Below are 57671 nucleotides of genomic sequence, written 5' to 3'. Positions count from 1 at the left end.
AATGTAGAGATTCCGATTTTATTCATCACTTTAAGAATTCCTTTACCCACTGCCTTATTATAATTTTCAATGGCTTCTTGTGTGGTAAACTCCGTAATGTCCTGTTCCTCAATTTGCTCTCCTATAATTTCGTTGACCAAATATGGGTTTATGGCACTTGCGCCAAATCCGAACAATAAGGCAAAATGGTGTACTTCCCTAGGTTCTGCAGATTCTATAATGATGCTCAATTTGGAACGTTTTCCCATTTTCTGAAGACCACTATTCACATATGCACACGCCAATAATGCCGGTATAGGTGCATTTTCCTTGTTTACGTTCCTATCGGAAAGGATTATGATATTAGTGCCTTCATCCACTGCTTTTGAAGCTTGTTGTAGGATAGAGGCCAAAGCATCTTCCAAGCCATTGTGTCCTTTTTGTATGCTATAAAGAATAGGAATAGAGGTTACTTTATAATCCGGACTGGCATCATAGTTTTTTATTTTATCCAAATCCTCTTTTGAAATCACGGGATTTTGGATTTTTAATTTTCTACAGTGAAGCTCTGAGAATTCAAAAATATTTTGGTCACTACCCAATGTAAGACTAATATCCGTTATCAATTCTTCCCGAATACCGTCCAATGGAGGATTTGTTACTTGGGCGAACAACTGTTTAAAGTAGTTGTAAATTAATTGTGGACGCTCCGATAGTACAGCAATAGGAGTGTCAGACCCCATAGAACCAATAGGCTCTTTGGCAGTTTTGCCCATAGGAAGAATAATAGTATTGATATCCTCCAAAGTATAACCGAACACAGACTTTCTTTTCTCTAGAGGAGCCTCTCCCAAAAATAACGGACAATCATTATATGGAATATCCTTTAAGTGCACCAAATTGGAATCCAACCATTTTTTATACGTATGTTTTTTGGCAATATTTTCCTTGATTTCTTCATCGTTTACAATCCTTCCTTCGGCCATATCTACCAAGAACATTTTACCGGGTTCCAAACGACCATGGAATTCTACATTTTCAGGTGCAATTTCTACCACCCCCGTTTCGGAGGACATAACCACGTAATCATCTTTGGTCACGGAATATCTTGATGGACGCAAACCGTTACGGTCTAAAACGGCACCAATATAGTTGCCATCGGTAAAGGGTATCGAGGCAGGCCCGTCCCAAGGTTCCATCATGCAGGAATGGTACTCGTAGAAGGCTTTTTTGGCCGCTGACATTTCATCGTTCTTTTCCCACGCTTCCGGAACTAAGATCATCATGACTTCTGGAAGGGAACGTCCCGTCATCAACAATAGTTCTACTACCATATCCATAGTAGCGGAATCCGATTTGCCTGGCAAAATAACAGGAAGAACGTTTTTTATCTCCTCCCCGAATAAATCGCTCTCCAACAATTCTTCCCTAGAATGCATTCTGGAAACATTGCCCCTAAGGGTGTTAATCTCACCATTATGGCACATATATCTAAAGGGTTGGGCCAAGTCCCAAGTGGGAAAGGTGTTCGTTGAGAAACGCTGGTGTACCAATGCCAACCGGGTAACCACCCGAGAATCCAGTAAATCTGTATAATATAAACTGATGTCATGTGGCATCAGTAATCCTTTGAAAATGATGATTTTTGTAGAAAGGCTAGGTACGTAGAAGAACTGGCTTTCGGATAATTTGGAATTAATGATAGCATGTTCCGTTACTTTTCTAGCGATGAACAATTTCAGGTTAAAATCAAAATAAGATTGTACCCCATTTTCTTTTCCAATGAAAATTTGTTTTACGAAGGGTTCTGTTTCTGCCGCAATCCTACCCGGTATGGATGGATTTACCGGAACGTTTCTCCAACCTAAAAGTTTTAACCCTTGTTTTTTGATATTCTCTTCAAATACTGAAATACAGAAATCCCGTTGGTTTTCCTTTTTTGGAAAAAAAACATTACCTACGGCGTAGTTGCCAGCTTCTGGTAATGTAAAATCACATACATCCTTAAAAAAGTCATGGGGTATATCGATCAGAATACCTGCGCCATCACCTGTTTTACCATCCGAGCTTACGGCACCACGATGTTCTAAGCGATCCAAAATTTCTAAGGCCTTATGAATAATATCGTTAGATTTCTTTCCTTTAAGGCTGCAAATAAATCCTGCTCCACAGTTATCATGTTCAAATTCCGGTAGGTACAACCCTTGTTTTTTCAACTTCATAAATTATCGTATTTATCCAAAAATATCATTTTAATTGAATAATATTCAGTTATTTAAGTATAATGATTAAGAATATTCAACACTTTTAAATTAATGTTAAAAATTGTTGAAATCAATAATTTGAATGGGCGCAAATTATCAGATTAATAAAAATAGGAAGGAAAATAATCTGATAGCGTTGATTTTATAGGGTGATTGCACTAAAAACAATTCTTGGTACATATATGCCCTATGGAATTTAGTGGAGAGAATATCTTAAGATGTTTTAAAAACAATAACACCCCTAGAAATTAGGGGTGTTATTTATGGATTTGATGAACCTAATCAAGAATGCTTCTGGAAATCACAATTTTTTGAATCTCTGAAGTACCTTCATAAATTTGCGTAATTTTTGCATCACGCATCAATCTTTCCACATGATATTCTTTTACAAAGCCGTTCCCACCATGAACTTGTACAGCTTCAACGGTAGTTTCCATGGCTATCTGAGATGCATAAAGTTTGGCCATGGCTCCGGATAAATCATAATCCTTCCCATTGTCCTTGTCCCAAGCAGCTTTATATACCATATGTCTTGCAGCTTCTATCTGTGTATGCATATCGGCCAATTTGAAAGCTATGGCCTGATGATTACAAATTTCCGTTCCGAATGCTTTTCTTTCTTGAGAATATTTTAATGCAAGTTCATATGCACCTGCTGCGATTCCTAAAGCTTGAGCGGCAATACCTATTCTACCTCCTGCCAAAGTTTTCATGGCGAATTTAAACCCAAAGCCGTCCTCACCGATTCTGTTCTCTTTGGGAACTTTTACATCATTGAATATAAGGGAGTGCGTATCACTGCCACGAATTCCCAATTTATTTTCTTTGGGCCCAATTTCAAACCCATCCATATTTTTATCGACGATCAGTGCATTTATACCACGGTGTTTTTTCTCTTTATCCGTTTGCGCAATAACGAAATAGAAATCTGCGGAATTCCCATTGGTGATCCAGTTTTTAGTGCCATTTAGAACATAATGGTCCCCTTTGTCAATAGCTGTGGTTTTTTGGGAAGTAGCATCACTGCCCGCTTCAGGTTCGGATAGGCAAAAAGCACCTATAATTTCGCCCGTTGCGAGTTTTGAAAGGTATTTTTCTTTTTGCGCCTCGGTTCCGAACGTTTCCAATCCCCAGCATACCAAAGAGTTATTTACGGAAACAATCACGGAAGAAGAAGCATCGATTTTGGAAAGTTCCTCCATCACCAAAACATATGAAACAGTGTCCAATCCGCTGCCGCCATATTTGGGGTCTACCATCATGCCCAAAAACCCAAGTTCTCCCATTTTGCGGACTTCTTCTTTAGGAAAAAGCTGTTTTTCATCTCTTTCTATAACCCCTGGGAGCAAATCGTTCTGAGCGAAATCCCTAGCGGCCTGTTGTATCAATTCTTGTTCTTCGGTCAATGAAAAATCCATCGCAATTGCTTAAAAGTTAGTCGAGTAAAGATAAGACGGAATATGTAAAAAACAATGTTGAATAAACTGTAAAGCTTGGTTCACAACATTACGGAATCAAGATATTTAGGGCCTGATTACATTTTGATTATGTTTACCGCAACTATAATGTTAAATCTGCTCAAAATTTGTCGCGATGATGAACAATTGATTCATTTTTGCTATTTTCTTAGGCGAATAATATCCATATGGACCGTTCATTTTTTACAATCTCGATTTTTCAGCATCAGCTCCGGTTTTTCTTTGTATTTCCTTTACTTTTTTATTGCCAAACGGATAGGAAAATCCTATCCTGAAAATCCGTGAAAATCCGGATTCAGAACTGTAATCTACTTCAAACTCATCGCCAAAAGCCTCTCTTGTGAGTGAACCTACGGAGGAATGGATATCAAACGACTCAAAAACGTCCGCCACGGAAAACTGCAGGCTACTTCCGTTTTTAAATTCTTTTTTTAGCCCCATGTTCAAGACACCAAAACCATTGACCTTGCTACTTCCATTAAAATGACGTGAAGTATACCATCCGGATAATTCCAAAGCGAAATTGCCCGGTAGTCGTACGGTCTGACTTCCATTGAAATTAAAATGGACGTAACTATGGGTAATCTGGTCATCGGTATGTAATAATTTGAATTTTCTAACGCCTAAAGTCCCATTAAAATTCATATTCCACCAATGGGTAAAACGGATTGGAATATTAGTCTGAACGTCCACATTTCGCTGAAATGCCAAATTGACCGGAGCAATAACGGCTACATTACTTTGTGCATTTCGGGTAACCTGAAAACGGGCAATAGGGTTGTCCTCATTGGAAGCCAATAACGAAACGCTAAACGATTTGTTGCTGTAGGTAAGGCTAATGTTATCGCTTACCGCAGGAAGTAGTTCCGGATTTCCACTGAACACGGAAGTAGGACTGTTGTAGATGAGAAATGATGCCAAGTCAGCATAGTTAGGCCGTGTAATCCGTTTGTTATACGCAAAATTTAGGGCCGTGGTATCAGAAAGGGTACGAGTTAAAAAAAACGAAGGGAAAAGTTTCCCAAAACTACGGTCCAATTGATCATTGCTAAAATCCTGGTCCCAATACTCATAACGTAGCCCAATTTGTGCTTTCAATTTTTCATTAAATATATAATCGGTAAGCGCGTAGATGGCTCCTATATTTTCCTTGTTTTCAATGGTGCTGATAAAACGGTCATCGGGGACAAAATCATCACCCTGTAAAATTTCTATTCGGGCGTCATTGACCGTTCTGGAGAGCGAGCCTTTTACACCTTCTTCTACAAATAAATTTTCATTAATGGTTTGTTTATAGTCCATCTTTACTACACCGACATTGATATCGGTTTCATTGAACCCTCTATTTCCACGACTGTAAATTTCATTTTCCGGTTGAAACGGGTCTCCGTTTTCATCAAAATAGGAGCTGCTTACCTGATTAGGTCTTTGGTTGTTATAATTGATGTAATCTGCTGTTATCGCAAAAGTGTGCTGTTCGGTTTTCTTTTCAAAATAGGTAGAAGCAGTAAGATTTTTTAAGTTTCCATTTTCATCCAAGCGAATCTGTGCTTCTAAAAATGGGTCGTTCGTAAAATTATAAAGCCCTATGTTTTGAACGGAAATGGTTGACAGTGAATTGTTATAAAGGATATTGGCTCCAATTGAGGATACTTTTGAAAGCTTGTAATCATAAGTGAGGTTTATATTATGGTTTCGGTTTATAGGTCGTCTTCTATTCGTAAAATCAATGGCTGTAGTTCCGTCCAGGGAGGGTATTTCCGTTGTTCCTACTCCCCTGAATCCATCAAAGGAATCATCATAGGAAAACGTATACGAACCGAACAACGTAGCCCGTTCTTTGCCATGATTGAGGGAAAGTCCGGAAGTCTGTTTAGGACCTTTGCCATATCCTGCGCTTACATTTATATTTCCGCGAATACCCAAGGTTTCGTTTTTGACCATAACAATATTGATGATTCCAGCGTTTCCATCTACATCGTATCGTGCTGAGGGATTGGTCAACAATTCTATTTTTTCTACGTTGTCGGCACTCATCCCGTTAAGAATGGTGATTAAATCTGCTGTTGGAATGCGTTGTGCCTTTCCATTGATCATAATGAGTGTTCCGCTTTTTCCGTTCATGGAAAAACTGTTGTTCCGTTGGTCCAAAATCACGCCCGGCGAACGCTCCAATAGTTGCAAAGCAGTACTTCCCTTGGTCAAAATACTCTGTTGTACATTAATGATATTACCTTCTTGGGTGCGCTCTATGAGTTTACGACGCCCTGTGACCTCTACACCTTGTAAAGTGGTTATTTCTTCTTGTAAAATTATTGTTGAAAAGTTCTTCTGAAAATCACTTCCAGAAATCGTAAACGGCTCGGAATCCCAAGTTTTAAAGGATAGTAGATCAATACGTATTTCATACGAACCTTCTTCCGAAAAGTTGATTACAAAGATGCCTTTTTCATTGGTGATAACGCCCGTTTGTAAAACAGAATCAGGTACACTGTGTAACATTACATTAGCATACGGAACAGGGTTGCCGTCTTCATCGACAACCGAACCGGACAACTGGCCGAAAAGAGTTTGCATACTGGTTAAAGAACATATTAAAAAGAGAACGTTTAATTTCATTGCTACGAATTTGAAGGTAAGTAGCAGCTATTAAAACTGTGATAAAAAATAGAATGACAAGAAGGTCGTTTTTCTTTACAAAGTGAAGAAACAGGACGTTCTTGGATTTATAGTGTTCCAAATAGTGCACTAAATGCATTTGGTCAATAAAAACCCACCGCATGTCAATTTGCAAAGAGTTCCGTTTGATAAAGAAAGACTGTCACCGTATCTTGTGATACGTTCCACATCAATTTTGGAAAAATCATGTCCACGAAAAGCTTAGCGCCTATTTTGGCCTTTTTAGAACGTTACAAAATGCATCATGTGCTTTTTTGGGCGGGATATCATTTTGCGTGGTGGACCTTATTTTCAGGGAGTATTGCCGAAGTTTTTCAGTCGATCACTGAGCCACACGGGATTGTCAAATACTTGGGATACGTGGTATACCAAGCTTTAGGGGTATATTTCTGTTTGTATGTGCTTATTCCAAAGTTTCTACAAAAAGGAAAATACCTTGTTTTCTTTCTATCCACCCTTTGTGTAATATTGTTGATGTCGGCAGCCATAACCGCTAACTATTTTATTGCGGCTTCCGTGGCCAATGCCAATGTATACGAACTGTTCCATATTTCACCACCCACACCTTATGCTATTTTCAAGTACAATGCCCTTTCTTCCTGTGTGGCGGCCACTACTTTGGGAATGAGTATAAAATTGACGAAAAACTGGGTAGATTCGCAAAAACAAAGACAGATATTGGAAAAGGAAAAGTTGGAGACCGAGCTAAAATTCCTTAAATCACAATTTAATCCGCACTTTTTGTTCAATACCATCAATTCTATTTTTGTGTTGATACACAAGAATCCGGATATGGCTTCGGAATCGTTGGCCAAATTTTCGGACTTGATGCGTTACCAACTATACGAGTGCAACGAACCGCAGATACCGGTAGAACGTGAGTTGGATTATTTGCGAAATTTTATCGAGTTGGGAAAATTACGTCTGGACGAGACCGTAAAAGTGGATGTTCAGTTGGATACTTCGGGATATTCCAGTAAAGCCATAGCCCCATTTATTTTAATGCCTTTTGTTGAAAACGCCTTTAAGCATGTGTCCCAAGGCAAGGAAGAAGAAAATTGGATGAAGATAGCGTTGAGCTTTTCTGAAACAGCAATCGTTTTTGAAGTGATAAATAGTATCGTATCTGCAGACTATCAAAAATCTGATACATATATTGAAAATAGCGGGATTGGCTTAAAGAATGTAAAACGGCGGTTAGATTTGCTATATCCCGACCGTTATGAACTGGAAATAGAGAAAACGGATGTAGCCTTTCGGGTGCTGCTGCAGCTTCAACTTACCGGTAAAGCAGTCCTGTCCGAGACACTCAAAACACCGATGATATCCTTTCAATCTTGAGAATAGGCACATGATATTAAAATGCGTAACGATAGATGATGAGCCCTTGGCGAGGGAATGTATAGCTAATTATGTCCGGGAAGTAGATTTTTTGGAATTGGTAGGCTCTGGCAACAATCCGTTGGAGTTTTCCAAAATTCAGGAGCAGCATCAGGTAGATTTGCTGTTTTTGGACATTCAGATGCCGCGTATGAACGGCATCGAGTTCTTGAAATCGTCCGTCAACACCCCCATGGTAGTTCTCACTACCGCTTTTCCCAACTACGCGCTTGAAGGTTTCGAGCTGGATGTGCTGGATTATCTATTGAAACCCGTAACCTTTAACCGTTTTTTCAAGGCTGTGAATAAAGTAAGGGAACAATATCTGTTGCTGAACCAAAAAACACAGGAAAAATTAGTTTTGCCCAATGATACCGCTGACTATATTTTTATAAAGTGTGATAATGCCTTTAAAAAGATTGAGTTGGAGAACATTCGTTTTGTCGAAGCAATGCAGAACTATGTGATTTTTCATACTACGGATGGAAAAAAACATGTAACCCTAATGCCCCTCAAAAGTGTGGAAGAAAAATTGAATCCGCAGGCTTTTCTGAAAGTGCACAAGTCGTTCATTGTTTGCATACCCAAGATAGATACTATCGAAAACGGTAAAATAGGAATAGGTGATACATGGATACCCTTGAGTCGTAATTACAGAGATGCGGTCAAGGAAAAAGTATTGAAAAATAAGCTTTGGCAGAAATAGTCCCTGTATTTACATCAAGCTAAAAAGGCTACTCCATCAAAATTTTCTATGTCATAAGATTGATTTCGTTCTAAAAATCGATTCTCAAAATAGCACCGGGTTTTCAATAATTCACTTTATTTCAATGAATAAGGATACGGGCAAAAATTAAATTAATTTAAACCGCTCTCGTAAGTTGAATACGACCACAATTTTAAATATATTTATGGAATTTGAATTTTACATTGAAATTGATAACAAGAAGATTTAGAACTAATCTTTTCATAAAACCAACTGAAAATGGAAACCTTAATCATAATTGTTTTTCTGGCAGGTTATTTGGCCATTACCTTAGAGCACAATCTTAAAATAGACAAGCTGATTCCGGCTTTGGCCATGATGGCGATTCTTTGGGCCATAATTGCCTTGACCCATATGGACGTTTTTGAGGTGAATGCGGAATTACGAGAGTTGGAGCCTACCCATATAGACGAAATTCTATTGCATCATTTGGGTAAAACCGCAGAAATATTGGTATTTCTATTAGGTGCCATGACAATTGTGGAAATTATAGATTATTTTGATGGTTTTGCTACGATCAAAGGATATATAAGGACCAGAAGCAAAAGAAAGTTATTATGGTTGTTTTCAATTTTGGCCTTTATTCTTTCGGCAATCATAGATAACCTCACCGCTACGATCGTTTTGATTACGATACTTCAAAAAGTTATCAATGATCGCAATACCAGGCTTTGGTTTGCCGGTATGATCATTATATCTGCAAATGCAGGTGGTGCATGGTCTCCGATAGGTGACGTTACGACTACGATGCTTTGGATAGCGGATAAGGTATCCGCAGGACAGTTGGTTATTCATGTACTTATACCTTCCATAGTGTGTATGGTCGTCCCTACCTTGATAGCAGGAAGGTTTAAAGCTTTTCAGGGTTTAATTGACGGTGAGCTCGATGAGGAGGCCCCAAAGTCAAAATATGGTTCTACCATGCTTTATTTGGGCTTGGGCGCTATAGTTTTTGTCCCTTTTTTCAAAACGATAACCCATCTTCCCCCATATGTGGGTATGATGTTGTCCTTGGCCGTTGTAGCTACTTTTGCAGAAATTTATAGTAACAAAAAATTCAATATTTCCAATGTAGGGGATGGTGAGCACAGTTCGGAAGGCCATCACAGTCCTGTTCACTCTTCTCTTTCCAAGATTGAATTGCCCAGTATTCTCTTCTTTTTGGGCATCTTGTTGGCGGTTGCCGCTTTGGAATCCTTGGGGATGCTGTTCCATTATGCCGAAAGTTTGAACGAAGCCATACCGAATACGGACATTGTAGTAATGCTCTTTGGGGTAGGTTCGGCAGTAATAGACAATGTACCTTTGGTAGCGGCCAGTATGGGAATGTTCGGAGAGCCGTTGGATAGTCCTTTATGGCACTTTATAGCATACTCCGCTGGAACGGGAGGTAGTATGCTTATTATCGGTTCGGCAGCAGGAGTTGTGGCTATGGGAATGGAAAAGATAGATTTCTTCTGGTATCTCAAAAAAATTGCTTGGTTGGCTCTTGTCGGTTTCGTATGTGGTGCCGTAGCCTTTATTTTATTAAGAGATTTTGTCCTTCACGGATAATTTAATCGATAAAATACCGTTATTAAGGCAAATTTGATAATCAAAGAATACTATGTTATTATTTCAAGATTTGGCCCAAGATCCGGAAACGGGAGAATTACTGTCCGAGGAGAAGACCTTATCCGTAATGGATTTAATTTTCAATGGCGGTACAGGAAGCGTGGTCATTATCACGGTACTTTTTTTAATGTTGGGCGTAGCGCTTTATATCTACTTTGAGCGTTTATTGGCTGTAAATGCGGCTTCCAAAATCGATAAGAACTTCATGAATCAGATTCGTGACCACGTAACTACGGGCAAGCTGGAAGCGGCCAAGATTTTGTGTGCGTCCACAGATTCCCCTGTGGCAAGATTAACGGAGAAGGGCATTTCCAGAATAGGAAAGCCGTTGGACGATATCAATACCGCAATTGAGAATGCGGGCACTTTGGAAGTGTATAAACTTGAAAAAAACGTAAGTGTTTTGGCAACTGTGGCAGGTGCGGCCCCAATGATCGGTTTCTTGGGAACCGTAATTGGTATGATTTTAGCTTTTCATGAAATGGCAAGTAGTGGAGGTCAAGCCGAAATGGGTTCATTGGCATCAGGTATTTATACGGCCATGACAACAACCGTAGCGGGTCTGATTGTTGGGATTATTGCCTATATGGGTTATAACCATTTGGTAAACCGTACGGATAAGGTAGTCCATAAAATGGAAGCCAATGCGGTAGAGTTTCTAGATCTTTTGAACGAACCGCTTTAATTCTTTGCTATGAAATTAAAAGGAAGGAATAAAGTGAGTCCGGACTTTAGTATGTCCTCTATGACGGATATCGTTTTTTTGTTATTGATATTCTTCATGTTAACGGCAAACTCACCAAATGCGCTGGATTTGTTGTTACCTAAGGCCAAAGGAAAATCCACCAATACACAGAACGTATCCGTAAGTATCGATAAGAACTTACAGTATTTTGTGAACAATCAGAGAATCAACGGAGAATACATTGAAATTGAATTAAAAAAAGCACTGGAAGGTCAAGAAAAACCTACTATTATTCTGAGGGCGGAAGAGAGCGTTGCTATCAAAGAAGCAGTAAACGTAATGGATATCGCCAACAGAAATAATTATAAGGTTATTTTGGCCGTGCGGCCTAACTAATGGCATTTTTAGATACGAGACACAAGAAAAAATCATTTACACTTACCACGCTGTTGTTAAGTGTTTTGTTGTTGGTATTATTTTACATAGGACTTACTTATATGGACCCGCCTATTGAAAATGGAATTTCCATAAATTTTGGAACTACGGACTTTGGGAGTGGTCGTATACAACCTAAAGAGAAAATAAAGTCCGAACCGTTGGATACACCTCCGGTGGAACCTGTTAAACAAGAGCAAATTCAGGAAGAAGTCGTTGAAGAAGAAGTAATCGAGGAAGTTCCTGAAAAACCTACCCCCAAAGAAGCCCCTGCTGAAAAGCTATTGACACAGGAAAATGAAGAGGCCATAAAACTGAAAAAATCGGAAGAAGCCAAGAAAAAAGCTGAGGATGCCGCAAAAGCGGAACAGAAAAGAAAAGAGGACGCCATTAGAGCCGAAAAAGCCAAAGCGGCCAAAATTGCGCAAGAAAAGAGAGCGGCCGAAGAAAAAGCGAGAAAGGAACAGGAAGCAAAAAAGAGAAAATTGGACGAGCTGATGGGCGGTCTCAATAAGTCCGATGGAACCGCTTCCGGGAGTGAAGGTGATGACGATAGGGCTGGTGACAAAGGAAGTCCGGAGGGAGACCCTTATGCCACAAGCTATTACGGAAGCCCCGGTTCTGGAGATGGTACAGGGGGTTACGGATTAAACGGACGCTCTTTGGTCAATAAAGGCAAAGTGGCCCAAGAATGCAACGAGTCCGGAAGGGTAGTCGTAAAAATTGTGGTAGATCGAAATGGAAAAGTAATAAGTGCTACTCCTGGAGTTCGCGGAACTACGAATACCAGTCCTTGTCTTTTAGAACCTGCCAAAAAAACGGCGTTTATGCATAAATGGAATTTGGATACCAATGCGCCGAGCCAGCAAGTCGGTTTTGTAGTAGTGAACTTTAAATTGGGAGAGTGACCTACGCGCAGACGCTAGATTGGATGTTTGCACAACTTCCGATGTATCAACAAAAGGGGAAAACTGCTTTTAACGGAAAGTTGAATGGCATTAAGGGTTTGACCCAACATTTAGGGAATCCCCACAAAAATTTCAAAAGTATACATGTGGCAGGAACCAACGGAAAGGGTTCCAGTAGCCATATGTTGGCTTCCATTCTTCAAGAAGCAGGCTATTGTGTTGGATTGTACACTTCTCCGCATTTGAAGGATTTTAGAGAGCGTATACGTCTCAATGGTAAACCGGTATCAAAAAAGTTTGTAATCGATTTTATTGCCGATAATAAATTATTCTTTGAGCAAAATAAGCTTTCCTTTTTTGAGATGACAGTAGGGATGGCTTTTTCCTTTTTTGAGGAAAAAAAAGTGGATATTGCTGTAATTGAAGTCGGTCTTGGAGGGCGTTTGGACTCTACGAATATTATTGTTCCAGAGGTTTCGCTGATTACCAATATCGGTATGGACCATATGGATATGTTGGGAGATACCTTGGAAAAAATCGCTTTTGAAAAAGCTGGGATAATTAAAGAAAACACACCCGTAGTCGTAAGCGAGTTTCAGTCTGAAATCGCTTCGGTTTTTAAGGAAGTTTCGGATGCTAAAAACGCCAAACTTATTTTTGCCGATAAAAAGGAACATCCACAATACGAAACTTCTTTGCTTGGAAATTATCAGCAGAAAAATATCAGAGGTGTAATTGAAACATTAAAGCTGTTAAAAAGGTTTCAAATCAATAAAGACCACATTACAAATGGACTTCAGAAAGTCCAAGAAAATACAGGGATTTTGGGACGGTGGCAAATATTAGGACATGACCCCAAAATTATATGTGATACAGCACACAATAAAGAGGGCCTTTCTTTGGTCTTAGATCAACTGGATACTGAGATTTTTGAGGTATTACACCTAGTGCTGGGGTTTGTAAAAGACAAGGATTTATCCAATATATTGCCTCTTTTACCTAAAAAAGCTGAATACTATTTCTGCAAACCTTCAATTCCCAGGGGTTTGGATGCTAATCTACTTGCGCAACAAGCAGAGAATCATACTCTAAAGAGTAGTATATACGATAGCGTAAAGGCTGCCTTGGCTGCAGCAAAAGAAAAAGCCCACAAAGATGATCTAATATTTGTTGGCGGCAGTAATTTTACCGTTGCGGAAGTCCTTTAAATTTTATCATTTTTTCTTTTGGAGTATACAAAACTATTCTATATTTGCACCCCGTTTAGGGCTCTTAGCTCAGTTGGTTCAGAGCATCCCGATTTATCGGGAAGGTCATTTAAATAACGCTCTTGGCTTTTTAGGTTTAGAGCATCCCGACTGTCGGGAGGGTCACTTTTGAATAGGGCGATTAGCTCAGTTGGTTCAGAGCACCTGCCTTACAAGCAGGGGGTCACTGGTTCGAATCCAGTATCGCCCACTTAAATCGGAAACCGCCTACCATGGCGGTTTTTTCGTTATGTGTTATTTCTACATTATTTATTCGAAGGATATCGATTCCTATTACACGGGCCATAGTTGTGAGGACCTGGTCGAGAGGATCCGCAAGCATAATTCAAATCACAGAGGCTATACCGGGAAAGCAGACGATTGGATTTTGCTGTTTTCGGAACGGTACGGCGATAAAAGTGCTGCCTACGCCCGTGAGCGGGAGGTGAAATCCTGGAAGAGCAGAAAGAGGATCGAACATTTGATATTTGGCTCGGATTAGCGGAAAGAGCATCCCGACCTGTCGGGAGGGTCACTGGTTCGAATCCAGTATCGCCCACTTAAATCGGAAACCGCCTACCACGGCGGTTTTTTTCGTTATGTGTTATTTCTACGCTATTTATTCGAAGGATATCGATTCCTATTACATGGGCCTTAGCTGTTCACTTCGAAATAAAAATAGCCGGTAGGGTTCAATAATTCTAATCCATGAGGATTCACATCAGAAAAGCTTCACAACAATATGACGCTTTCTGTATTTCTATCTCTATAAAACATATATTAATTTGATATTTCCGAATCAGTCAACCTAAGCTTCTTTTGAGGAAAAGAATAGGAATAGGGATGTTTAATTTTAACATAACAACTAAAAATATAGAGAATGCCTATCATTGGAAGTCTTATAAAAGGAATTATTGAGGTAACGGACAAGATTACTAAAACTGAAGACCCGATTGCCGAACAGGAGGAAGTTCTAAAATCCTTATTGGAAAAAGCTTCGGATACGGAATTTGGGAAAGCATATGATTTTAAATCGATTTTAGCATCGGGCAATCCACGACAACGTTATTCCGATAAAGTTCCTTATTTCGATTATAATAAAATCAACAAAGAATGGTGGAAAAGACTGCAAGAAGGGGAAGAGGATATTACGTGGCCCGGAAATCCAAATTATTTTGCGCTTAGCTCAGGGACTACAGGTAAAACCAGCAAAAGAATACCCGTAACCGATGATATGATCAATGCTATAAAACAGGCAGGTATCAAGCAAGTATTGGCATTGAGCAATTTTGACCTCCCTACGGACTTTTTTGAAAAAGGCATTCTAATGTTGGGGAGTTCTACGGATTTAATTGAAAACAATGACCATTTAGAAGGAGAAATCAGTGGTATAAGCGCCAGTAACATACCTTCTTGGTTCAGGGGATATTACAAACCTGGAAAAGAGATTGCAGAAATAGACGATTGGGATGAACGGGTCAAAAAAATTGTGGAAGAGGCTCCTAACTGGGACATTGGTGCACTGAGCGGAATACCGTCTTGGATAGAATTGATGCTAAAGGAGGTAATTAAAGGACATAATTTGAGTCATATTCATGAAATTTGGCCGAATTTGGAAGTATATACTTCTGGTGGAGTTGCTTTTGGACCTTATGAAAAAAGCTTCAATGCCCTTATGGGTAGGCCAATTACGGTTATAGATACTTATTTGGCATCCGAAGGTTTTATCGCTTTTCAAAGCAGACCGGAAACAGATGCCATGAAATTAGTGACCGATAACGGAATTTATTTTGAATTCGTTCCTTTTCATCCGGATTATATCAATCAAGATGGGTCATTGTCCCAAGATGCTCCGTCATTATCTATTTCCGAGGTACAAGAAAATGAGGATTACGTATTGATTATCAGTACTGTATCCGGCGCTTGGCGTTATATGATTGGGGATACAATTGAGTTTACGGATATTGAAAGAGCGGAGATACGGATTACTGGCCGTACAAAATTCTTTTTGAATACGGTTGGTTCTCAACTCTCGGTCAATAAAATGGATGATGCATTGCGACATTTAGAAGAAAAGTTCAATGCTAGAATATCCGAATACACGTTATGTGCAAAAAAGTACGATGATGGATTTTATCATACCTGGTATCTTGGATCGGATGCCAATATTCCAAATTCGGAGGTCGTACATGAATTGGATAATTTTTTAAAAGAGGCAAATAAAAATTATAAAGTAGCGCGTTCCAAAGCCTTAAAAGGAGTGAAAGTAAAAATGATAGACCCAGAAATTTTTTACGGTTGGAGCGATGAAAACAAAAAGAAAGGCGGGCAAGTAAAAATGGAGCGGGTCATGGGCGAAGAAAAATTTGAGGAATGGGAGCAGTTTGTAAATAGTCAGACCCTATCTTAAGCATTCGGTTTAATTATCACGTTCCTCCACCAAATGCATAATTTCTTCGGGCGATAAATATAATTCTTTAATGCGATCAACATATTTTTTTGAAAATCCTGCCTTGTTCAATATGAATTCTTTGGTGGCCAATATATATTTTTCCAACCCATGGATTACCGCAAAAGTATCCGCCCTGCGTTCCGCATCCTTTAAATAGTTTTTTGAAAATAGATAACGTACGCCAAAGGCCAATAAATTTAAACCGCTTCTATTTTTAAAATCCATGATATGGCCTAACTCATGTCCAAGCCAGCCAATCATGATCTCTGGGGGCATATTTTCCGTTCTGTAAAGGGTATCGGTAATTTTTACGTACTCGCTTATCAATATCTTATATTTTCTTTTTTCTTTGGACCTGAAAATACTTCCAAAAACGGGCTGCGCTTGCATGGTAGATTTTTTTATTTTTTTCTTGAATTTAAATTCAATAGCAGTTTGCTTCAACTCGGGATAATGAGATAGGGCAATGAGAGCTTCCTTTTTGATGGATTCTGGAATGATATGTTGTGCTGGCAAGGATGTCTGCATAAATATAAAAGTACATAAAGGGATTATTGTCCTACTTATAATCGTAAAATTCATTCCGTTACAATAAAGGACTAAAAAACTTGGCCAAGCCTTCAATAAATTTAGTTATGGGAGACCTGTTCTTGAACGCTACGTATTCCAACTGAATTTCTTTTTTACAATGCTTGTCAAACAAATCTTTTACATGGGAGGCAATGTCTTTATCATAAATGAGAGCATTGGTCTCAAAATTATGTTCAAAACTCCTATAATCAAAATTTCCTGAGCCTACGGAGACTATTTCTCCGTCAATGATGATGACCTTACTATGGGAAAAATCAGGTCTTAAGAAGATATTGACTCCGGCTTCCAATAAATCTTCAAATCTGGAAAACATACTATATTTCGCTAAACGGGAATCTGATTTCTCGGGTGTTAATAAATTGACTTCAATACCGCTTAAAGCTGCCACCCGTAATGCTTCAAGTATGGGTGTGCCCGGGATAAAGTAAGGATTAGCTATGCAGATACTCTTTTCCGCATTATGTATCATGGCCAAATACTGTTGCATGATTGCCGGGTATTTGGAATCGGGTCCACTGGATATTATCTGGGCAATATTATCTCCACAAGATTCTATTCTTGGGAAATATTTTTCGTCCAACATAAGTTCCTCATCACTGGCGAAATGATAATCTTTAACAAACACCCGTTGTAAACTATTTACGGCAGGACCTTCGATTTTAAGATGCATATCTCCCCAGATTCCAAGTTCTGAAACAGGTTTTATATATTTATCCGAAACGTTGACCCCTCCTGTAAAGCCAACTTTACCATCTATCACGATAATTTTTCTATGATTTCTATAATTAAGCGTAAAGAGTAGGTTGCCAAATCTCAAGGGTAGTGTTGAAAATGTTTTTACACCTAAATCCTTGAAACGTTTTACTGTTTTTCCCCGCATGTTGTGACTACCAAATGAATCATAAATCATTCGGATTTCTACACCTTCTCCGGCCTTTTTTTGAAATAATTCATAAAAGCGGTCCAGAATTACTCCGCGTTCCATGATGTAATACTCCAAGTGAATGGACTCTTTGGCATTTTCAATGGCCTTGAAAATAGCTTCAAAAGCCGTTTTGCCATCGTTCAACAACGTAATTTTATTCCCCTCATAAGGAGGAAAGTAACTATTGTTTCGAATCAGATTTGCCAATTGGTTTTTGTTGACTCCCCTAAATTCATGAATGGCATAGTTTCCATTTTTCAATTCTTTATAAGATTCGGAATAGAGTTTTCTTTTTTCGGTTTGTCTGAGTTTAAAGAGTTTGAATTTTTTTCGGTTTACCCCAAAAAAATAATACAATAACGGTCCAGCAAAAGGCAGCGAAACTACGGCAAACACCCAACTTATCATTTTGGTTGGTCTGGAGCCATTGAAGATAATATTCACTATACTCCAAATAGTAACAAGAAGATATGCTATTAAAGTATAGGTTGTCATTTGTCCAATATTTTTAAGATTACAATATAGGATTTTCTTCAATGGGAAAGTTTTTCCAGTTCATTTAGGTCATGAATATTGTGGATAGTGTTAAGAGTTCAACTACATAAAGATTAAATTGTAAAAAAAAAAAAGAATATGGGAACAATCGCAAAACACAAAAATCTAATAACACTATATTTTAGCTCTAAAAACACTATTGGAAAACAGGTTGAGCCTTACGTGGTTTCTTCGGAGAAAAAAGTACGTAGTATCGATATTTCAAAAACCAATGTGACGGAAACACAATGGACAGAGCTTGCTGAAGGATTGAACATGAAAATCTCTGACTTAATAGATCAAGAACATCCTGACTTTACCAACAAATATGGTGATGGCCAAAAATCTATGAGCCCGACGGATTGGTTGAAAATACTCAACAATCATCCGGAATTGCTTAAATATCCAATATTGATTGATGGAAACGAATATTATTCCTTACAATCTGCCTCAGCGTTCAAGAAGCATATGGAACCTGATAGTGCAAGAATCGAAAAAACCTGATTACTTCATATAGGATTTGATATCTATTATTTTGACTATTTATGTTTAATGAAGAAAACTAAAATTTGGACAAAAAGAAAGAGCAGATTTAATCTGCCCTTTCGCTTGTAACTAGTGTTTGTTAGTTTTTTCTAGTTGTCGTCAGCTATATCCTCCGCAGCATCTTCTACTTCTTCGGCACCATCTTCAATTCCTTCTCCTACTTCTTCAATACCATCTTCAATTTTTTCCCCGGCCGATTTTTCTTCTCTACAACTCATCGCTATTCCAACGGTGAATAGCGCGATAACAAACATGTATATGGATTTTTTCATTTTACTTTAGTTTATGGTTAATAATGTTATATCTCTACTTTTTTAACGAGTGTTATAAGACTTTTCTTCCTCGTATGAGCGAAATCAAAAAAAGAACGATAAAAAGGAAAAATAATATTTTAGCTATTCCTGCGGCTCCTGCGGCGATACCACCAAAACCAAATACGGCTGCTATAATTGCTAATACTATAAATGTAATTGTCCAACGTAACATAATAATGTTGTTTTTAAAGTTTATATGCGTTCAAGGTCTTTCCTTGTTGCTAACAATACAAATATCAGGGAATTACGGATTACTTCTTTGTTGTATCCATATAATCCTTGACCCATATACCTAGATTCGTTTAAAATTAATTTCTCTTATAACTTATTTTGACCCATTTCTTTTTTAAGTCAATTTCGCTCTGAAAAATATGCTATCTTGTTCTTTTCATTTTAGATGTAAAATACAATGGGCGACAAAAAACAGTTAAAGGAACAAAGTGTTATTGATGTCGTAAAAGACATTGCCAAACGTTTAAATGTGGATTATGAGGAAGAAAATAATGAGATATGTATAGATATACCACAAGAAATAGGCGTTGGGACCATAAATGCCTCTATATTTTCCCACGGTGTTGGGCTAATGAATTTGGACATACGTTTAAAAGAAGAGGTACGTTTTGAGCTAAACCAGTCCTTGGTACAGCCTTTGGAAATAATCTTCAATAGAGAATCTGCCTTTACCCATGAATTTGATGGCAAAGGAAAAGTTCAGGAAATAAGGCATTTGGAGAGTGCTATCCTGTCCTGCAATAACAAGCATGGCAACATAATTACTTTGCCCGCAAATGAGCCTATTTGTTTTTTCAACCTAGAAATCAATCGTAAGTTGTTCGAGGAAAAAATAGAGGTTTTTTTGCCGGAAATGAATTCGGAGTTAGAAGCGTTGTTTAGAGATGTTAATGGCGTAAACCTCTTCTTTTATAAAGGACATTATAGTTTGGACATTGCCAAATGTATTGAGGAAAGCAATGAATGCGAACATACGGGTTTTACGAAAAGTGTTTTTATAGAGGGCAAATGTTATGAGATTTTGGCGCATCATTTAAGACAGTATCTTGACGACCTTACGGATCCCGACAGACGAAAAATTCTGAGACAGGCCACCGTTGAGAAAATAGAGGAGGCCGCTGAAATCATTCATTCGGAATTGGAACAAATGGATAATATTCTCGCTTTGTCCAGAAGAGTGGGACTAAATCAAAATACATTGCAAACCGGTTTTAAACATCTTTATGGCACCTCTGTAAACCAGTACATACGCAACGCACGTTTGGAAATGGCCAAAAATTTAATGGAAAATAGCGATTTGAACATCACGGAAATTACCTACAGAATAGGTATAAATTCTAGAAGCTATTTTTCCAAATTGTTCAAGGAACGCTATGCGATGACCCCAAAACAATATCTTAAAAAACTGAATTCTCCAAAAAATGAGCCTCCTCGTTCAGCATAATTGAATCAATTTATTTAGATTCAACTATCTTGTTGTTTAATTTTTTAACATATTGTTTAATCACAATTAGTGCAATAGTGTTAATTAAGGTTTCAATTTTGTTAATGCCTCTCTAGGTATTGAGATTACTTTGTGCAGTACAAATTAATTGTGCCATAAAGTACATATGATGAAGGAAATTGTAATAACAAGTATAAAGGATGAACGTATACTTTCACAATTGAACACTTGTTTGGAAGGAACGTTGGAAGAAAATTGGGGCGAACGTGTTTTGCGGTTCGATAATGAAATAGGTAAAGGTGTTATAAGAAACATCGGTTTTGATTGGGGCGTTTCCCTTTTGGACTGTGATGTTACTTTTTACCAAGATATAAAACTTATTTTCAGAACTTCGAGCGTGTCTCCCATAGAGTTTGTATTCATATCAAAAGGATCTTTTAAATATAGCGAGGACAATACCGAGGAATATTTGGATTTGGAACGCTACCAAAATATTATTCTTTCGCCAAAACGTTTTGCTAAAAAGACATTTCTATTTCCGGCGGGGAAAGATTTAAAAGTGAATTTCATACGAATATTGCGTAAAGAATACCTAAAAAAGAAAAATAATAATGTAACATATCTAAATGAACTTTTGTTGTCTGTTTTTAATGACGAACAGGCAGATATGCCCTATACGCATGGGGGTAGTTTTAGTTTAAAGATAGCAGACCAGATAAAGGAATTGGGCAAGGTACATGATAACGGTATTATGCGAACCTTATCCATAGAAGGAAGAATTTATCTTATTTTATCGTTACAGTTATTGGAACATCACACCTTTGAAACAGAGGGAGTGCTTCCAGAGGCGCTCTCCAAAGAGGACATTAAGAAGATACATAAGCTAACGGATTTTATTTTGGATAATATTGCTGGGCCAATGTCCGTAGAAATACTTTCCAATGAGTCCGGTCTAAGTCCTAAAAAGTTACAGTTAGGTTTTAAGGTGCTGTATTCCAAAACCGTGAATGAGTACATAAGGCAATTAAAGTTGGAAATTTCTAGGGATTATCTAAAAAATTCTGAATTATCAGTATCCGAAATAGTATATTCCATAGGTATCAAAAGCAGAAGCTATTTTTCTAAAATCTTCAATGAGGCTTATGGTATTTTACCTACGGACTATAGAAAACAGTTGAAATCCAATAAACAGGTTCTTAATAACTAAGACTTAGGATATTCGTAGGGCAATAACATACTGTCATACGAGATGTTATTGTTGAAAAGCTCTTTGGCGATAGGTGTGGCCACAAAATCGTTTTCCAAAGGGCTTTTTAACGTTTCTTTGATTTTAGATATGGGTGTATTACTATTCAACCATTCCTCTTTCTCCTCTGGAGCCACGGTAAGTGGCATACAATCTATCATATTCTGAAATTTCTTTATAAAGCTATTGGCTTGGCCTACCAACAGGGAACATGTAAAGAAACCATCCTCTAACTGGTTGTAAATGCTGGCAAGAAAAAAAGGTTTACCATTTTTTAATGAGATATAATAGGGGTAGCTGTCTCCATTCTTGAGATAGTGTGTAAAAAACCCCGTGACGGGTATTATACCTCTCCTGTTTTCCAAAGCCTTTGTATACCACATTTCAGAGTTCATGGATTCTTCATGAAAATTTAAGGTATTGGTGGCATTTTGAAAAATATCCCAGTCCTCTTTATATTTTTCAGGTAGCAATCCCCATATGGCCAAAGCTATTTCAGTTTGGTTTTCCATGGTAATGATAGGTATGGAAACCTCGTTTAGACCGTTGATTACTTGTTGTGGTTGATATAGATTCGGGTATTTAAATGAGGCATTGGCCCATTTTTCTATAGTATCCTTCTCCGCCGTATTTGATATTTTATAATACATATACTTTCCTTTTCCTAATGCAAGTAACAAATATTGTATATGTGCTATTGTTTCATTTCAAAAAAAATGTAACTCATTAAAAATAAGTTGTTTATTAGATTTGATGAAATAGATGCCATATATGCGATATTGTTAAACATTTACTTTATTTCGGCAAGTACTCCGTTATAGTCGATCTAAATTTACATTAGTGAGTGTTAACCTATAATCGCACAGAATTAATCTAATATGGAAACCAGGAGAAAAAAGGCCAATGAGGAATTACTTATATTAAGTAATTACTTAAAAGGAAATGTTGCCAACAACAATGGGTTGCAATTATTGGAACTAGATACGTCCATCGGTTCGGGGCAAGTACATTGTGTTTGTTTGGATAACGGTTTGATCGCTATGGAGTTTGACCTATTATTGTACCAAGACTGTGATTTTCCGACAGATTGGGCAAACGGAGATTTGGTTTACTTATTCTATTGTTTAAAAGGTAATTGTTTTCATAAGTTTGAAAACGATGAGAGAGTAACCAAATTGGAAGAACTGCAGACGGCCGTACTTTTTAACGATGATTATAACCAAAGCAAAATGTTGCTAAAAAAAGATGAACGCCTAGTGCTCAATTGTATTAGGGTTGATTTAGCGGTGTACGAAAACGATGAAAATATCACGGATGGGCATCTGGAAGAAGGATTGTCTCCGCTTTTAAAATCTTATAATAAGGAGTTCGGTAATTTTCACATTGGTAAATTCAATCTGGAAATCGGGGAACTCATAAAGTCATTGGAAAATGCAAAATTTGCAATTTCGGTATCAACTTTATTGCATTTTAAAGGCATATGTCACATGGTATTGGCCAAGCAACTGGAACAATTCAAGGATGACATGGAGAATAGTACTATGCCCGTTACCTCTCTTTTAAAACAGGAATTGGAGATGATCAGTGAAATAAGCGATTTCATTAGAAATTATCCTGAAGTACAACATAGGATCGATACTATATCCTCCAAATCCGGTCTGTCCCCCTCCAAATTGCAGTTGGGTTTTAAGTTTATGCATAATATGACCTTGGGAGAATTCATAAGGGATGTTCGGCTTAAAAAAGGGGAGCATCTTTTAAGAACAACGGATTTAAATATCTCCGAGGTGGTTTATTCCATAGGATTTACAAGTAGAAGTTATTTCTGTAAGATATTCAAGAAAAAATATGGCTGTAATCCAAAGGCATACAAAAATCGTGCGGTAGCAGCACTGGAATTACAAAAAAAGGAAGCTTTTTAAGCTTCCTTTTTTAATCAATAAAAATATTCTTTCTAAGAAAGGTCCTCAAGAGTATTGATGGTTGAAAGACCATTTTCAATGGCAACCTTTTGTTTGTTCAATACTTGCGAGGTACTTGTTGGCAAAGATGTCTCGTTCAATACCTCATTGTACTCCTCTATTGACGCTTTCTCTCCACGGATAGCTTCCTCTAGCATTGCTTCTTCATTGTCGGAAGAGAACATTGCCTTTACATCCATCCAAGTTCTATGCGCTTTTCCGGTAAAGCTGCCTCCCTTGTCCACTTCTTGCCCAAAAGATTTAATTTCTGATTTTAATTCATGTCCAAAATCATAGCGTTGTTGCGCTTTCCCGTTAAAATAGGATTTTAACGCACTGTTATTGGTGTTTTCCGCTGCTTTTTTAAAACCTTTTTCAGCATCATAGGTTTTTTCCAATAAATCGTTCAATTTGTTTCCAACAGACTCCGTATAGGTACTCATAATAAATAATATTTAAAATTATATGACTGTTTATATAATGGATGCCAGCCATTTTACACCCTTTTTTTATAGTTTGTAGAATCTATTTCTACTTTCAAATTCTTTTATTTTCCTCCTTAAATCAGATATGCTTTGACCCTTTTTGTTTCCTTCTCTAGCAACGACATCCAAAGGAATTTCAATAAAGGGATCTAATTCTTTTGGCAATTCCATCAGAGCATCCAGGTCTTTTTCAATGGTAGTTTTTGTTGTGTTATCGGTTTTAAGACTTTGTACACCATCCTTGATTAACAGGAACAAAAAAACTGAACCCAATAATATGGAAAGGCCTCCGAATACTTCAATAAATAAGGTCATAGCAGTTTGGTTTTGATATAAAATTATGGCTCTGGGCTTGGATGGAATGACTGATATCGTTTAAACTTTGACTCGTTTTAATAGAGCAAATACTTGTTATTGAATGAGTTAAAAAAGAGTGGATTGTAAGACATTCTTAAGAAGTATTTTTAGGATATTTAGTCTTTGGTTGTTGGTTAAATTGAATTTGTGGATTTTGACTCAACAAAACCTTCTTCCCATTATTTAGTTCTCCAAAATTTTAAATAGTGGGAAGCACAAATTCGATAAAAAATGAAATCATGATAAAAAAGGGAACACAAGTAAAATGGAATTGGGGCAGCGGTACCGCAGAAGGAACGGTAGAGGAGACCTACACGAGTAAAATTACTAAAACCATCAAGGGAACTTCCGTCACTCGCGATGGTTCATCAGGAGATAAAGCTTTGTATATAAAACAAGATGACGGCGATTACGTGCTCAAAAGTGAATCTGAGGTAGAACGCGCCGACTAGTTCGTTGTTACTTTTCTTCTTCCTGAGATACTTTTTCAGTAACTATGTTCAAGGGCTGAGGAAAATCCAACGTTCTTATCGGGAATGGAATATTGATATCGTTTTTATCAAACGCACTTTTAATGGCGATCATGGCATCTGTTTTTGCTCTGGCCACTTCTAGGGCAGAAGTAGAATTGATCCAAAACCTGCATTCAAAATTTATGGAACTATCGCCGAATTCTTGATAAAGGAAAATAATATCCTCTTTATTTTCTACGGATTCAAAATTTTCTAAAATGGTCTTTTTGACCAAATCCCTTACATTTTCCAAATTGGACTCATAACCCACACCACATTCTAAAATTACTCTTGACTGTGCCGTGGTAGAATAGTTTTTTATGGGATTTTCCACAACAAGCTTATTGGGAAGGTAGACCAGATTGTTATCGGGTTGTTTCAACGTAACGGAGCGTAAATCCAAATCTACTACTTCGCCTTCGTAACCATTGCTTTCTATCCAATCCCCAAATTTTAAATGTTTTACATACGATAGTACAATGCCTGAATAGGTATTCGCCAATGCACCTTGCAAGGCAAGACCAACCGCTAAGCCAACCACCCCGGCACCTGCCAATATGGTATTAAGGGCCTTGCTCAGGTTCAAAATGCCCAAAACCAAAAAAAGGCCGACCATAACGACTACGATTGAAGCAATTTTTGAAAGCAAGCTCCTCATGGAAGCCTGTAATTTGGTTTTTTCCAATAATTTGGAAACTAATTTGCTTATATATCTCGATATAATGATAGCTAAGGTGAATACTACGATTGCAATCAGGATATTGGGCAGGTTCAATACAACGGCTTTGAACCAAGAACTTAATTTCTCGGTCATCAAGGACCATGCTTCGGAAAATTGTTCGGTCATGTTTCTTAATTTAAATTTTTTAACGGTTTATATTTTTCAATAAGTTGAAGTACGGTTATTTCCGAGGGAGCGTAATAGTTGTTTTCCTTGGATTTGTCCGCTTGGTCTAAATAGTTATCTAAAACTCCTTCATTGTACATCTTTGGTATGAGCGGATGCACATAATATTTTTTACAGACGTTACGAGTATTGCCCAAAGCTTTTGCGGTGGCATCATAGGCTTTGATGATATTTTTTTCCCTCGATTTTTTCTTCGCGGTAATCGGGGTTTCCCCTAATGTCTCAAAAAAGATAACGGTGCCCGCCCACGTTCTAAAATCTTTAGCAGTAAATAAGTGCCCGCTTATTTCGTGGATATAATCGTTCACCATTCCACTATCCACCGACATTTTTTCACCATTATCATTATAAAACTGAAACAGTTCCCATCCCGGAATTTCTTCACATTTGTTGACCAAGTGTATTAGTTTTTTGTTTCTAAGCGTAATCTTGTGCTTTTTACCTTTTTTTCCTGTAAACTCAAATCTAATTTTTCCGTCAAGCTGTTTTATATGTTTTGTTCTTAGGGTAGAAAGGCCATAGGTTTTGTTTCTTTTTGCATATTGTTCGTTCCCGACTCTAATATGGGTTTCTTCCATTAATCTGACTATCAGGGCCAATACCTTATTTTTTGGCCAGCCGGGAAGTTCCAAATCTTTTTCTACTCGAGCACGAATTTTTGGTAGTGCTTTGCCGAAAGGAAGCATTTTATAGAATTTTGTCCTATTTCTTAGCTTAAGCCAAATAGGATGGTATCTATATTGTGTTCTTTTTTTTGAATCTGCACCGATAGCCTGTAGATGGGCATTCTCCAACGGAGCTATTTTAACATCTGCCCATGCTGGCGGTATGACCAATTCCTTAATTCTTTTTAGCTGTTTCTTTTGGAGTAGCGGTTTGTTCTTGTACAAGTAGAGGAAACCGTTTTCTTTTCTAATTCTTAAAATGCTGAGTTGGTCTCTGGCAACATATTTTAGATTCAAATGTTCAAGGGCTTCTTGTGGAGCACTTATGAGTTTTTCTATAAAGTCAATATTATTATTTGAATCTAATGCCATATTATTCATAAGTTATAAGAAAATTATAAAGAAGTATGGTCCCAATAGTGAACTATTTGGGACCATTACAAAACCAACCAAACAAAATTTTAAAACGATTTACTTCGTATAAATCACTTCGTAATCATCCATTTTCTTTTCCAATTCATTCAAATCTTTTACATAAGTATACTGAGTATTGAACACGCGGTCGGGTTTTTCTCCAACTACATAATGTTTAACATTCATATCGGGTGCCTTTAGAACTACTTGATCTGAGACCCTCATTTTTTTATCCCCAATGCTCTGATTCATACGCTCTAGTTCTGAGACTACAAATAACTTATCCTCACTGGCATATATTTTGTCAATGGATATTGCATGCTCGTTATCCGTAACCTCTGCTTCTACCATAATAGTGCGTTCTTCATTTTCAGTACCATCATCATTGGGCATATCAACATCGATATATGGTACTTCTACCTCCTCTTCTTCCATTACTACGACCACTTTTGGAACGGTAACTGTCTTGGTAGTTGTCCCGATATTAATATCGGCCCAGTTAACATCGTATTCAGGTAATTCCCCGGCTTCTGCGGTAACATCTATATCGAGCTCTGGAAGCTCACCTTTTTCCTCTTTTTTAATATTGCAACCCAAAACAAGAGCTGCAGCAGTAATTGTAAATAATGCTTTTTTCATTGTTCTGTTTTTTGTGTTCATATTCGTTGGAGTAAAATTAAAATGGTTTTACTTGGTACGTTTGCTGTATCCATCGAAATCTTGACTTTATACAGAGTATGTTTGATACATATAATAATCTCAAGGCGTAAAGGAGCTATTATTTTAAGCATATGAGATAGTGTCAACGTATAGATCTTTTTACATTGTGTGACTTGTAGATAGCATATCAAAATGAATAAAAAGCAAGATTTTTCAGGATTAAAGGCCGTATATATCAATTGTACGTTGAAAAAGTCTCCCAAGACCAGCCATACGGAAGGGCTGATGAATGTTTCGATGAATATTTTAAAATCAGAGAACGTAGCAGTGGATTACATTCGGTTGTCAGATTATAAAGTGCCTACGGGCTTATTGCCGGACATGACAGAAGAGGGAGCGGATAAAGACGATTGGCCAAAAATATATGAAAGAATCATGGATGCCGATTTTATGATTATTGGCACTCCTATATGGTTGGGCGAAAAATCTTCTGTCGCTACTAAATTGATAGAACGATTGTATGGGATGAGCGGTAAGACCAATGCCAAAGGGCAGTATATTTACTATGGCAAAGTTGGTGGTTGTGTGATAACGGGGAACGAGGACGGTATTAAGCATTGTGCCATGGGCATTCTTTACGCTCTACAGCATTTAGGGTTTAGTATACCCCCGCAGGCCGATTGCGGCTGGATAGGGGAAGCCGGTCCGGGACCAAGCTATCTGGATGAGGAATCCGATGCCAAGAACAATGAATTTACTAATAGAAACACTACGTTCATGACCTATAACATGCTTCATTTAGCCAAGATGTTAAAGGAAAATAATGGCTATCCTAATTATGGTAATTCACGTGAGGAGTGGGACGACGGTACACGCTGGAATTTTGAGAATCCAGAATACCGATAAACCAAAAAGCTAATCTTTACAAATAGAACATTTTTATGAAAGCATCACCAACGTTAATATGTATACCGGATATCAGTGGTTTTACGGAGTTTATGAGCGAAACCGATTTTGAATTGAGCTCAAAAGTTATTCCCACGTTGTTGAACAATATCATTTATTCAAATGAGATAGGCTTAAAAGTATCCGAGATTGAAGGTGACGCGGTACTCTTCTACAAATCCGGTGATATGCCGTCATTGAGTAAATTGATAACACAATGTGAATATTTTTATACGGAATTTTACAAACAATTAAACTCGCTCCGCGAGCAGTATAAAAAAAATAAAGAGGCGTTCAATATTCCGGAAATTTTGGGATTGAAGATAGTGTTGCATTTTGGCGAAGAGGTGGCGCTGACAAAAGTGGGCAATCGTATAAAACTTTTTGGGGAAGATTTAATTGTTGCCCATAGATTATTGAAAAATGAAATAGACCTGGACGAATATTTACTATTATCAGAAGGCCTGACCAATTATTACAAAGAACACGATTTAAAAAACGGATTTGATTGGGGAACCTTAAAAGAAGGTGCTACGGAGTATGACCACGTAGGGAAAATTAAATACCATTTTATTAACCTTAAACCTATTTTGGAAAAATAAGATGAGTGTTTTTTTTCATGACACGCATTATATGATAAGCATCAATGAGTTTTTCTTTTAAGCAACTTAAGGATTTTAGGTATCCTTAATTTTGAATAAATAAATTTAAAAAAGAGGAATATGAGCTATTTGGATATCGATTCAGAAAAAGTGAGTCCCATAGTAGAGGAATTGAATATATTACTGGCGGATTATAACATCTATTATCAAAATTTGAGAGGATTTCATTGGAATGTTCTCGGAAAGAATTTCTTTGATCTACACGAAAAATTCGAGGAACTGTACACAGATGCTAGGATAAAAATAGACGAAATAGCCGAGCGTATTCTAACACTACGCTATCATCCTAAAAGTCAATTTTCAGAGTATTTCAAAATTGCGGCAGTAAAGGAAACGCCTTCCCTAATTTCTGATAAAGAAATGGTGCATCATGTTTTATCCAATCATGAAGATATTTTAAAGCAGATGAGCAGAGTTGTAAGTAAAGCTGAAGCTGCGGGAGATGAGGGTACCATAGACATGATAGGTGCCTATATCGGCAACTTGGAAAAGGTAAGTTGGATGTTGGATGCCTGGACAAAAGATACGCACGATCAACTCAAAAGCAATTAGTTACATTGAATTTCAAAAAAGGAAAGCCCCTGTAAATAGGGGCTTTTTTTGTGCTCAAAAAATATGAAGATTAATCTTATCGAAGATTTAAGATGTAAAAAAAAATTGATGTCAATAAATAACTTAAATTGTAAATATTTTTCAAATTCAAAATCCTAGGGAACATGACTATTATTGAAATAACGGCTACTAGTACTGAGGGTACCGTAAAGCAGATTCAACAGGTAATTGGAGGTCAAATCACGGAACGCTGGGGCGAATACACGCTTACGGTAAACAGTGCAAAAGCTACGGGTAATATTCGGTTTATCACGTTTGATTGGGGTGTTAACCTCTTGGAGTATGATATTACCTTCCACGATGAGATTACATTGATCATGGACGCTTCAAAATATAACCCCATTCATTTTGCCTACTGTTTGGAAGGGAGTTGTGGTCACAGGTTCGGATATCAAAGTTTAGAGGAAACAAAGACATTGGAGCAATTTCAGTCCGTCATCATAACGAGCAAGGAAGGAGGATTTAACTATGGCTATTTTCCAAAAGGTGTAAAACTGGAAATCAATGTTATACAAATAGCTCGAAAAAAATTCTTGAAAAAGCGTATTAATGGAGTGGAAGCACTTAACAAAAGGCTGTATGAGGTTTTTATGGATACAGATCATGACAATACCTTTGCTTATTACGGATCATATAATTTAAAATTGGCCAATAAAATAGGAGCCTTGCGAAAAGTTAGAAATAAGAACGGCATGATTCGTATTATGCAGATAGAAGGCTTGGTATATGAAATTTTGGCAATGCATATAGCACAGCACGAAAAGGAAAGTGTGAATGCAATGCCGCAGACCTCATTGTTAAGGAGTGAATTGAAGATAGTACGGCAGTTGGCCGATAAAATAGCAAAAAATATAACTTTGGATTACACTTTGGAAAGACTCTCCATGGAATCAGGCCTTTCACAGGCAAAATTACAGGAGGGGTTTAAGTTGTTGTACACCAGAACGGTAACGGAATACATTAGACATGTTCGTTTGGAAGCGGCGCGAGATTATATCAGTACTACAGATATGAATATATCACAAATTGTATATTCCATAGGATTCAGCAGTAGAAGTTACTTTTCTAAAATCTTTAAGAACAAATACGGTATAAGCCCAAGTGATTTTCAACATCATGTAAAAAGAACCATGGAACCAGATTTGGTAGCCTAACCTTATCAATGGTGAATTTAACGAAACATCTTTCGTATAAGATATAATATCCCATACTTTTTGATAGCAGAAATTACTGTGGAAACCCAACTATAAGGACTCAAATCTTCTTTTACATTTTGCTTTAAACCTTTGATTTCCTCCAAAGCTATTTGACGCTCTAAATTGAGGCGCTTTAAATCATATTCTATTTGTTCGAAATTGTGGTACATGTCTAATCAAAAAATTTGGCGGATAATTTTTTTACGATGGCATTATCTATCTTCTTCCTTATCTTAAAAAGAATGAAAGCAATCACTAACAGGGCAAACCCCATGATTATACACGATAAAATAATGCTACCCAAAAGGTTACCAAGATAAATGGTGCCGGCAATCATAAACAAAAGAAATCCTAAAAACAATAAACTACCGATGATGGCCATTTTACTGAACATCCCGGTAGTCAGTGCTAATTGTTGAAATATCTTAAGCTTATAATATTCTTGGGTTTTCTTATAATACTGTTCACCTACTTCAACAGCCTTATTAGAAGTATCATTAAGAGATTCAAGAACGCTCATCTATGATGTTTTCTGTAATTTTTTATTTTTAGCTTTCAACTGTATTAATTTAGCTTCCAGCGTGTTGATGATATCTTCGGTCTTGTAACTTACATCGGAGACCAAGGATTCTACCCGTGTGTCCAACGTTTGTTTCTCCGTAGCGACTTTATTGACAACCCTATCTTTTAAATCTATTGCAGTATCCGCAATATTTTCTTTAGTCGCGGCTGCCTGTTCCGCTATTTTTTTTCTAGTATTGACTCCTTTGTCAGGTGCATATAAAATTCCCAATGCGGCCCCTATCGCAGAACCCGCAATTACTGCTAAAAGTGTGTTGCTATTATTACTCATGTTATCTTAAATTTATATTCATACGATGTCTTTCATCGTTCATGGTACAAAGGTTTAATTTTTAAGTGATTATCCTTGACTCAAATAATTTAAATCTTGACGGAAACCCTTTAAGGCAAAAGGGTTAAGATTTTAGTGGAACGCATTAAGTAGGTTTTCCACACCCGATTAACTTTGTTTATTACGAATAATAAACAATGAAATCAATAAAAGCAATAAATCCTTTTAATGGTGAACCTCTTGAAACGTATCAAAAAGATACATCAAAATCGATTGCAAACAAAAAGGAGAAAGCCTTAACGGCATTTGAAACCTGGAGCGTTAAAACTATTGCCCAACGTACTAAATTGTTGCACAATGTTTCCAAACTCTTATTGGAAAGAAAAGAAAAATATGCCAATTTGATGACCAAAGAAATGGGAAAGCCAATTTCCCAAAGTATTGCAGAGATAGAAAAATGTGTATGGGCCTGTGATTTTTATCATGTTAATGCAGAAAATTTTTTAGCGGACCAATTAATTGAAACCGATGCGGAAGAAAGCTTCATCAGTTATGACCCATTAGGTGTAATACTGGCTGTGATGCCTTGGAATTACCCTTTTTGGCAAGTTATTCGGTTTGCAGCTCCAACACTTACCGCAGGAAATACCGCTATACTAAAACACGCAAAAAATGTTCCCGGTTGTGCAAGAGCATTGGAGGACCTATTTAAAGATGCTGGCTATCCAGAAGGTTGCTTCCAGTCAATATTGGCCGGCCACGAGGTTATAGAAGAATTGATAGCGGATGATGCCATAAAAGCGGTTACGCTCACAGGTAGCGAGAAAGCGGGTAAAGCTATTGCCGCTTTGGCCGGCAAGCACTTAAAAAAAACAGTATTGGAGTTAGGTGGTAACAATGCATGTATTGTTTGGGAAGATGCAGACTTAGAGCAATACATGGAAACTATGGTGAAGGCCAGAATGCAGAACACGGGACAAAGTTGTATTGCTGCCAAAAGGTTTATTGTTTGTGAGACTATCTATGATACATTTATTGAAAAATTTCAAAGTGTAGTGGAGAGTCTACCTGTAGGAAATCCAGAAGAAGACGAAACCTATATTGGAGTGCTCGCCCGACCGGATTTAGCAGAGGACGTATCGGAACAAGTGGAAAAATCCATAGCGAAAGGAGCCAGACTCTTATTGGGCAACGAAAGAGACGGTGCCTTCTATTCACCGACCATTCTCGGAGACGTAACTTCTGGCATGCCCGTTTTTGATGAGGAAACTTTTGGTCCGGTCGCGGCCGTAATAAAGGCAAAGGATAGGGAACATAGTATTCAATTGGCTACAACTTCTAATTACGGTTTGGGCACTATGTTGTTTACGGAAGATGTGGAAGCGGGAAGAAAGATTATAAGTCAAATCCCGGATGGGGCTTTTTTTATTAACGAGATGGTGAAATCCGATCCGAGACTGCCCTTTGGTGGTACCAAAAATTCGGGTTACGGACGGGAGTTGAGTAAAGAAGGGATATTGGAATTTGTAAATAAAAAAACAGTTTATATAAAAAAATAAAATAATGAAGCAGGGAGAAGAAAATACACAATTTGTAAAAGAATCGGAGCAATCTTCGCGTAAATATATCTTTCAGAAAAATAGCAAGACCAAAGTAGGTTTGGTCATTATTATTGCTTTTTTGGTTCTGATTATATTAGGAATTGCCCTTTCAGGAGCCGTATTCGCTTAGATTTTAAGGGAGTACATATTGTTTAATTAATACCAACATATGCCAAATAGCTCAAAACATTTTTTTAGTTCCAAAACTTACTTGAATCCTACCACTTTTGCATTGATGCTACTCATTTTCTTGGCTTCGTGCGCAACGTACAAAGAACAGCAAAAGCAGAATCTTTCCACTACAGAATCATCCAAACAGATACGTTATACTTTTTTCATTGCCGGGGGATATGGTAACGAAGGCAAAACGGACAATAAAGACCTCCTTTCTACATTTAAAGAGCAACTTACTAACGCTCCCGAGAATAGCACGCTCATTTTCACAGGAGATAATATAGCTACCCTAGAAGAAAACCCATGGGTAAAGGACAGCATGCTTGTTGAGGAACAACTCAAGTTAGTGGAGAATTATAAGGGAAAAACCGTTTTTCTGCCTGGAAATAACGAATGGAAAAGCTATGACCTTGATAAAATGGAAAGGGTAGAGGATTTGTTGAAGGACAAAGGACTTGACGATATTCAGGTATTTCCAGAAAATGGCTGTCCCATTGAGCATAAGGTCATCAATGATGATTTGGATTTGATTTTAATCGATTCTAAATGGTTTATTTCCAATTGGTCACGTGTAGTGGATATCAATAAAAAATGTTCGGATATCGTGACACGGAGACGGTTCATGGAGGAGTTGGAAGGTTATATCAATGATGGTCAGGACAAAAATATCGTAATAGCCATGCATCACCCCGTGTTTAGTAACGGCATATATGCGGGAAAAGCTACACTGAAGGACCACATGATCCCACTTCCCATTCTTGGTACCTTAAAAAACACGGTTTTGGATTTAGGGGCTTTCAATCCTGAACACCTCAATTCCAGAAGATACAATTATTTGCGCATTGCCGTAAGCGCGTTGGCACAGGCAAATGATAGAATTACCTTGGTTTCCGGTCATGAGGAGAGTCTTCAGTTGCTGTCGGGCGGAGGTGTACATCAAATAGTGAGTGGTTCTTTAGGTTCCAAAAGTGCTACAAGATTGGGAAAGGGCAGAATTACGGCTATTGGCGGTGCTATGGAATATGAGGGTAGTTATGCACACGGGGAACGCGGTTTTGCTCGGTTGGATTTCTATACCGATGGAAGTTCTAAAGTAGCGTTCATCACTGAAAGCGAAGCTGAGGAAAAATCCTTCGATTTACTGCCCCGGTTGAGGCAAGAAGAAAAACAGTTTGTTTTTTCGAACACGAACGGTACAAAGACCAAAAGTGAAAAAATCCTGGATAACCGTGAGGATTACGATAAAAGTGGTTTCTATAAATTTTTATGGGGAGAACGTTATAGAAAATATTTTGGGCATCCCGTAGACGCTCCCGTTGTAAAATTGGATACGCTATATGGTGGTCTTAAAGTAGTGAAGGAAGGCGGGGGGCATCAATCCTTTTCATTGCGATTGGAAGATGAAAATGGCAAGCAATATGCCATGAGATCGCTACGAAAAAGTGCCTTGAAATTTCTCAAATTTAAGTTGCCAGGAATCGCATATACCGATGATGACTTTCAGGATACTTGGGCGGAAGAGGTAATTTCCGATTTTTTCACGACTGCACATCCGTACATGCAGTTGGTCATAGACCCGTTGGCAAAAGCTGTAGAAATCAACCATTCGGATACCGAACTTTTCTATGTGCCCAAACAAGAACTATTGGGACAATTCAATGACACGTATGGAGATGAATTATACTATATAGAGCGAAGGCCTTCCGAAGAGCAACTGAATTACAAAGGATACAGACGGACCATTACCGAGGATACGGGAAAAGTAACGGACTATGAGAGCACAACGGATATGCTCGAAAAAATTAAAAGCGATGAATCCTATCATATAGACCAAAAAAATTTCATTCGCGCAAGGATTTTTGACATGCTCATTGGTGATTGGGACCGGCATCAAGACCAATGGAGATGGATAGAATATGAAAGCGAAGATGGGGAAAAAGAGTTTATGCCCGTACCAAGGGATAGGGACAATGCTTTCCCTAGATTTAATGGCAATGCGATGAAATTGATCAAACTCTTTGTGCCTAACGCTAGAAGGTGGCAAACTTTTGACGAGGATATCGATAATGTTAAATGGCAGAACATTGGGGGTAATACATTGGATAGGACCTTATTGACCAAATACGGCACTGATGTCTGGGAAGAAGAAGCCATGGTCATTCAAAAAAATATCACGCCTAAAGTGGTGGAAAATGCTTTTAAAAGATTGCCCGAAGCCGTACAGGACGAAACCTCTGAGTATATTAAAAAAAGTCTTTTGCAAAGATTGGAACAATTACCGCAAAAAGCCAAGGAATACAGTGAATACCTAAATAAAATAGTGGCAATTACCGGAACCGAAAAAGATGATATTTTTGAGGTAACCAGAGCAGATGATGGTACTGTTTCCGTAGTGGTAAAACGACTTCTTTCCGATGAGAAAAATGAAAAAATATATGAGCGTACCTTCAATGACAAAGAAACAAAAGAGTTATGGTTATATGGTTTGGGAGATGATGATGTATTTGAGGTAAAAGGAGGTGCCAATTCAAAAATTAAGCTAAAAATCATCGGGGGTTACGGAAAGGATATTTACGATATAGCCCATAAAAAACGGATCAAGATTTTTGAATGGGAACATGAAAAATTAGAATTTAAGAAAGAGGAGCCTTCCATACAATTGAGTGATATTTATACGACCAATAGTTATCATTTTAGATACTTTAGGCCAAATACCAATATTTTAGTCCCTAAAATCGGGTTTCGATCGGATGATGGTTTTTTCTTGGGCGTAGGCAATACGTTCACCAAAAATGGACTTAACGGCAATAAGTTTAGGCAAAAACATAAACTACAGGCCAATTATTATTTCGGCTTTCAAGCTACGGAACTACAGTATTCCGGTATATGGGGAAACATTTTTCCCAAATGGAATTTTGAGCTGGACGGATACTATACCAGTGATCGGTATTCCAAAAACTTTTATGGTTTTGGTAATAACACCTTTAATAATGAGGACAATATTGGACGTGATTTCTACAGGGCGCGTCTTCGGCAACTTAAGGCCAGTGCCGGCATAGCATATTACAGTCTTAGATTTCGGGGTGTTTTTGAATCTTTTAGACTAAATGAAAACGAGCAACGCTTTTTCACCCCTACTAATTTTGCTCCTGAAATATTTGAGAATCAAAACTTTGGAGGGGCGGAACTTTCGGGGTATTACGATAATATGGATGCCAAGGATTTTCCTTCAAAATCAATTTACATCGGTCTTAAAGCAGGGTATAAATATAACTTGCAACTGGATGATAATAAATTTGGCTATGCTAGTTTAAAGTTAGGTTTTAACCATAAGATAGATGCTGCCGGAAACTTAGTATTCGGTACCACGGCAGAATACAAGTCACTTTTTAATGAACAGAATGTATTCTTTTATCACACACCCTCTATAGGAGGTGACAATGGGCTCAGAGGTTTTAGGGACGAACGTTTTACCGGAAAATCTTATTTTTATCAGAGTTCCGATCTTAAATTTAAACTAAAGCGATATATAACTGCCGTTTCGCCGGTTACGATTGGTATTTATGGCGGTTTTGATTATGGTCGTGTTTGGCAACCCAACGAAGAATCCAATACATGGCATACTTCACAGGGGATCGGTTTTTGGATCAGTAGTTTAAAAGCACTCAAATTTAATATCGGATATTTTAATTCCAAAGAAAATAACCTGTTACAAGTCGGTTTTGGATTCCCATTTTAAATTATAGTACCAACCATAAAACAAAAAATATGTCATCTATCATAAAAAAATCAGAAGCATTCGTCACCGAAAAATTGATATCGAAAACAAATGACAGTTATTTGTACCATAATCTAAGGCATACGCAACGTGTTGTAAAAAGCACTGAAGAAATTCTGGAAGAGGAAAAGGTAAGTGAAGCCCAAAAAGAGGAATTGTTGGTAGCGGCATGGTTCCATGACTTAGGATATACCGTTTCTGTGGAAGAGCATGAAAAGCATAGCGCCAAAATGGCCAAGGAGTTTTTGGAAAAGGAAAATTGCAAAGCTGATTTTATAGCCAATGTGAGTAAACTGATTATGGCAACCCGAAGAAATTATGAACCTGAAAACCATCAGGAAAAAATTATCAGGGATGCCGATTCCTCCCATTTTGCCAAAAAAAGTTTCATACAGACGTCGGAACTACTTAGAGAGGAATTATCGCTTTTAGGAATAGCAAAATATAATATTGAGGAATGGCGAGAGGAAAATATAAACCTTCTACGTATAAAACATCGATTTTATACGGATTATGCCAAAGAAAAATGGCTGCCCGAAAAAGACAAGAATATAAAAAGACTGGTCAAGGCGAAGAAAAAAAGTAAAAAGCTGATAAAGAAAGAATCGCTTAAAGCAAAATTCAAGGGAGAATTACCCGATCGCGGTATACAGACATTATATAGGGTTACGCTGAGAAATCATTTGAAACTTAGTGATATTGCAGATACCAAAGCCAATATTTTACTCTCGGTAAATGCTATTATTATTTCGCTGGCATTGGCCAATTTGATTCCTAAACTGGATAATCCTTCGAATGATTATCTGTTCTATCCCACTTTTATCTTTATCATTTTTAGTATTATTTCCATGGTCATGTCCATTTTGGCCACCAAACCCAACGTAACCAGTGGAGAATTCACGGAGGAAGACGTAAAATCAAAAAAAGTGAACCTTCTGTTTTTTGGTAATTTTCATAAAATGGAACTTTCACAATACGATTGGGCCATGAAGGAGCTCATTAAGAACAAGGATTATATCTATAGCTCCCTTACCAAAGATTTATACTTTCTAGGTATTGTTCTGGAACGTAAATACCGATTGTTGCGTTGGACGTATACCGTGTTTATGATCGGGATGATTCTATCCGTAATCGTATTCGGGATCGCTTTAAAATTTTATGGTCCAGATCGGGTTTTGGACCTTCCGGAATTACCACAATAAATTAAAAACTATACATTATGAAAAATACATTGAGACATTTAATAATCGTTTTTGCCCTTGTTATCGTCAGTTGTAATTCAAAAACGGAAGGGCAAGTGCCAGAGGCCGTAAAAAAAACATTTCAATCCAAATACCCTGGGGAAACAGATCCTGATTGGAGGAAGGATAAGAACGGTAACTACGAATCCCACTTTAAAAAAGATGGGGAACATTACAGGGCGGACTTTAGTCCAAATGGGGATTGGATAGAAACGGAATGCAACATCAAGAAAAAAGAACTGCCAAAAGCGGTTAAAGCAGCGTTGAAAGCTTCACATGGGGACGTAGAGATTGTAGAGATTGAAAAAGTGGACCATGTTACCAAAGGAGTTTTTTATGATGTAGAAATTAAGATTGATGGTGAAAAACAGGATATAGAATTTACCAAAGAAGGCAAAAGAATCAACTGAAAAATATCAAATCAATGAAGAAGATTCCAATTTTTATGACCGTATTATTAAGTGCGGCATTGTTCTTGGGGAACTGCAGGGAACAAAAAGAAGAGAAAGACAAAGGTACTTTGGAAAGAGCAGCCGGGGAGGCCGAGGATGGCGTTAAAAGAGCAGGTGAAGAAGTAAAAGAGGCATATAAAGATGTGAAAGAAGAGGTAGATGGCGAAACGGATGATAATTAATGACACTATCCCATAATGCTCTTAAATCGTGGAAACCCAAGAAATTTACATGACCACTTTAGCCTGAATTTCCTTCTCCCTTAATTGTTCTATTCCCTCTTCGGTAACATTGGTTTGCCAAGTGTAAACTCTTTTTAAGCTTTCAATATTTTGTATGTATTCTAAGGAAGCATTAGTGATGTTCGTGCCATAGAGGTTCAATGCTTCAAGATGTTTTAAACCTGTTAAATGTTGCATTCCGGCATCGCCAATAGCGGTTTTCTCCAGTTGTAAACGGGTAAGGTTGGAAAAACCTGAAATTAAATTCAATCCCTCGTTCGTAATGTCGCTTTCGGCAAAAGATAACCAGGTCACATGTTGCGAAACATTCTGCAATAATTGGAGTTTATTTTCATCCAGGCCCTTAGAGTTATATTCAATATCCAATAACGGGTTGTCCGGGCCCAATGTTTTCACGGTAAAACCTGCATTTGTCAAGTCATCAAGGATTTTAACATCTACCGGGTCAATATTTACCATTTCATAATGGGGTTTTGGATCGGTGTCCAACTGATACTTTCTGAGTAGTGTAGGCTTAATATTTTCGGTGACTTCAATATTTTTTATCGTTGCATCGGATGCCGCCCCGGTACCGATCCACCATTCAACGATTTTAATTTCATCATAGGTCAAAGGGTCGCCCACCGGTGGCATAAATTTGATATTTTTTTGTGGCAATGTGATTCTTCTAAACAATTCACTTTCTCCTACATTACCTGCTAAATAGGCCGGACCGCCATCACCGCCTACCAACATAGAATCGATTGAAGCCATATTCAGCCCTCCTCTCTGTACGTTGTTGTCATGACATGCAAAACATTTTTGTTTGAAAATGGGCATGACCAAATCATTGTAAACAAAGACCGAGTCGGCTTTAGAGAGATCGGTTTCCTCAGTATTTTCGCTCAACATCATGTTGCGAATGCCTTCCGGGGCAAATTCAAATAAATATTCTTCCCCATGGGTAAGGTTTCCGCCTAAATGTCCCTCAAATGAAATTAAGGCAATGATGATGATATTTGCTGTTTGATGGACGACATTTGAATATTTTTCCGGACTTTTCTTCAACCACCAACCTAAAAACGATAGTATGACGATTGCGATACCTATCCATCTATGAAGAAATAAATCGTCTTCAAAATAGAGTCCGGTCTCGCCCAAATACCATCCGCAGAACGCAGCAAAGGCACCGCCAATACCGGCCAATAACCACGCGTAACTAATTAGACTACTGAGCTTATCTTTTTTTTTGAGGCGTTGGTACCATTCCATTAAGACTGCTAAAATGATAAACCCGATGGGGAGGTGTACAAATAGAGGGTGAAAACGTCCTATAAAATTCGAAAAATCAAAAGCCAAAAAATGTATCATACTACAGATAAATAAACGAAAAAAATGTTCTTTCAGATTAGAGCGAACATACTTCTTGTTCGAAGTTCTAAATTAATGTATAATATTAGGTATGAAAAATGGATCAAGGCTAATTTGGTGCTAGAAAGGACTACAAATGTTCAATCTTGGATTTATATGGCACTATTTATCAGTAGTAGTTTTTTAAAATGTAAATTAAATTTTACCTTCGCCTGTTCTAGGGGATATTAGCTCAGTTGGTTTAGAGCGCTGCCTTGACAGGGCAGAGGTCACCGGTTCGAATCCAGTATATCCCACAAAATCATCATAATAGGTCCAATACGCGTTCCAAGGCCATTCCTCTTGAGCCTTTAATGAGTATGGAGGCATCCTTTTTCAATTTATACTCTTTTAAATACGCTTTGAGTTCTTTGAACTGCCCAAACTTGATAAAATCCGTATTGGTTCCGTGAAAATTCTCACCTATCAATATGACTTCTTCAAAACCGAGATTTGAGCAAGTATCCGCTATTTTTTGATGTTCTTTTGCCGTGGTATCGCCTAGCTCAAACATGTCTCCTAAAAACAAAATTTTATGTTTTGCCTCCATCGCCTCAAAACTTTCCAAAGCGGCATTCATGCTTGTTGGATTGGCATTATAAGCATCTAAAATGACATGATATCCTTTACGTTTGATTATTTGGGAACGGTTATTTTCCGGAACATATGAAGTTATAGCTTCCTTGATTTCGTTCAACGGGACATTAAAGTACTTTCCCATTAAAATGGCGGCGCTGCAATTGGTGAAATTATAGGCCCCGATCAACTGAGAGTTGATTACAATATCTTCTACTTTTACATTTACGTAAGGGTTCGCAGAAATCATTTCAATCTTATAAAATTGGGAGTCGTTCTGGCTATAGCCATATTTTTTTATATAGTGGCCTGTTTTTTGCTTTTGGATAGGGTCATCGGCATTTAGAAAAACTATTTTCCCATGCTTTAGTAGGTATTCGTAAAGTTCACTTTTGCCTTTTATGACTCCTTCTACACCGCCAAAACCTTCAAGATGTGCTTTTCCAAAATTGGTAATGTAACCAAAATCAGGTTCTGCAAGGCTGCTTAAAAATGCTATTTCTTTTTGATGGTTCGCACCCATTTCCACGATAGCGATTTCTGTATCCTTTTTAATGGTGAGCAGCGTAAGCGGTACGCCAATATGATTGTTGAGGTTTCCTTTGGTGGCAATGGTCTTATATTTTTTGGACAGTACGGCGTTTATTAGTTCTTTCGTTGTGGTCTTGCCATTGCTTCCGGTGAGACTTATGATTTTTGCGGAGCAAAAGTGTCTATGAAAATTGGCCAATTTTTGAAGCGTTGTTAGAACATCTTCTACTAGAATGCAGTTTTCGGAGGTAGTGTGCTTCTGTTCATCCACCACGGCAAAACTCGCTCCCTTTTGTAAGGCTTGTATGGCATATTCGTTTCCATTGAAGTTGTCCCCCATTAAAGCAAAAAATAAGTCGCCTTTTCTTATTTTACGGGTGTCTGTACAAATGTTGGGATGCTGTAAAAAAATCTTGTGAAGTGCTTCAATTTCCATGAAATCGAAGATAAAAAAAAGCCCTTTAAAAAAGGGCTTTTGAACTTATTGTTGTTGGAAAATTATTTTGCTTTCTTTCCTCTAACCGTTTTGTTTTTATTTTTCGATTTTGAACCAACTCTTGACATGGCACATCTAAAACCAATGTAGTCCGTAGCCATATACTGTGGTAAATATCTTCTTTGGGCAGGGTCTAACCAATAAGCCCTATCTCTCCAAGAACCACCCTTGTAAACTCTTACTTCATCATTGATAAGCGTAGTTCTAGTATTGGATTTATCGTATTGTCTAACCAAATTTCCAGCTGAATCGCGTTCTACTTGATGTTTAGGTGAGTTGTACATTTTTCGTTGATTGGCACCATCATCATCACTGAACCTATCAAAAAATCTAGAAGAACCTGGGTCACCGTCCCTATAACCTCTGTTATCACTCGAAGAGAAATTGGTTCTTAAATAAGTTTCTTCTTCATCAACCGGAACCATTTCAATTTCGCCCGGTAAGTTAATGGCTACTATTTTACCATTTGGAAGTGTATCATACTTTATTTCATCCTTAAGAATGTTGACTTTTCCATCTTCTCCAATAGCTGTTTTGGTATAAATATTGCCACGGTAATAGTTGAAATCACTTACTTCATCATCAACTATAGGTCTATATACATCGGATACCCACTCGGCAACGTTACCGGCCATGTCATATAATCCCAAATCGTTTGGCTTGTAGGACATAACTTCTGCGGTAATATCCGCGCCATCGTCGGACCACCCTGCAATACCGCCATAGTCACCTTTTCCTTGCTTGAAATTGGCCAATTGGTCGCCTCTACCAACGCGTTGTCCGTTTCTGGTGTACTCGCCTTCCCATGGATATTTCTTTCTGCCACGGTAGTTGTTGTATTCCCTAGATCCTACCTGAGCTTGTGCCGCGTATTCCCACTCCGTTTCGGTCGGCAATCTATATTCCGGCATAATAATACCCGTGCTTCGTTTAGCAAAAACGGATACACTGTCCTTTTTCTTTTTTCCTTGGAGGGAATCTATTTGTCCGTTGTAAACAGATTCTGGTCTGTTCAAATAAGCTTCCGTGCTAAACGTTCCCTGTACTTCTCCCGTTAATGCTTGATATTTTGCATCTTCCGAAAGATAGCCTTCACGTTCCAACATGACTTCGTTAACACGGTCCGTTCTCCATTCTGCAAACTGAGTAGCTTGTATCCAATTGACACCTACCACGGGATACTCCGCGTAAGCCGGATGCCTTAAATAGTTGTTGGTCATGGTTTCATTAAAACCTAATCTATTTCTCCATACCAAAGTATCGGGAAGCGCTCCCTTGTACACATTGGCGTACTTTGGATTTTCAGGTGGATAAACACTTTTTAAATAATCCAAATATTCCAAATACATTTTATTGGTGACCTCGGTCTCATCCATATAAAATGATTGTACGTGTTGCGATGTTGGGGTATTGTTCCAATCATGCATTACATCATCCTGCACTTTTCCTTTAGTAAAAGTTCCACCTTCGACAAAAACCAATCCTGGAGCAGTTTCCTGTTCCTTGAAATCAGTATTGAATTGAAAGCCTTTACCATCTTTATCATTAATGTTCCAGCCTGTAGCTCTTGATACATTTTTAGAGGAGGAACCAGATTTTGAACAACTGGTTACCGAAAAACCTCCTGCTATAACAGTACATGAGAGTAAAACTTTAATAAACTGTTTTTTCATAATTAGGACTTGAGATCTACTTTTTGACTATTATATCGAGTCAAAGATTTGAGATTTATATTAATTTTTAAATCACTTTCGCTGATTAGAACGATGTTTTTGTCATATTATTTCACATTGCAAAATAATTTTAACAATTGACTCCTCAGGTAATCGCCAAATTATATGACTAATAATTATAACGGCTAAAATGCTATTATAGTATTGTGGTGCCAGTATCTTTAAATACAGGTTAATGAGATTGAAGAATAGCACCGTTAACGCTTATATAAACATTACCCATCAGCTAGTTGTGCAATCAAATAATCTGTTCCTAACACAAGATTATATTAAAAAGGGCGTTTACACTAAAATAACGGATAGACCCAAATTTTTGAGAAAAAGCTATTTAGCTGTCTATTAACATTTTACCTAAATGAAAAAAACCATATTATTTTTATTGTTAGTATTTGTTATTAAGGCATCGGCACAAGATGAGCAACGTGTCATTACTACGGCCGTTCCTTTTTTAACGATTGCCGCAGATGCAAGAGCCGCTGGTATGGGAGATATGGGTGTTGCCACATCAACCGATGCTTTTTCGCAACAGTGGAATCCTGCCAAATTTGCCTTTGCCGAACGAAAAATGGGAATAGGAGTAAGTTATACGCCTTATTTGGAAAGTATTATTACCGATATAGCCTTGCTTAATGCCGGATATTACAATAAAATAAACGAGCAAAGTGCATTCGCACTCAGTTTGCGATATTTTACCTTGGGGGAAATTATATTAAGGCAGACCATAAACGAGGATGGAAGACGTGTAAAGCCAAATGAGTTTGCGTTGGATGGGTCTTATTCCTTAAAACTAAGCCCTACCTTTTCAATGGCCGTTGCAGGAAGGTTTATTAGTTCAAATCTAAGATTTCAGGATGGTGCCCAAGATTCACAGGCAGCAAACTCTTTTGCTGTAGATATAGCTGGGTTCTATAGATCTAGGGAAATTGCTTACAATAATTTTGATGGTAGATGGAGAGCCGGGTTCAACCTTTCCAACATAGGAGGGAAGATAACTTATGATGAAGGAGGACAAGAAAACTTTCTACCCAGTAATTTAAGATTGGGTCTTGGTTTTGATTTTATCCTGGATCAGGATAACGTGATCGGTATTACTTCAGAGGTCAGTAAACTATTGGTACCAACACCACAAGATTTTAACGATGATGGTCAGATTGACTCTGCGGATAATGATATTTATCAAAATATAAGTGGCTTTAGTGGTATTATAGATTCCTTTGGTGATGCGCCAGATGGTTTTAGCGAAGAATTGAAGGAATTCACTTGGGCCTTGGGAGCGGAGTACGTTTATCAAGATTCCTTTATGTTTCGTACAGGATACTTTAACGAAAGCGAAGAAAAAGGTTCAAGAAAATTCTTCACGCTCGGTGCCGGATTTAAATTTAAGGCGGCCCAAATAGATTTATCCTATTTGTTCTCTACTTCGCAAGTAAGGAACCCATTGGAAAATACACTGCGCTTTTCGTTGACCTTTAGCTTAGGGGAAGAGTATATCAACGACTAATAGAAAAATTAAAAAATTAAAGATATAAACCTGCTTCACGGCAGGTTTTTTGTTTTTGGGAAGAAATCTTTAATATTATTTTAAAGCCTATATTTAGTTTAAATAACCTAAGGAATGTCGGAAAAAAAGAAAATCGATTTTGAAATAATCGTTTATGATTCCATTGAGGAATTGTCAAACTCGGAACGACAATTAATACAAAATGCTATACAAGCTCGAAAAAAAGCTTATGCACCCTATTCAAACTTTAATGTTGGAGCAGCCATACTTCTTGAAAATGGAGAGGTCGTAATTGGGAGTAATCAAGAGAATGCTTCTTATCCATCTGGGCTGTGTGCGGAAAGGGTCGCTATTTTTCAAGCTGGAGCAAGGTTTCCGGGAATTACCATAAAAACCATAGCTATAACGGCGGCTTCCAATAACTATATTGTAGAAAATCCAGCCGCTCCCTGCGGTAATTGCAGACAAGCTATATTGGAGTACGAATTAAAACAAAAGGAACCTATTAAGCTCTTATTAATGGGCGAGGTGGGTAAGATTATTCAGTGCAACGCCATTTCGGATATTTTACCGTTAGGATTTAGCAATACTTTTTTGAAATAAACATGATATTAATCGAATAAAAAACACGTCTTTTTCCTTTTTTGTGAAGGGTTTATTTTATTGCCTCATTTCATTCTTCTTTTTTTTATCCATTCATTTATATGTGTATTTTTGTCTTTCTGCAAGATTCAATTTGTAGAAACCTTATTTCGATTATAAAACATATTTGATCAATGGAAAAAATCACCAAGGAAACCTATTTAAAATGGTATGAGGATATGCTATTTTGGAGAAAGTTTGAGGATAAGCTAGCGGCAGTATACATTCAGCAAAAAGTAAGAGGTTTTCTTCATTTATATAATGGACAGGAGGCGGTTTTAGCTGGGGCACTTCATGCGATGGACTTGACCAAGGACCGTATGATTACGGCATACAGAAACCATGTACAGCCTATAGGTATGGGCGTTGACCCTAAAAAAGTAATGGCAGAATTGTATGGTAAGGTTACCGGAACTTCCAAGGGTATGGGCGGTTCCATGCATATTTTTTCAAAAGAATATAGATTTCATGGCGGACACGGTATTGTAGGAGGTCAGATTCCTCTTGGTGCCGGAATGGCTTTTGGCGATAAATATAATGGGAACGATACCGTTACATTGTGTTATATGGGTGATGGTGCCGTTAGACAGGGTTCTTTGCATGAAACATTCAACTTGGCCATGTTATGGCAGCTTCCGGTAGTATTTGTCTGTGAGAACAACGGGTATGCTATGGGAACGTCCGTGGAACGGACTTCCTACTCCACGGAAATATGGAAATTAGGTCTAGGATATGAAATGCCATGCGGTCCTGTGGATGGAATGAATCCGGTTACCGTAGCACAGGAAATGAGCAAGGCCATTGAGCGCGCCCGGAGTGGAGGCGGACCAACATTCCTTGAAATGAAAACATACCGATATAGAGGTCATTCCATGTCAGATGCACAACATTATAGAACTAAGGAAGAGGTTGAGGAATACAAGAAAATAGATCCTATTACTCAGGTTTTAGATGTTATCAAGGAAAAGAAATACGCATCGGAAGATGAGATAAAAGAGATTGATAAGCGGGTAAAAGACCTTGTCAAGGAGTGTGAAAAATTTGCCGAGGAATCCGATTATCCGCCAGTGAACCAATTATACGATATGGTTTACGAACAAGAAGATTTTCCATTTGTTCAACATAAATTGTAAGTAGATGGCTGAAGTAATAAATATGCCCCGATTAAGTGATACCATGGAAGAAGGCACTGTTGCCACATGGTTGAAAAAAGTGGGCGATAAGATTGAAGAGGGAGATATTTTGGCGGAAATAGAAACCGATAAGGCTACGATGGAATTTGAATCCTTCAATGAAGGAACACTATTACATATCGGCATTGCCGAAGGCGATACTGCCCCCGTGGATACCTTATTGGCCATCATTGGAGAGGAAGGAGAGGATATTTCCGGTTTGTTGAATGGAAATGGGGAAACTCCAAAAGAAGAAAAGAAGGAAGAGGCAAAAAGTACCGATACTTCATCTGCTGAAACAGGAACTGAAACAACGACTGCTGCAATTCCTGAAGGAGTAGAGGTTGTGAAAATGCCCCGCTTGAGCGACACAATGGAAGAGGGAACCGTTGCCACTTGGTTAAAACAGGTTGGGGATGATGTTGAAGAAGGTGATATTTTGGCAGAAATAGAGACCGATAAGGCTACGATGGAGTTTGAATCGTTTTATTCTGGGAAGCTTTTATACATCGGTATTCAAGAAGGAGAGTCCTCTCCCGTTGATGCAGTTCTTGCTGTCATTGGCCCTGAAGGAACAGATGTAGATGCAGTTCTAAATGCTAAGCCTAACGTAGGCGAAAATCCGGAAGCCAAAAAGGAAGAAGTAAAAAAAGAAGAGAAAGAAACGGCTTCTTCGGAAGAAAGTAAAGCTCAGGTGAATGATGGTCAACGTATTTTTGCTTCGCCATTGGCGAAAAAGATTGCTGCGGATAAAGGTATTGACCTGGCCAATGTTTCCGGTTCGGGAGATAACGGTAGAATTATAAAAAAAGATATTGAAAACTATCAGCCATCAAAAGCTGCACAACCATCCGATACTAAGTCGGTATCTCAAACTGCTTCGGCCGTTGCACCAATGGTACTGCCTACAGGTGAGGAAGGTTCTGAAGAAGTTAAGAATTCTAATATGCGCAAGGCTATCGCAAAGGCATTGGGCAATTCTAAATTTTCGGCTCCTCATTTTTATTTGACCATTGAGGTAGATATGGATAACGCCAAGGCCTCTAGGGTACAGATCAATAGTTTGCCGGATACCAAAGTTTCCTTTAACGATATGGTGCTAAAAGCATGTGCTATGGCATTGCGAAAGCATCCTCAGGTTAATACAACTTGGAACGGGGATACGACCAGATATAACAAGCACATCCATATGGGGGTTGCGGTAGCGGTAGATGAAGGTCTTGTGGTTCCTGTGGTAAAATTTGCAGACCAATTAGGGCTAACGCAAATAGGGGGAGCGGTTAAGGACCTTGCCGGCAAAGCAAGGAATAAAAAGATATCCCCTGCCGAAATGGAGGGTAGCACATTTACAGTTTCCAATTTGGGGATGTTCGGTATCTTGGAGTTTACTTCAATCATAAATCAACCTAATTCAGCAATTCTCTCTGTTGGTGCCATTGTAGAAAAACCAGTGGTCAAAAACGGAGAAATAGTTGTTGGGAGTACCATGAAGCTCACGTTGGCATGTGATCATAGAACAGTTGATGGTGCCGTTGGAGCTCAATTCTTGCAGACGCTGCGTCATTTTATAGAGAATCCGGTAACAATGCTTGCCTAAATGGCAATATTTTAAATTACGATACAAAAGCAACCTTGAACGGGTTGCTTTTTTTATCTTTAAAAACAAAGAACTAAAGTGATATGAAAAAAATATTCCTTTTACTTACCGCTAGCTGTCTATTTTCATGTGGGACTGCGAAAGTAGATCAAGAAACGACTCTAAATCCGGATAATTCTGCCATCAGTGTAAAAGGGGCTATGGTAGAAGATGCCGAAATGAAGCGTAATAATGCCACCTTGAATAATATGGCAGCTAAAAAAGACACCAAGTTTTCCAATGCCGAAGGTATAAGAATATTAATGGAGTTTTTAGCTTCGGATAATCTTAAGGGTAGGGATTCAGGTAGTGAAGGCATTGAAAAAGCAGCTGATTTTGCAGAAAATATTTTTAAAGAAAATGGCATCAAACCCTATTTTGAAAGTTATAAAGATACCTTATCCAATTTTGATAAAACCGCCTATAATATTGTTGGGATCTTAGAAGGCACGGACGCTGATTTAAGTAGCGAGTATATCCTCATCGGGGCGCATTATGACCATATTGGGGAAATAAGCCCTGAAAATGGAGATGCCATTGCGAATGGTGCGAATGATAATGCGACCGGAACATCAACAGTTTTGGAGCTGGCGCGCTATTTTGGGAATTTAAGATCAAATAAGAGGAGTATCATTTTTGCCTTGTTCAGTGCCGAGGAAAAAGGCCTTTTAGGTTCTGAACATTTGGCGAAAAAACTAAAAGATCAAGGTCTGAATTTATATACTATGCTGAATTTTGAAATGACCGGGGTTCCAATGGTCGGGAAAGATCATTTGGTTTACCTCACGGGATATGAGCTATCAAATCTAGCTGAGGTCAGCAATACCTACGCTGATGAAAAAGTAGTTGGATTTTTACCAAAGGCAAAGGAGTTCAATTTGTTCAAACGGTCCGATAATTATCCTTTTCATACAGCGTTTAACGTACCTTCACAAACTTTTAGCACCTTTGACTTCACCAATTTTGAGCATTATCACAAGGTCGGTGATGAAAATGAATTAATGGATTTTCAGCATATGGCCAACGTTGTAAATAAAATGATTCCAGTTGTTGAGGGTATTGCGAATGCTCCAACTCAGGAGATAAAATATAAGTAATGGCTAACATTATTGTAACAGGCTCTAGCAGAGGTATAGGTTTTGAGTTGGCAAAATTGTTCGCGGATGATGGACATCAAGTTTTGGCATTGTCCAGAAACGAAAAACCGATAGCGGACTTGGGCCATGGGAACATTCATTATTTTCCTTTTGATTTATCAAAAAAAGAGGATTTAGAAAGGTTGGAAACCTTTCTAAATGAGAAATGGAGTCAAGTTGATGTGCTCATCAACAATGCGGGCCGGTTATTGAACAAACCTTTTTTAGAAACGTCGTCCGAGGAATTTAAGGAGGTGTACGATGTAAATGTCTTCGGAGTAGCCGAGGTAACACGTTTGGTACTGCCCAAAATGAAGAAAGACGGGCACGTGGTCACCATTAGTTCCATGGGCGGGGTACAAGGAAGTATGAAGTTTCCGGGACTCTCGGCATACAGTTCCAGTAAGGGGGCCGTAATCACCATGACCGAACTTTGGGCGGAAGAATTTAAGGAAACAGGACCGTCGTTTAACGTTTTGGCTCTGGGAGCGGTACAGACCGAAATGCTGGAAGAGGCTTTTCCCGGTTATCAGGCACCGACCACGGCTTTAGAAATGGCCACCTATATCAAAGAATTTTCCTTGACAGGACATAAAATATACAACGGAAAACTGTTGCAAGTTAGCAATAGCACCCCATGAAAACGTTAACAGGATTGATTGCCTTATGAAAAATCAATTTGAAGAAGGAAGGAAATTTGTGAACCGCTGTACGCCGTTTCAGCATTTAAAATGTGTCTATATTACCGGAAAAGAAGTGTTTAAAGATGGGAGAGCTGGGAAATCGACCAGACACTGGTGGCGTATGTCGTATATTGGAAGAGCATGCGTTGATCAATATGGAACGGTAGCAGGGAATATCTACGAGGGATTGTTTGCAATACCTCATTATTCGGCAATGGCCGTTGGCAATATCGTAGGTCTTTTAGCTTATGCTGTAGATCAACTTAAGGGAAATTAGATTGTTGGTCTTTGAAAAACTATTTTTGTTGTAGATGGATGTAGTTCTTAAAAAATATCTTCCTGATAGAGCGCTAGTTTCATGTTTGGAACTTATCAAACAAAATGGGGTACATCTTAAAATTGTAAATGAAAGGGTCACACGACATGGCGATTATAGAAGAACTCCTGATGGGAAACATCAAATTACGGTTAATGCATCGCTCAATAAATATCGTTTCTTGATTACTTTGGTACATGAAATTGCCCATTTAGTGGCTTTTGAAAAGTACGGACGTCATATAAAGCCACACGGATTGGAATGGAAACGAACATTTCAGCGTTTGATGCTGCCCTTTATACGTCCTGAAATCTTTCCCTCTAAACTTTTGCCCCTTTTAGCGAAACATTTTAGGAATCCGAAGGCAAGCAGCAGTACGGATGCCAATTTATCCATAGCTTTGAAACAGTTTGATGTTGTAGAAAACGATAAGACCTACGTTTTTGAACTTCCACATGGGAGCATCTTTAAAATCTACAATGGAAAACATTTCCAAAAAGGAAATAAAAGAGTGAAACGCTATGAATGCATCGATATAAAAACGGGAAGAATGTATCTGTTTCAGCCCAATGCGGAAGTAGAATTAATTAAAGGTTAGCATGAACAAAAATTACTATGCAGTTTTAATGGCCGGAGGAGTAGGTTCCAGGTTTTGGCCCATTAGTACAAGTGAGAATCCAAAACAGTTTCATGATATGTTGGGAACCGGAGATACGCTGATCCAAAAAACATTTCAAAGACTGAACAAGTTTGTGCCTACTGAAAATATACTCATCCTGACCAATGAGCGTTATAATGATTTGGTATTGGAGCAGCTTCCCATGGTAACTGAGGAACAGGTGGTTTTGGAGCCGGCCATGAGGAATACGGCGCCCTGTATTTTATATGCGGCCTTAAAAATTCAAAAAATGAATCCAAATGGCGTGATGATCGTTGCGCCAAGTGATCATTGGATAGAAGATGAAGACGCTTTTGCGAAAGATGTGACTACCTGTTTTGAAAAATGTGAAAAAGAAGAGGTGTTGTGTACTTTAGGTATTAAACCTTCTTTTCCAAATACGGGTTTTGGTTATATTGAATTTGAAAAGACCGGTAAATCTGAACTTAAAAAAGTTGCCCAGTTCCGTGAAAAACCGGATTATGCAACCGCAAAAGAGTTTTTGGCACAAGGAAACTTTCTATGGAATGCCGGTATTTTCATGTGGAGCGTAAAGACAATTGTCAACGCGTTTAAAAACTATCAAAAAGAGCAGTATAATCTTTTTGAGTCTGGGACGTCCTGTTATAATACTGGTGACGAGCGCGCTTTTATCAAGGAGAATTATCCAAAGGCAGAAAATATATCCATAGATTATGCTATTTTGGAACAGTCCAAATCTATTTTTGTGCTACCTGCCACTTTTGATTGGAACGATTTGGGGACATGGGGTTCACTCTATAATAAACTGGATAAAGATGCTACTGAAAATGCAATCGTTGATGCAAGGGTCTTGGCTCAGGATGCCAACGGAAACATGATACGGGCCCATAATAAAAAGATCGTAGTTGTAGATGGATTATCGGATTATATCATTGTTGACAAAGAAGATGTACTTTTGATTTATCCAAAAGAGAAGGAACAGGATATCAAGAAAGTGTTGAATACCGTAAAAGATACCTTCGGCAATGAGTTTGCTTAACATATGAGTGAAGATCTAAACAAAGACCAGACACCTCCGGTAAATCAAGAAGAGGTAAATAGCGAAGAAGTTAAAAAAGACTTTCAAGGCCTGCTGGGGAGCATCAAGAAATTTCTCTCGGAACTTTTGGACATCCGTACCAACACGGACCAAGATGCGACAAAGGCAGCTATCATTGCAGATATACCGTTTAAAGGCCATACCTCTTGGATTTTGATTTGCTCCATATTCATTGCTTCGATTGGATTAAATGCCAATTCTACAGCGGTAGTTATTGGAGCGATGCTTATTTCACCATTGATGGGCCCTATTTTAGGGATTGGGCTTTCAATAAGCATCAACGATTTAGATACTTTGAAGAGGTCTCTGAAAAACTTTGGGGTAATGGTCGTTCTTAGTGTTTTGACGGCTTTTTTGTTTTTTAAATTCTTCCCTATCCGCGATGAATCCTCGGAACTTTTGGCACGAACCGCACCTGATATTAGGGATGTGTTGATCGCTTTTTTTGGTGGATTGGCACTAGTTATCGCTAGAGCAAAAAAGGGTACTATAGCCAGTGTTATTTTTGGTGTCGCGATAGCAACCGCGTTAATGCCCCCACTTTGTACGGTAGGTTTCGGCTTGGCCATAGGTAATTGGAGCTATGCCGGAGGTGCTATGTATTTGTTTACAATTAACACCATATTCATCGCCCTTGCAACCTTTTTGGTGATAAGGTTGCTACGTTTTCCCATGGTGCGCTATGTGAACTCCAAAAGGCGAAGACTTATTGCAAGATTGGCTTCATTGGTGGCTATTGCGGTGATGATCCCCGCAGGAATCACATTTTGGAATGCACTTCAAGAATCGCTTTTTAGAAAAGATGCCAATAGTTTCATAAACGAAAAAATAGCTCCTTTTCAGTTCTCGGGAGAGGGTAGATTTTTAGAGGACTTCACGGATATTGAGTATGATAATGGTGAAAACCCGTCACTTCAGGTAGTATTTATGGGAAATGAAACAATACCGGAGAATGTTATTGCTACATGGAGGGCACAAATGAGCGAGTATCCAAAATTGCAGAGCTGTTCCCTGAACGTAGTACAAGGTGCCAAGAATGAAGCAGCCAACGAGCTTAAGTATGTTAATGAGCTTTATGAATCCCAAAAAATGCAATTGGTAGACAAGGATGAAAAAATCCGATTTTTAGAGGCCGAGTTGAAACGGTTGAATAAGCTGAACACGCGCCAGATACCTTTTCAGGATATCAGTGCAGAGGCACAAAGCAATTATGAAAACCTGGAATATTTGGCATTTTCCAATGCGATACGCACCGATTTTAAAAAGCTGGATACGGTATCGGTTTTTGAGGCAAAGTGGAAAAGAAACGCTAAAAGAAGCGAGGTGTTGAAAGATGCTAAAAAACTACACAATTGGCTCCGTATTCGTTTAAAGGATAGTACAATCCTATTAACGGAAATCATTCAGGATTAATAATTTAATTTCGCTCTTCAATATACATTTGGCGTACTTTTTTGAACAAATCAGAGGAATATACAAAATCGGTAACCGCCTTGTTTTCCGTTTTGAATACATCATGTTTGGTACCTTCCCATTCCTTGAGACCATTTTTTAAGAACAGTATCTTTTCACCGATTTGCATCACGGAATTCATATCATGGGTATTGATAACCGTTGTAATGTCATATTCTTCCGTGATTTCCTTGATGAGGTCATCAATTAAGATAGCAGTTTTTGGATCCAATCCAGAATTGGGTTCATCACAGAAAAGATATTTTGGGTTCATCACAATAGCGCGTGCAATAGCTACACGTTTTTGCATACCACCAGAAATTTCAGAAGGATATTTATGATGGGCATCGATTAAATTCACACGTTTTAAAACGGTATTTACGCGATCTTCCATTTCGGATTTGGATTGTTTGGTAAACATATCCAACGGAAATCTCACATTTCCTTCAACCGTCATACTATCAAATAGAGCACTTCCCTGAAAGACCATTCCCATTTCTTGGCGCAGGTCTCTCTTTTCGTCATCCGTTAAGTTGGAGTAAATTTTCCCATCGTAATTAATGGTGCCTTGCTCAGGAGCAAAAAGGCCCAAAAGGCATTTCAAAAAAACAGTTTTTCCAGAACCGCTCTGGCCAATGACCAGATTGGTTTTTCCCGTTTCAAAAGAGGTCGTGATTCCTTTTAGTACATGTGCATCTCCAAAAGACTTGTTCAAGTCATTAACTTCTATCATTATCCTAAGAGTAATTGGGTTAGCACATAATTTAAAATAATAATGATTACGCTGGTCCACACAAAAGAGGTAGTGCTAGCTTTCCCTACTTCTAAGGCGCCTCCTTTCATGTAATAACCGTGAAAAGAAGGTATGGTCGCAATAACAAATGCAAAGAGGAAGGTTTTGGTAAAAGCATAACCGACATGGAACGGGATAAAATCTTCTTGAAGTCCGTTTATGAAATCCGTACTCGTTAAGAACCCTCCAAAAACACCGGCTATCCAACCTCCAAAGATTCCCACGTACATTGAAATGGCGATTGCGAAAGGATAAAAAAGCATCGCTATTATCTTAGGAAAAACAAGGTAGTTCAAAGAATTCACACCCATTACCTCTAAAGCATCGATTTGCTCGGTAACGCGCATAGTCCCAATGCTTGAAGTGATATACGAACCTACTTTTCCGGCCATAATCACGGAAACGAACGTAGGCGCAAACTCTAAAATAACAGATTGCCGAGTGGCAAAACCGATTAAACTTCTGGGGATAATAGGATTCGTAAGATTCAGTGCGGTCTGTATGGTAACAACGGCTCCAATAAAGAAAGAGATAAAGACAATAATTCCCAAGGAATTATAAACGAGCTCATCTATTTCTTTTAAAATCAATGATTTCATTATCCTCCATTTTGTAGGTTTTTTGAAAACCTCGCGCACCATGATGGCGTAACTACCAATAGAGGATAAATAATTCATTAACTAAAAATTTCTTGTCGTAAAAATAACAATAAAGGATTTCATTTAACCTGTAATTAATCTTTTAAGGGGTATTTTATTTACTTTTGCCGTTTAACAATTCGTAGCACATGATTCGCATAAATCAATCAAAATTCCTTTTTTTTCCAATTCTTTTTTTGATGTTTTCTTTGGTAATCCAAAGCCAAAAGAGAGGCAAAATTTCCGAAACGGAAACTATTAAAACTACGCCCAAATTAGTGGTAGGTATAGTCGTGGACCAGATGCGTTATGACTATCTAACACGTTTTTACCATCACTATGGGGATGACGGTTTTAAACGTATGGTGAACGAAGGTTTCAATTGTAAAAACAATCATTTTAATTACGCGCCGACCAGTACGGGTCCGGGCCATGCCTCGGTTTATACCGGAACTACTCCGGCCACGCACGGTATCATTGGGAACAATTGGTACGATAAATTAAATGATGTAGAGGTTTATTGTGCATCGGACGATAGTTATGCTTCCGTTGGTACTACGACAGCTGCAGGGCAAATGTCGCCACATAGAATGAATGTCACTACCATTACGGATCAGCTACGGTTACACACACAGATGCGCGGAAAGACCATAGCTATAGCTCTCAAAGATCGTGGTGCCGTACTTCCGGGAGGGCATACCGCAAATGCGGCCTACTGGTTTCAGGGACATGACGAAGGTAAATGGGTAACTAGTTCTTACTATATGGATCAACTGCCAAAATGGGTAAATGATTTTAATGCATCCGGAAAGGTACAATCCTATAAAAAAGCTTGGAATACGTTAAAAGATATTAATACCTATCAAGAAAGTGGCTTGGATAACAATAATTATGAGGGCCTTTTCGAAGATGAAACAACTCCTACTTTTCCGCATAGCACTCCCAACCTTTTGGACAAAACAAAGGATTTTGAATTTATAAAGGCCATACCTTACGGAAACAGTCTAACGGCCGATTTCGCCATCGAAGCTATTGAAAAAGAACAATTAGGTGCCGATACTATTACCGATTTTCTTGCGATAAGCTTTTCTAGCACTGATTATGTAGGACATAAATATGGGGTAAATTCCAAAGAAGTGCAGGATACATATTTAAGGTTGGATAAGGATTTGGCGCGATTGTTCAAGACATTGGATAAAAGAGTAGGAGAAGGCGAGTACACTGTTTTTTTAACTGCGGATCATGCTGCAATAAACGTACCCGCTTATCTAAAGGACCAAAAGATACCCGCTGGATATATTGAAAAAACGGATATGGCCGGTTTTAGTGATTTCTTGAAATATACCTATGGAACAGAGGATATCGTAAAAGACTATTCCAACTTCCAATTTTTCCTGGACCATAAGATTATCAAAAACTTAGACTTACAACTGAGAGAGGTCCAGGAACGTATTGCCAATGAAGTTTTAGGATACAGTTTTGTGGATAGGGTTTATACCGGTTATCAGATGCGCCAAAATAATTATACTACCGGAATACCGTACATTCTACAAAATGGATACCATCAGAAACGTTCAGGTGATATTTTAGTGGTGGCGAAACCAGGTTTTATCAGTTACCCAAAGACAGGTTCAACCCATGGTTCCCCACAGATTTATGATACCCACGCTCCATTGTTGTTTTTTGGAAAGGGGATAAAAAAGGGAAGCACGGTAGAACGTACGGAAATACCGGACATAGCTCCTACTATTGCCGCTTTATTGGGAATTGCCTTTCCCAATGGTACTACTGGGAAACCCATTTCAAAGGTCTTGGAATAAAACAAAAATATGAATCGGCGGCCTATTGGTATTTTTGATTCGGGAGTGGGGGGCACTTCTATTTGGAGAGAGATAGCCCATCTTTTGCCTTTTGAGAATACCATTTATTTGGCAGATAGCAAAAATGCACCTTATGGAGAGCGCCCTGCCGAAGAGATATTGCAATTAAGTATAAAAAATACTGAATTTCTAATCCAAAAGG

Annotated in this window: 56 protein-coding genes and 2 tRNA genes (2 of these 58 only partly in view); 38 read left to right on the top strand and 20 right to left on the bottom strand. The window is 38.2% G+C overall.

The window, feature by feature from the left end:
- The 3 genes from gltB to ACKWBX_RS18365 form a co-directional block, all read right to left on the bottom strand.
- Nucleotides 1-2201: the beginning of a glutamate synthase large subunit gene (gltB, locus tag ACKWBX_RS18375; RefSeq protein WP_413970181.1), read on the bottom strand. Its footprint begins 2308 nt before the window's first position; the window shows 2201 of its 4509 coding nt (coding positions 1-2201); its start codon is at nt 2199-2201; the stop codon falls past the left edge of the window.
- Between the two features lie 320 nt (nt 2202-2521).
- Nucleotides 2522-3661, bottom strand: a complete 1140-nt coding sequence (locus ACKWBX_RS18370; RefSeq protein ID WP_413970180.1) for an acyl-CoA dehydrogenase — start codon at nt 3659-3661, stop codon at nt 2522-2524.
- A 243-nt stretch (nt 3662-3904) separates the two neighbouring features.
- The gene (locus ACKWBX_RS18365) at nt 3905-6298 is read right to left on the bottom strand and encodes an outer membrane beta-barrel protein (protein ID WP_413970179.1); all 2394 of its coding nucleotides are present in this window, start codon (nt 6296-6298) and stop codon (nt 3905-3907) included.
- A 288-nt stretch (nt 6299-6586) separates the two neighbouring features.
- Here ACKWBX_RS18365 and ACKWBX_RS18360 point away from each other — a divergent pair, with 288 nt between their 5' ends.
- The 10 genes from ACKWBX_RS18360 to ACKWBX_RS18315 all read left to right on the top strand — a co-directional run bounded on the left by ACKWBX_RS18360 (nt 6587) and on the right by ACKWBX_RS18315 (nt 15845).
- Nucleotides 6587-7741 (top strand): sensor histidine kinase, encoded by a 1155-nt coding sequence (locus ACKWBX_RS18360; RefSeq protein ID WP_413970178.1) that lies wholly within the window; start codon nt 6587-6589, stop codon nt 7739-7741.
- A 10-nt stretch (nt 7742-7751) separates the two neighbouring features.
- Nucleotides 7752-8486: a LytR/AlgR family response regulator transcription factor gene (locus ACKWBX_RS18355; RefSeq protein WP_413970177.1), complete on the top strand. Its 735-nt coding sequence runs from the start codon at nt 7752-7754 to the stop codon at nt 8484-8486.
- 279 nt (nt 8487-8765) lie between these two features.
- Entirely contained in the window at nt 8766-10100 is a 1335-nt protein-coding gene (gene nhaD, locus ACKWBX_RS18350; protein ID WP_413970176.1) for a sodium:proton antiporter NhaD, read from the top strand.
- 52 nt (nt 10101-10152) lie between these two features.
- Complete coding sequence (locus ACKWBX_RS18345; RefSeq protein WP_413970175.1) at nt 10153-10845, top strand: MotA/TolQ/ExbB proton channel family protein; 693 nt, start codon at nt 10153-10155, stop codon at nt 10843-10845.
- Nucleotides 10846-10854: 9 nt separating this feature from the next.
- On the top strand, nt 10855-11241 hold the full coding sequence (locus tag ACKWBX_RS18340) for an ExbD/TolR family protein (protein ID WP_094997637.1): 387 nt from the start codon (nt 10855-10857) through the stop codon (nt 11239-11241).
- Nucleotides 11241-12188, top strand: a complete 948-nt coding sequence (locus tag ACKWBX_RS18335; protein WP_413970174.1) for an energy transducer TonB — start codon at nt 11241-11243, stop codon at nt 12186-12188. Before ACKWBX_RS18340 ends, ACKWBX_RS18335 begins: the two co-directional genes overlap by 1 nt.
- The gene (locus tag ACKWBX_RS18330) at nt 12185-13396 is read left to right on the top strand and encodes a bifunctional folylpolyglutamate synthase/dihydrofolate synthase (RefSeq protein WP_413970173.1); all 1212 of its coding nucleotides are present in this window, start codon (nt 12185-12187) and stop codon (nt 13394-13396) included. The genes ACKWBX_RS18335 and ACKWBX_RS18330 overlap by 4 nt, the downstream gene beginning before the upstream one ends.
- A 175-nt stretch (nt 13397-13571) precedes the next feature.
- Nucleotides 13572-13646: transfer RNA gene (locus ACKWBX_RS18325), tRNA-Val, on the top strand.
- Nucleotides 13647-13685: 39 nt separating this feature from the next.
- Nucleotides 13686-13937 carry a GIY-YIG nuclease family protein gene (locus ACKWBX_RS18320; protein ID WP_413970172.1) on the top strand — a complete coding sequence of 84 codons (252 nt, stop codon included), beginning with the start codon at nt 13686-13688 and terminating at the stop codon, nt 13935-13937.
- A gap of 378 nt (nt 13938-14315) precedes the next feature.
- Nucleotides 14316-15845: a GH3 family acyl-acid amido synthetase gene (locus ACKWBX_RS18315; RefSeq protein ID WP_413970171.1), complete on the top strand. Its 1530-nt coding sequence runs from the start codon at nt 14316-14318 to the stop codon at nt 15843-15845.
- Between the two features lie 9 nt (nt 15846-15854).
- Here the strand turns inward: ACKWBX_RS18315 and ACKWBX_RS18310 are convergent, their stop codons facing one another.
- Nucleotides 15855-16415, bottom strand: a complete 561-nt coding sequence (locus ACKWBX_RS18310; RefSeq protein WP_413970170.1) for a hypothetical protein — start codon at nt 16413-16415, stop codon at nt 15855-15857.
- Between the two features lie 58 nt (nt 16416-16473).
- Nucleotides 16474-17898, bottom strand: coding sequence for a cardiolipin synthase (gene cls, locus ACKWBX_RS18305; RefSeq protein ID WP_413970169.1), 1425 nt, complete (start codon nt 17896-17898; stop codon nt 16474-16476).
- Nucleotides 17899-18036: 138 nt separating this feature from the next.
- On the opposite strand from cls, the gene ACKWBX_RS18300 reads away from it, so the two are divergent.
- Nucleotides 18037-18441: an arsenate reductase family protein gene (locus ACKWBX_RS18300; RefSeq protein WP_413970168.1), complete on the top strand. Its 405-nt coding sequence runs from the start codon at nt 18037-18039 to the stop codon at nt 18439-18441.
- Between the two features lie 131 nt (nt 18442-18572).
- Here ACKWBX_RS18300 and ACKWBX_RS18295 read toward each other — a convergent pair whose 3' ends face one another.
- Together ACKWBX_RS18295 and ACKWBX_RS18290 are read right to left on the bottom strand one after the other, a co-directional pair.
- Nucleotides 18573-18755, bottom strand: coding sequence for a hypothetical protein (locus ACKWBX_RS18295; RefSeq protein ID WP_413970167.1), 183 nt, complete (start codon nt 18753-18755; stop codon nt 18573-18575).
- Nucleotides 18756-18807: 52 nt separating this feature from the next.
- Nucleotides 18808-18969 (bottom strand): DUF1328 family protein, encoded by a 162-nt coding sequence (locus ACKWBX_RS18290; RefSeq protein ID WP_413970166.1) that lies wholly within the window; start codon nt 18967-18969, stop codon nt 18808-18810.
- Between the two features lie 237 nt (nt 18970-19206).
- Here ACKWBX_RS18290 and ACKWBX_RS18285 point away from each other — a divergent pair, with 237 nt between their 5' ends.
- The gene (locus ACKWBX_RS18285) at nt 19207-20253 is read left to right on the top strand and encodes a helix-turn-helix domain-containing protein (protein ID WP_413970165.1); all 1047 of its coding nucleotides are present in this window, start codon (nt 19207-19209) and stop codon (nt 20251-20253) included.
- 169 nt (nt 20254-20422) lie between these two features.
- Nucleotides 20423-21460, top strand: a complete 1038-nt coding sequence (locus tag ACKWBX_RS18280; protein ID WP_413970164.1) for a helix-turn-helix domain-containing protein — start codon at nt 20423-20425, stop codon at nt 21458-21460.
- On the opposite strand, the gene ACKWBX_RS18275 is transcribed toward ACKWBX_RS18280, so the two are convergent.
- Nucleotides 21457-22149 (bottom strand): SOS response-associated peptidase, encoded by a 693-nt coding sequence (locus ACKWBX_RS18275; protein ID WP_413970163.1) that lies wholly within the window; start codon nt 22147-22149, stop codon nt 21457-21459. The genes ACKWBX_RS18280 and ACKWBX_RS18275 overlap by 4 nt on opposite strands.
- 228 nt (nt 22150-22377) lie before the next feature.
- Here ACKWBX_RS18275 and ACKWBX_RS18270 point away from each other — a divergent pair, with 228 nt between their 5' ends.
- Nucleotides 22378-23421 (top strand): helix-turn-helix domain-containing protein, encoded by a 1044-nt coding sequence (locus ACKWBX_RS18270; protein WP_413970162.1) that lies wholly within the window; start codon nt 22378-22380, stop codon nt 23419-23421.
- A 32-nt stretch (nt 23422-23453) separates the two neighbouring features.
- On the opposite strand, the gene ACKWBX_RS18265 is transcribed toward ACKWBX_RS18270, so the two are convergent.
- On the bottom strand, nt 23454-23903 hold the full coding sequence (locus ACKWBX_RS18265) for a ferritin-like domain-containing protein (RefSeq protein ID WP_413970161.1): 450 nt from the start codon (nt 23901-23903) through the stop codon (nt 23454-23456).
- A 66-nt stretch (nt 23904-23969) separates the two neighbouring features.
- A complete protein-coding gene (locus tag ACKWBX_RS18260; protein ID WP_413970160.1) occupies nt 23970-24260 on the bottom strand; it encodes a hypothetical protein in 291 nt (96 codons plus the stop codon).
- A 281-nt stretch (nt 24261-24541) separates the two neighbouring features.
- Between ACKWBX_RS18260 and ACKWBX_RS18255 the strand changes: the two genes are divergently transcribed.
- Complete coding sequence (locus ACKWBX_RS18255; protein WP_413970159.1) at nt 24542-24754, top strand: hypervirulence associated TUDOR domain-containing protein; 213 nt, start codon at nt 24542-24544, stop codon at nt 24752-24754.
- 7 nt (nt 24755-24761) lie between these two features.
- On the opposite strand, the gene ACKWBX_RS18250 is transcribed toward ACKWBX_RS18255, so the two are convergent.
- The 3 genes from ACKWBX_RS18250 to ACKWBX_RS18240 all read right to left on the bottom strand — a co-directional run bounded on the left by ACKWBX_RS18250 (nt 24762) and on the right by ACKWBX_RS18240 (nt 27439).
- Nucleotides 24762-25661 carry a mechanosensitive ion channel family protein gene (locus ACKWBX_RS18250; RefSeq protein WP_413970158.1) on the bottom strand — a complete coding sequence of 300 codons (900 nt, stop codon included), beginning with the start codon at nt 25659-25661 and terminating at the stop codon, nt 24762-24764.
- A 5-nt stretch (nt 25662-25666) separates the two neighbouring features.
- Nucleotides 25667-26758, bottom strand: coding sequence for a DNA topoisomerase IB (locus ACKWBX_RS18245; protein ID WP_413970157.1), 1092 nt, complete (start codon nt 26756-26758; stop codon nt 25667-25669).
- A 99-nt stretch (nt 26759-26857) separates the two neighbouring features.
- Nucleotides 26858-27439 carry a hypothetical protein gene (locus tag ACKWBX_RS18240; RefSeq protein WP_413970156.1) on the bottom strand — a complete coding sequence of 194 codons (582 nt, stop codon included), beginning with the start codon at nt 27437-27439 and terminating at the stop codon, nt 26858-26860.
- Between the two features lie 213 nt (nt 27440-27652).
- On the opposite strand from ACKWBX_RS18240, the gene ACKWBX_RS18235 reads away from it, so the two are divergent.
- From ACKWBX_RS18235 to ACKWBX_RS18220, 4 genes are all read left to right on the top strand, one after another.
- Nucleotides 27653-28366 (top strand): flavodoxin family protein, encoded by a 714-nt coding sequence (locus ACKWBX_RS18235; protein WP_413970155.1) that lies wholly within the window; start codon nt 27653-27655, stop codon nt 28364-28366.
- Between the two features lie 35 nt (nt 28367-28401).
- Nucleotides 28402-29007, top strand: coding sequence for a DUF2652 domain-containing protein (locus ACKWBX_RS18230; RefSeq protein WP_413970154.1), 606 nt, complete (start codon nt 28402-28404; stop codon nt 29005-29007).
- 120 nt (nt 29008-29127) lie between these two features.
- A complete protein-coding gene (locus ACKWBX_RS18225; RefSeq protein ID WP_413970153.1) occupies nt 29128-29619 on the top strand; it encodes a Dps family protein in 492 nt (163 codons plus the stop codon).
- 164 nt (nt 29620-29783) lie between these two features.
- Nucleotides 29784-30833: a helix-turn-helix transcriptional regulator gene (locus ACKWBX_RS18220; protein ID WP_413970152.1), complete on the top strand. Its 1050-nt coding sequence runs from the start codon at nt 29784-29786 to the stop codon at nt 30831-30833.
- Between the two features lie 214 nt (nt 30834-31047).
- On the opposite strand, the gene ACKWBX_RS18215 is transcribed toward ACKWBX_RS18220, so the two are convergent.
- Both ACKWBX_RS18215 and ACKWBX_RS18210 read right to left on the bottom strand, forming a co-directional pair.
- On the bottom strand, nt 31048-31395 hold the full coding sequence (locus ACKWBX_RS18215) for a hypothetical protein (protein WP_413970151.1): 348 nt from the start codon (nt 31393-31395) through the stop codon (nt 31048-31050).
- A complete protein-coding gene (locus ACKWBX_RS18210; protein ID WP_413970150.1) occupies nt 31396-31728 on the bottom strand; it encodes a YtxH domain-containing protein in 333 nt (110 codons plus the stop codon).
- A gap of 197 nt (nt 31729-31925) precedes the next feature.
- On the opposite strand from ACKWBX_RS18210, the gene ACKWBX_RS18205 reads away from it, so the two are divergent.
- From ACKWBX_RS18205 to ACKWBX_RS18180, 6 genes are read left to right on the top strand one after another with little or no spacing between them, the layout of a single operon-like run.
- The gene (locus ACKWBX_RS18205; protein WP_413970149.1) at nt 31926-33287 is read left to right on the top strand and encodes an NAD-dependent succinate-semialdehyde dehydrogenase; all 1362 of its coding nucleotides are present in this window, start codon (nt 31926-31928) and stop codon (nt 33285-33287) included.
- Between the two features lie 4 nt (nt 33288-33291).
- Nucleotides 33292-33459, top strand: coding sequence for a hypothetical protein (locus ACKWBX_RS18200; RefSeq protein WP_413970148.1), 168 nt, complete (start codon nt 33292-33294; stop codon nt 33457-33459).
- A 39-nt stretch (nt 33460-33498) separates the two neighbouring features.
- Nucleotides 33499-37242, top strand: a complete 3744-nt coding sequence (locus ACKWBX_RS18195) for a ShlB/FhaC/HecB family hemolysin secretion/activation protein (RefSeq protein WP_413970147.1) — start codon at nt 33499-33501, stop codon at nt 37240-37242.
- 29 nt (nt 37243-37271) lie between these two features.
- Nucleotides 37272-38483, top strand: coding sequence for a Pycsar system effector family protein (locus ACKWBX_RS18190; protein ID WP_413970146.1), 1212 nt, complete (start codon nt 37272-37274; stop codon nt 38481-38483).
- Nucleotides 38484-38500: 17 nt separating this feature from the next.
- On the top strand, nt 38501-38932 hold the full coding sequence (locus ACKWBX_RS18185) for a PepSY-like domain-containing protein (RefSeq protein WP_413970145.1): 432 nt from the start codon (nt 38501-38503) through the stop codon (nt 38930-38932).
- A gap of 14 nt (nt 38933-38946) precedes the next feature.
- Nucleotides 38947-39156, top strand: a complete 210-nt coding sequence (locus ACKWBX_RS18180; RefSeq protein ID WP_413970144.1) for a hypothetical protein — start codon at nt 38947-38949, stop codon at nt 39154-39156.
- A gap of 45 nt (nt 39157-39201) precedes the next feature.
- Here the strand turns inward: ACKWBX_RS18180 and ACKWBX_RS18175 are convergent, their stop codons facing one another.
- Entirely contained in the window at nt 39202-40566 is a 1365-nt protein-coding gene (locus ACKWBX_RS18175) for a c-type cytochrome domain-containing protein (RefSeq protein ID WP_413970143.1), read from the bottom strand.
- A gap of 221 nt (nt 40567-40787) precedes the next feature.
- Here ACKWBX_RS18175 and ACKWBX_RS18170 point away from each other — a divergent pair.
- A tRNA-Val gene (locus ACKWBX_RS18170) sits at nt 40788-40862 on the top strand.
- A gap of 8 nt (nt 40863-40870) precedes the next feature.
- Here ACKWBX_RS18170 and ACKWBX_RS18165 read toward each other — a convergent pair.
- Nucleotides 40871-42148: a UDP-N-acetylmuramoyl-tripeptide--D-alanyl-D-alanine ligase gene (locus ACKWBX_RS18165; protein ID WP_413970142.1), complete on the bottom strand. Its 1278-nt coding sequence runs from the start codon at nt 42146-42148 to the stop codon at nt 40871-40873.
- A 62-nt stretch (nt 42149-42210) separates the two neighbouring features.
- Nucleotides 42211-43881, bottom strand: a complete 1671-nt coding sequence (gldJ, locus tag ACKWBX_RS18160) for a gliding motility lipoprotein GldJ (RefSeq protein WP_413970141.1) — start codon at nt 43879-43881, stop codon at nt 42211-42213.
- Between the two features lie 415 nt (nt 43882-44296).
- Here gldJ and porV point away from each other — a divergent pair, with 415 nt between their 5' ends.
- The 10 genes from porV (at nt 44297) to ACKWBX_RS18110 (ending at nt 54179) form a co-directional block, all read left to right on the top strand.
- Nucleotides 44297-45442 (top strand): type IX secretion system outer membrane channel protein PorV, encoded by a 1146-nt coding sequence (gene porV / locus ACKWBX_RS18155; protein ID WP_413970140.1) that lies wholly within the window; start codon nt 44297-44299, stop codon nt 45440-45442.
- 114 nt (nt 45443-45556) lie between these two features.
- Complete coding sequence (cdd, locus tag ACKWBX_RS18150) at nt 45557-46045, top strand: cytidine deaminase (RefSeq protein WP_413970139.1); 489 nt, start codon at nt 45557-45559, stop codon at nt 46043-46045.
- Nucleotides 46046-46218: 173 nt separating this feature from the next.
- Nucleotides 46219-47217 (top strand): pyruvate dehydrogenase (acetyl-transferring) E1 component subunit alpha, encoded by a 999-nt coding sequence (gene pdhA / locus ACKWBX_RS18145; RefSeq protein ID WP_413970138.1) that lies wholly within the window; start codon nt 46219-46221, stop codon nt 47215-47217.
- 4 nt (nt 47218-47221) lie between these two features.
- A complete protein-coding gene (locus ACKWBX_RS18140; RefSeq protein ID WP_413970137.1) occupies nt 47222-48853 on the top strand; it encodes a 2-oxo acid dehydrogenase subunit E2 in 1632 nt (543 codons plus the stop codon).
- An 83-nt stretch (nt 48854-48936) separates the two neighbouring features.
- Nucleotides 48937-49989, top strand: a complete 1053-nt coding sequence (locus ACKWBX_RS18135; protein ID WP_413970136.1) for a M28 family metallopeptidase — start codon at nt 48937-48939, stop codon at nt 49987-49989.
- Nucleotides 49989-50669: an SDR family NAD(P)-dependent oxidoreductase gene (locus ACKWBX_RS18130; protein ID WP_413970135.1), complete on the top strand. Its 681-nt coding sequence runs from the start codon at nt 49989-49991 to the stop codon at nt 50667-50669. The genes ACKWBX_RS18135 and ACKWBX_RS18130 overlap by 1 nt, the downstream gene beginning before the upstream one ends.
- A 58-nt stretch (nt 50670-50727) precedes the next feature.
- Nucleotides 50728-50988, top strand: coding sequence for a hypothetical protein (locus ACKWBX_RS18125; RefSeq protein WP_413970134.1), 261 nt, complete (start codon nt 50728-50730; stop codon nt 50986-50988).
- A 34-nt stretch (nt 50989-51022) separates the two neighbouring features.
- Nucleotides 51023-51625, top strand: coding sequence for a SprT-like domain-containing protein (locus ACKWBX_RS18120; protein ID WP_413970133.1), 603 nt, complete (start codon nt 51023-51025; stop codon nt 51623-51625).
- A 1-nt stretch (nt 51626) separates the two neighbouring features.
- Entirely contained in the window at nt 51627-52706 is a 1080-nt protein-coding gene (locus tag ACKWBX_RS18115) for a mannose-1-phosphate guanylyltransferase (RefSeq protein ID WP_413970132.1), read from the top strand.
- Between the two features lie 3 nt (nt 52707-52709).
- Nucleotides 52710-54179 carry a DUF389 domain-containing protein gene (locus ACKWBX_RS18110; protein WP_413970131.1) on the top strand — a complete coding sequence of 490 codons (1470 nt, stop codon included), beginning with the start codon at nt 52710-52712 and terminating at the stop codon, nt 54177-54179.
- A 4-nt stretch (nt 54180-54183) separates the two neighbouring features.
- On the opposite strand, the gene ACKWBX_RS18105 is transcribed toward ACKWBX_RS18110, so the two are convergent.
- Nucleotides 54184-54951 carry an ABC transporter ATP-binding protein gene (locus tag ACKWBX_RS18105; RefSeq protein WP_413970130.1) on the bottom strand — a complete coding sequence of 256 codons (768 nt, stop codon included), beginning with the start codon at nt 54949-54951 and terminating at the stop codon, nt 54184-54186.
- Nucleotides 54951-55688 carry an MlaE family ABC transporter permease gene (locus ACKWBX_RS18100; protein ID WP_413970129.1) on the bottom strand — a complete coding sequence of 246 codons (738 nt, stop codon included), beginning with the start codon at nt 55686-55688 and terminating at the stop codon, nt 54951-54953. The genes ACKWBX_RS18105 and ACKWBX_RS18100 overlap by 1 nt, the downstream gene beginning before the upstream one ends.
- A 110-nt stretch (nt 55689-55798) precedes the next feature.
- On the opposite strand from ACKWBX_RS18100, the gene pafA reads away from it, so the two are divergent.
- Nucleotides 55799-57469: an alkaline phosphatase PafA gene (gene pafA, locus ACKWBX_RS18095; protein WP_413970128.1), complete on the top strand. Its 1671-nt coding sequence runs from the start codon at nt 55799-55801 to the stop codon at nt 57467-57469.
- Between the two features lie 9 nt (nt 57470-57478).
- Nucleotides 57479-57671, top strand: the start of a protein-coding gene (gene murI / locus ACKWBX_RS18090) for a glutamate racemase (protein ID WP_413970127.1). 596 nt of this gene lie beyond the right edge of the window; 193 of the gene's 789 nt are visible here — the first part of the coding sequence; the start codon lies at nt 57479-57481; the stop codon falls past the right edge of the window.

Origin of the sequence: Maribacter algae, from assembly GCF_047345745.1 — a bacterium.
In the GTDB taxonomy this organism is placed as follows: Bacteria; Bacteroidota; Bacteroidia; order Flavobacteriales; family Flavobacteriaceae; genus Maribacter.
This window is presented reverse-complemented; position numbering and strand designations above follow the sequence as displayed.

What these genes read in the sequence shown, in the direction of transcription:
- ACKWBX_RS18370 (WP_413970180.1), bottom strand. Translation starts at nt 3,661, where the DNA reads ATGGATTTTTCATTGACCGAAGAACAAGAATTGATACAACAGGCCGCT.
- ACKWBX_RS18365 (WP_413970179.1), bottom strand. Translation starts at nt 6,298, where the DNA reads ATGCAAACTCTTTTCGGCCAGTTGTCCGGTTCGGTTGTCGATGAAGAC.
- ACKWBX_RS18360 (WP_413970178.1), top strand. Translation starts at nt 6,587, where the DNA reads ATGTCCACGAAAAGCTTAGCGCCTATTTTGGCCTTTTTAGAACGTTAC.
- ACKWBX_RS18355 (WP_413970177.1), top strand. Translation starts at nt 7,752, where the DNA reads ATGATATTAAAATGCGTAACGATAGATGATGAGCCCTTGGCGAGGGAA.
- nhaD (WP_413970176.1), top strand. Translation starts at nt 8,766, where the DNA reads ATGGAAACCTTAATCATAATTGTTTTTCTGGCAGGTTATTTGGCCATT.
- ACKWBX_RS18345 (WP_413970175.1), top strand. Translation starts at nt 10,153, where the DNA reads ATGTTATTATTTCAAGATTTGGCCCAAGATCCGGAAACGGGAGAATTA.
- ACKWBX_RS18340 (WP_094997637.1), top strand. Translation starts at nt 10,855, where the DNA reads ATGAAATTAAAAGGAAGGAATAAAGTGAGTCCGGACTTTAGTATGTCC.
- ACKWBX_RS18335 (WP_413970174.1), top strand. Translation starts at nt 11,241, where the DNA reads ATGGCATTTTTAGATACGAGACACAAGAAAAAATCATTTACACTTACC.
- ACKWBX_RS18320 (WP_413970172.1), top strand. Translation starts at nt 13,686, where the DNA reads ATGTGTTATTTCTACATTATTTATTCGAAGGATATCGATTCCTATTAC.
- ACKWBX_RS18315 (WP_413970171.1), top strand. Translation starts at nt 14,316, where the DNA reads ATGCCTATCATTGGAAGTCTTATAAAAGGAATTATTGAGGTAACGGAC.
- ACKWBX_RS18310 (WP_413970170.1), bottom strand. Translation starts at nt 16,415, where the DNA reads ATGCAGACATCCTTGCCAGCACAACATATCATTCCAGAATCCATCAAA.
- cls (WP_413970169.1), bottom strand. Translation starts at nt 17,898, where the DNA reads ATGACAACCTATACTTTAATAGCATATCTTCTTGTTACTATTTGGAGT.
- ACKWBX_RS18300 (WP_413970168.1), top strand. Translation starts at nt 18,037, where the DNA reads ATGGGAACAATCGCAAAACACAAAAATCTAATAACACTATATTTTAGC.
- ACKWBX_RS18295 (WP_413970167.1), bottom strand. Translation starts at nt 18,755, where the DNA reads ATGAAAAAATCCATATACATGTTTGTTATCGCGCTATTCACCGTTGGA.
- ACKWBX_RS18290 (WP_413970166.1), bottom strand. Translation starts at nt 18,969, where the DNA reads ATGTTACGTTGGACAATTACATTTATAGTATTAGCAATTATAGCAGCC.
- ACKWBX_RS18285 (WP_413970165.1), top strand. Translation starts at nt 19,207, where the DNA reads ATGGGCGACAAAAAACAGTTAAAGGAACAAAGTGTTATTGATGTCGTA.
- ACKWBX_RS18280 (WP_413970164.1), top strand. Translation starts at nt 20,423, where the DNA reads ATGAAGGAAATTGTAATAACAAGTATAAAGGATGAACGTATACTTTCA.
- ACKWBX_RS18275 (WP_413970163.1), bottom strand. Translation starts at nt 22,149, where the DNA reads ATGTATTATAAAATATCAAATACGGCGGAGAAGGATACTATAGAAAAA.
- ACKWBX_RS18270 (WP_413970162.1), top strand. Translation starts at nt 22,378, where the DNA reads ATGGAAACCAGGAGAAAAAAGGCCAATGAGGAATTACTTATATTAAGT.
- ACKWBX_RS18265 (WP_413970161.1), bottom strand. Translation starts at nt 23,903, where the DNA reads ATGAGTACCTATACGGAGTCTGTTGGAAACAAATTGAACGATTTATTG.
- ACKWBX_RS18260 (WP_413970160.1), bottom strand. Translation starts at nt 24,260, where the DNA reads ATGACCTTATTTATTGAAGTATTCGGAGGCCTTTCCATATTATTGGGT.
- ACKWBX_RS18255 (WP_413970159.1), top strand. Translation starts at nt 24,542, where the DNA reads ATGATAAAAAAGGGAACACAAGTAAAATGGAATTGGGGCAGCGGTACC.
- ACKWBX_RS18250 (WP_413970158.1), bottom strand. Translation starts at nt 25,661, where the DNA reads ATGACCGAACAATTTTCCGAAGCATGGTCCTTGATGACCGAGAAATTA.
- ACKWBX_RS18245 (WP_413970157.1), bottom strand. Translation starts at nt 26,758, where the DNA reads ATGGCATTAGATTCAAATAATAATATTGACTTTATAGAAAAACTCATA.
- ACKWBX_RS18240 (WP_413970156.1), bottom strand. Translation starts at nt 27,439, where the DNA reads ATGAAAAAAGCATTATTTACAATTACTGCTGCAGCTCTTGTTTTGGGT.
- ACKWBX_RS18235 (WP_413970155.1), top strand. Translation starts at nt 27,653, where the DNA reads ATGAATAAAAAGCAAGATTTTTCAGGATTAAAGGCCGTATATATCAAT.
- ACKWBX_RS18230 (WP_413970154.1), top strand. Translation starts at nt 28,402, where the DNA reads ATGAAAGCATCACCAACGTTAATATGTATACCGGATATCAGTGGTTTT.
- ACKWBX_RS18225 (WP_413970153.1), top strand. Translation starts at nt 29,128, where the DNA reads ATGAGCTATTTGGATATCGATTCAGAAAAAGTGAGTCCCATAGTAGAG.
- ACKWBX_RS18220 (WP_413970152.1), top strand. Translation starts at nt 29,784, where the DNA reads ATGACTATTATTGAAATAACGGCTACTAGTACTGAGGGTACCGTAAAG.
- ACKWBX_RS18215 (WP_413970151.1), bottom strand. Translation starts at nt 31,395, where the DNA reads ATGAGCGTTCTTGAATCTCTTAATGATACTTCTAATAAGGCTGTTGAA.
- ACKWBX_RS18210 (WP_413970150.1), bottom strand. Translation starts at nt 31,728, where the DNA reads ATGAGTAATAATAGCAACACACTTTTAGCAGTAATTGCGGGTTCTGCG.
- ACKWBX_RS18205 (WP_413970149.1), top strand. Translation starts at nt 31,926, where the DNA reads ATGAAATCAATAAAAGCAATAAATCCTTTTAATGGTGAACCTCTTGAA.
- ACKWBX_RS18200 (WP_413970148.1), top strand. Translation starts at nt 33,292, where the DNA reads ATGAAGCAGGGAGAAGAAAATACACAATTTGTAAAAGAATCGGAGCAA.
- ACKWBX_RS18195 (WP_413970147.1), top strand. Translation starts at nt 33,499, where the DNA reads ATGCCAAATAGCTCAAAACATTTTTTTAGTTCCAAAACTTACTTGAAT.
- ACKWBX_RS18190 (WP_413970146.1), top strand. Translation starts at nt 37,272, where the DNA reads ATGTCATCTATCATAAAAAAATCAGAAGCATTCGTCACCGAAAAATTG.
- ACKWBX_RS18185 (WP_413970145.1), top strand. Translation starts at nt 38,501, where the DNA reads ATGAAAAATACATTGAGACATTTAATAATCGTTTTTGCCCTTGTTATC.
- ACKWBX_RS18180 (WP_413970144.1), top strand. Translation starts at nt 38,947, where the DNA reads ATGAAGAAGATTCCAATTTTTATGACCGTATTATTAAGTGCGGCATTG.
- ACKWBX_RS18175 (WP_413970143.1), bottom strand. Translation starts at nt 40,566, where the DNA reads ATGATACATTTTTTGGCTTTTGATTTTTCGAATTTTATAGGACGTTTT.
- ACKWBX_RS18165 (WP_413970142.1), bottom strand. Translation starts at nt 42,148, where the DNA reads ATGGAAATTGAAGCACTTCACAAGATTTTTTTACAGCATCCCAACATT.
- gldJ (WP_413970141.1), bottom strand. Translation starts at nt 43,881, where the DNA reads ATGAAAAAACAGTTTATTAAAGTTTTACTCTCATGTACTGTTATAGCA.
- porV (WP_413970140.1), top strand. Translation starts at nt 44,297, where the DNA reads ATGAAAAAAACCATATTATTTTTATTGTTAGTATTTGTTATTAAGGCA.
- cdd (WP_413970139.1), top strand. Translation starts at nt 45,557, where the DNA reads ATGTCGGAAAAAAAGAAAATCGATTTTGAAATAATCGTTTATGATTCC.
- pdhA (WP_413970138.1), top strand. Translation starts at nt 46,219, where the DNA reads ATGGAAAAAATCACCAAGGAAACCTATTTAAAATGGTATGAGGATATG.
- ACKWBX_RS18140 (WP_413970137.1), top strand. Translation starts at nt 47,222, where the DNA reads ATGGCTGAAGTAATAAATATGCCCCGATTAAGTGATACCATGGAAGAA.
- ACKWBX_RS18135 (WP_413970136.1), top strand. Translation starts at nt 48,937, where the DNA reads ATGAAAAAAATATTCCTTTTACTTACCGCTAGCTGTCTATTTTCATGT.
- ACKWBX_RS18130 (WP_413970135.1), top strand. Translation starts at nt 49,989, where the DNA reads ATGGCTAACATTATTGTAACAGGCTCTAGCAGAGGTATAGGTTTTGAG.
- ACKWBX_RS18120 (WP_413970133.1), top strand. Translation starts at nt 51,023, where the DNA reads ATGGATGTAGTTCTTAAAAAATATCTTCCTGATAGAGCGCTAGTTTCA.
- ACKWBX_RS18115 (WP_413970132.1), top strand. Translation starts at nt 51,627, where the DNA reads ATGAACAAAAATTACTATGCAGTTTTAATGGCCGGAGGAGTAGGTTCC.
- ACKWBX_RS18110 (WP_413970131.1), top strand. Translation starts at nt 52,710, where the DNA reads ATGAGTGAAGATCTAAACAAAGACCAGACACCTCCGGTAAATCAAGAA.
- ACKWBX_RS18105 (WP_413970130.1), bottom strand. Translation starts at nt 54,951, where the DNA reads ATGATAGAAGTTAATGACTTGAACAAGTCTTTTGGAGATGCACATGTA.
- ACKWBX_RS18100 (WP_413970129.1), bottom strand. Translation starts at nt 55,688, where the DNA reads ATGAATTATTTATCCTCTATTGGTAGTTACGCCATCATGGTGCGCGAG.
- pafA (WP_413970128.1), top strand. Translation starts at nt 55,799, where the DNA reads ATGATTCGCATAAATCAATCAAAATTCCTTTTTTTTCCAATTCTTTTT.